General features: G+C 64.8%; 52 protein-coding genes and 3 pseudogenes (2 of these 55 only partly in view). 34 read left to right on the top strand and 21 right to left on the bottom strand.

Going from position 1 to position 57,094, the window contains the following annotated elements:
- The 7 genes from HU230_RS03870 to HU230_RS03840 all read right to left on the bottom strand — a co-directional run.
- On the bottom strand, positions 1-30 hold the 5' portion of the coding sequence (locus tag HU230_RS03870; protein WP_176532844.1) for a CmcJ/NvfI family oxidoreductase. Its footprint begins 816 nt before the window's first position; the window shows 30 of its 846 coding nt (coding positions 1-30); the start codon lies at positions 28-30; its stop codon lies beyond the left edge, outside the window.
- 346 nt (positions 31-376) lie between these two features.
- Positions 377-1,318, bottom strand: a complete 942-nt coding sequence (locus HU230_RS03865) for an ABC transporter substrate-binding protein (protein ID WP_176532845.1) — start codon at positions 1,316-1,318, stop codon at positions 377-379.
- Positions 1,315-2,409: an LLM class flavin-dependent oxidoreductase gene (locus HU230_RS03860; RefSeq protein WP_176532846.1), complete on the bottom strand. Its 1,095-nt coding sequence runs from the start codon at positions 2,407-2,409 to the stop codon at positions 1,315-1,317. Before HU230_RS03860 ends, HU230_RS03865 begins: the two co-directional genes overlap by 4 nt.
- Before the next feature lie 33 nt (positions 2,410-2,442).
- Complete coding sequence (locus HU230_RS03855; RefSeq protein WP_176532847.1) at positions 2,443-3,615, bottom strand: acyl-CoA dehydrogenase family protein; 1,173 nt, start codon at positions 3,613-3,615, stop codon at positions 2,443-2,445.
- On the bottom strand, positions 3,609-4,406 hold the full coding sequence (locus HU230_RS03850) for an ABC transporter ATP-binding protein (RefSeq protein ID WP_176532848.1): 798 nt from the start codon (positions 4,404-4,406) through the stop codon (positions 3,609-3,611). Before HU230_RS03850 ends, HU230_RS03855 begins: the two co-directional genes overlap by 7 nt.
- Positions 4,400-5,416 carry an ABC transporter permease gene (locus tag HU230_RS03845; protein WP_176532849.1) on the bottom strand — a complete coding sequence of 339 codons (1,017 nt, stop codon included), beginning with the start codon at positions 5,414-5,416 and terminating at the stop codon, positions 4,400-4,402. Before HU230_RS03845 ends, HU230_RS03850 begins: the two co-directional genes overlap by 7 nt.
- Positions 5,394-6,491, bottom strand: coding sequence for an ABC transporter substrate-binding protein (locus HU230_RS03840; RefSeq protein WP_420840837.1), 1,098 nt, complete (start codon positions 6,489-6,491; stop codon positions 5,394-5,396). Before HU230_RS03840 ends, HU230_RS03845 begins: the two co-directional genes overlap by 23 nt.
- A gap of 471 nt (positions 6,492-6,962) precedes the next feature.
- Between HU230_RS03840 and HU230_RS03835 the strand changes: the two are divergent.
- A pseudogene (locus HU230_RS03835) lies at positions 6,963-7,942 on the top strand (ABC transporter substrate-binding protein).
- 132 nt (positions 7,943-8,074) lie between these two features.
- Here HU230_RS03835 and HU230_RS03830 read toward each other — a convergent pair.
- Complete coding sequence (locus HU230_RS03830; protein WP_224942953.1) at positions 8,075-9,556, bottom strand: IS4 family transposase; 1,482 nt, start codon at positions 9,554-9,556, stop codon at positions 8,075-8,077.
- Positions 9,557-9,704: 148 nt separating this feature from the next.
- Here HU230_RS03830 and HU230_RS03825 point away from each other — a divergent pair, with 148 nt between their 5' ends.
- Positions 9,705-10,484, top strand: a complete 780-nt coding sequence (locus HU230_RS03825; RefSeq protein WP_176532851.1) for an SDR family oxidoreductase — start codon at positions 9,705-9,707, stop codon at positions 10,482-10,484.
- Between the two features lie 167 nt (positions 10,485-10,651).
- Here the strand turns inward: HU230_RS03825 and HU230_RS03820 are convergent, their stop codons facing one another.
- On the bottom strand, positions 10,652-10,951 hold the full coding sequence (locus tag HU230_RS03820) for an HU family DNA-binding protein (protein WP_021077434.1): 300 nt from the start codon (positions 10,949-10,951) through the stop codon (positions 10,652-10,654).
- Between the two features lie 435 nt (positions 10,952-11,386).
- On the opposite strand from HU230_RS03820, the gene HU230_RS03815 reads away from it, so the two are divergent.
- The 4 genes from HU230_RS03815 to HU230_RS03800 all read left to right on the top strand — a co-directional run bounded on the left by HU230_RS03815 (position 11,387) and on the right by HU230_RS03800 (position 16,637).
- Entirely contained in the window at positions 11,387-13,000 is a 1,614-nt protein-coding gene (locus HU230_RS03815) for an ABC transporter substrate-binding protein (protein WP_176532852.1), read from the top strand.
- Positions 13,001-13,204: 204 nt separating this feature from the next.
- On the top strand, positions 13,205-14,182 hold the full coding sequence (locus HU230_RS03810; RefSeq protein ID WP_176532853.1) for an ABC transporter permease: 978 nt from the start codon (positions 13,205-13,207) through the stop codon (positions 14,180-14,182).
- Positions 14,183-14,184: 2 nt separating this feature from the next.
- The gene (locus HU230_RS03805) at positions 14,185-15,015 is read left to right on the top strand and encodes an ABC transporter permease (protein ID WP_176532854.1); all 831 of its coding nucleotides are present in this window, start codon (positions 14,185-14,187) and stop codon (positions 15,013-15,015) included.
- Complete coding sequence (locus tag HU230_RS03800; protein ID WP_176532855.1) at positions 15,012-16,637, top strand: ABC transporter ATP-binding protein; 1,626 nt, start codon at positions 15,012-15,014, stop codon at positions 16,635-16,637. The genes HU230_RS03805 and HU230_RS03800 overlap by 4 nt, the downstream gene beginning before the upstream one ends.
- A 36-nt stretch (positions 16,638-16,673) precedes the next feature.
- On the opposite strand, the gene HU230_RS03795 is transcribed toward HU230_RS03800, so the two are convergent.
- Entirely contained in the window at positions 16,674-18,041 is a 1,368-nt protein-coding gene (locus HU230_RS03795) for an NAD(P)/FAD-dependent oxidoreductase (protein ID WP_176535151.1), read from the bottom strand.
- A gap of 78 nt (positions 18,042-18,119) precedes the next feature.
- Between HU230_RS03795 and HU230_RS03790 the strand changes: the two genes are divergently transcribed.
- The 4 genes from HU230_RS03790 to HU230_RS03775 all read left to right on the top strand — a co-directional run bounded on the left by HU230_RS03790 (position 18,120) and on the right by HU230_RS03775 (position 22,248).
- A complete protein-coding gene (locus HU230_RS03790; protein ID WP_176532856.1) occupies positions 18,120-18,974 on the top strand; it encodes a VOC family protein in 855 nt (284 codons plus the stop codon).
- Between the two features lie 117 nt (positions 18,975-19,091).
- Positions 19,092-20,414 (top strand): ABC transporter substrate-binding protein, encoded by a 1,323-nt coding sequence (locus HU230_RS03785; protein WP_176532857.1) that lies wholly within the window; start codon positions 19,092-19,094, stop codon positions 20,412-20,414.
- Positions 20,411-21,427 (top strand): carbohydrate ABC transporter permease, encoded by a 1,017-nt coding sequence (locus HU230_RS03780; protein WP_420840836.1) that lies wholly within the window; start codon positions 20,411-20,413, stop codon positions 21,425-21,427. The genes HU230_RS03785 and HU230_RS03780 overlap by 4 nt, the downstream gene beginning before the upstream one ends.
- On the top strand, positions 21,424-22,248 hold the full coding sequence (locus HU230_RS03775) for a carbohydrate ABC transporter permease (protein WP_176532858.1): 825 nt from the start codon (positions 21,424-21,426) through the stop codon (positions 22,246-22,248). The genes HU230_RS03780 and HU230_RS03775 overlap by 4 nt, the downstream gene beginning before the upstream one ends.
- Positions 22,249-22,516: 268 nt before the next feature.
- On the opposite strand, the gene HU230_RS03770 is transcribed toward HU230_RS03775, so the two are convergent.
- Positions 22,517-23,479, bottom strand: coding sequence for an AraC family transcriptional regulator (locus tag HU230_RS03770; protein WP_176532859.1), 963 nt, complete (start codon positions 23,477-23,479; stop codon positions 22,517-22,519).
- Positions 23,480-23,693: 214 nt separating this feature from the next.
- Here HU230_RS03770 and HU230_RS03765 point away from each other — a divergent pair, with 214 nt between their 5' ends.
- Together HU230_RS03765 and HU230_RS03760 are read left to right on the top strand one after the other, a co-directional pair.
- Positions 23,694-24,464, top strand: a complete 771-nt coding sequence (locus HU230_RS03765) for an alpha/beta fold hydrolase (protein ID WP_176535153.1) — start codon at positions 23,694-23,696, stop codon at positions 24,462-24,464.
- A gap of 264 nt (positions 24,465-24,728) precedes the next feature.
- Positions 24,729-25,256, top strand: coding sequence for a hypothetical protein (locus tag HU230_RS03760; RefSeq protein ID WP_176532860.1), 528 nt, complete (start codon positions 24,729-24,731; stop codon positions 25,254-25,256).
- A 59-nt stretch (positions 25,257-25,315) separates the two neighbouring features.
- On the opposite strand, the gene HU230_RS03755 is transcribed toward HU230_RS03760, so the two are convergent.
- Positions 25,316-25,990 (bottom strand): cysteine hydrolase family protein, encoded by a 675-nt coding sequence (locus HU230_RS03755; protein WP_176532861.1) that lies wholly within the window; start codon positions 25,988-25,990, stop codon positions 25,316-25,318.
- 293 nt (positions 25,991-26,283) lie between these two features.
- On the opposite strand from HU230_RS03755, the gene HU230_RS03750 reads away from it, so the two are divergent.
- On the top strand, positions 26,284-27,297 hold the full coding sequence (locus HU230_RS03750; RefSeq protein ID WP_176532862.1) for a formamidase: 1,014 nt from the start codon (positions 26,284-26,286) through the stop codon (positions 27,295-27,297).
- Positions 27,298-27,540: 243 nt separating this feature from the next.
- On the opposite strand, the gene HU230_RS03745 is transcribed toward HU230_RS03750, so the two are convergent.
- The gene (locus HU230_RS03745; protein ID WP_176532863.1) at positions 27,541-28,614 is read right to left on the bottom strand and encodes a YeiH family protein; all 1,074 of its coding nucleotides are present in this window, start codon (positions 28,612-28,614) and stop codon (positions 27,541-27,543) included.
- Positions 28,615-28,700: 86 nt separating this feature from the next.
- On the opposite strand from HU230_RS03745, the gene HU230_RS03740 reads away from it, so the two are divergent.
- Positions 28,701-29,672 carry a LysR family transcriptional regulator gene (locus HU230_RS03740; RefSeq protein ID WP_176532864.1) on the top strand — a complete coding sequence of 324 codons (972 nt, stop codon included), beginning with the start codon at positions 28,701-28,703 and terminating at the stop codon, positions 29,670-29,672.
- Here the strand turns inward: HU230_RS03740 and HU230_RS03735 are convergent.
- Both HU230_RS03735 and HU230_RS03730 read right to left on the bottom strand, forming a co-directional pair.
- Positions 29,620-29,841: a hypothetical protein gene (locus tag HU230_RS03735; RefSeq protein ID WP_224942950.1), complete on the bottom strand. Its 222-nt coding sequence runs from the start codon at positions 29,839-29,841 to the stop codon at positions 29,620-29,622. The two genes, HU230_RS03740 and HU230_RS03735, sit on opposite strands and share 53 nt — an antisense overlap.
- A gap of 176 nt (positions 29,842-30,017) precedes the next feature.
- The gene (locus tag HU230_RS03730; RefSeq protein ID WP_176532865.1) at positions 30,018-31,292 is read right to left on the bottom strand and encodes an allantoate amidohydrolase; all 1,275 of its coding nucleotides are present in this window, start codon (positions 31,290-31,292) and stop codon (positions 30,018-30,020) included.
- A gap of 371 nt (positions 31,293-31,663) precedes the next feature.
- On the opposite strand from HU230_RS03730, the gene HU230_RS03725 reads away from it, so the two are divergent.
- Genes HU230_RS03725 through HU230_RS03705 form a run of 5 tightly spaced genes read left to right on the top strand, consistent with a single transcriptional unit; the run spans position 31,664 to position 37,036 of the window.
- Positions 31,664-32,773, top strand: a complete 1,110-nt coding sequence (locus tag HU230_RS03725; RefSeq protein ID WP_176532866.1) for a BMP family ABC transporter substrate-binding protein — start codon at positions 31,664-31,666, stop codon at positions 32,771-32,773.
- A complete protein-coding gene (locus tag HU230_RS03720) occupies positions 32,770-33,879 on the top strand; it encodes an ABC transporter permease (protein WP_176532867.1) in 1,110 nt (369 codons plus the stop codon). Before HU230_RS03725 ends, HU230_RS03720 begins: the two co-directional genes overlap by 4 nt.
- A gap of 1 nt (position 33,880) precedes the next feature.
- Positions 33,881-34,807: an ABC transporter permease gene (locus tag HU230_RS03715; protein ID WP_176532868.1), complete on the top strand. Its 927-nt coding sequence runs from the start codon at positions 33,881-33,883 to the stop codon at positions 34,805-34,807.
- A 16-nt stretch (positions 34,808-34,823) separates the two neighbouring features.
- Complete coding sequence (gene biuH, locus HU230_RS03710) at positions 34,824-35,507, top strand: biuret amidohydrolase (RefSeq protein ID WP_176532869.1); 684 nt, start codon at positions 34,824-34,826, stop codon at positions 35,505-35,507.
- A complete protein-coding gene (locus HU230_RS03705; RefSeq protein WP_176532870.1) occupies positions 35,504-37,036 on the top strand; it encodes an ABC transporter ATP-binding protein in 1,533 nt (510 codons plus the stop codon). Before biuH ends, HU230_RS03705 begins: the two co-directional genes overlap by 4 nt.
- A 29-nt stretch (positions 37,037-37,065) precedes the next feature.
- Here HU230_RS03705 and puuE read toward each other — a convergent pair whose 3' ends face one another.
- Complete coding sequence (puuE, locus tag HU230_RS03700; RefSeq protein WP_176532871.1) at positions 37,066-38,004, bottom strand: allantoinase PuuE; 939 nt, start codon at positions 38,002-38,004, stop codon at positions 37,066-37,068.
- A gap of 1 nt (position 38,005) precedes the next feature.
- The gene (locus tag HU230_RS03695; RefSeq protein WP_092124838.1) at positions 38,006-38,419 is read right to left on the bottom strand and encodes a DUF3830 family protein; all 414 of its coding nucleotides are present in this window, start codon (positions 38,417-38,419) and stop codon (positions 38,006-38,008) included.
- Between the two features lie 198 nt (positions 38,420-38,617).
- Between HU230_RS03695 and HU230_RS03690 the strand changes: the two genes are divergently transcribed.
- From HU230_RS03690 to HU230_RS03680, 3 genes are all read left to right on the top strand, one after another.
- A complete protein-coding gene (locus tag HU230_RS03690; RefSeq protein ID WP_176532872.1) occupies positions 38,618-39,352 on the top strand; it encodes an SDR family NAD(P)-dependent oxidoreductase in 735 nt (244 codons plus the stop codon).
- Positions 39,353-39,665: 313 nt separating this feature from the next.
- Entirely contained in the window at positions 39,666-40,667 is a 1,002-nt protein-coding gene (gene trpS, locus HU230_RS03685; protein ID WP_176532873.1) for a tryptophan--tRNA ligase, read from the top strand.
- A 185-nt stretch (positions 40,668-40,852) separates the two neighbouring features.
- Positions 40,853-41,053, top strand: a complete 201-nt coding sequence (locus HU230_RS03680) for a hypothetical protein (protein ID WP_176532874.1) — start codon at positions 40,853-40,855, stop codon at positions 41,051-41,053.
- Between the two features lie 12 nt (positions 41,054-41,065).
- Here HU230_RS03680 and HU230_RS03675 read toward each other — a convergent pair whose 3' ends face one another.
- The 3 genes from HU230_RS03675 to HU230_RS03665 all read right to left on the bottom strand — a co-directional run bounded on the left by HU230_RS03675 (position 41,066) and on the right by HU230_RS03665 (position 43,344).
- Positions 41,066-41,956 (bottom strand): aldose 1-epimerase family protein, encoded by an 891-nt coding sequence (locus HU230_RS03675; protein ID WP_176532875.1) that lies wholly within the window; start codon positions 41,954-41,956, stop codon positions 41,066-41,068.
- Positions 41,957-42,064: 108 nt separating this feature from the next.
- Positions 42,065-42,832, bottom strand: a complete 768-nt coding sequence (locus HU230_RS03670) for an enoyl-CoA hydratase-related protein (RefSeq protein WP_176532876.1) — start codon at positions 42,830-42,832, stop codon at positions 42,065-42,067.
- 77 nt (positions 42,833-42,909) lie between these two features.
- Positions 42,910-43,344: a MarR family winged helix-turn-helix transcriptional regulator gene (locus HU230_RS03665; protein WP_176532877.1), complete on the bottom strand. Its 435-nt coding sequence runs from the start codon at positions 43,342-43,344 to the stop codon at positions 42,910-42,912.
- A gap of 286 nt (positions 43,345-43,630) precedes the next feature.
- Between HU230_RS03665 and HU230_RS03660 the strand changes: the two genes are divergently transcribed.
- The 8 genes and pseudogenes from HU230_RS03660 to HU230_RS03625 all read left to right on the top strand — a co-directional run bounded on the left by HU230_RS03660 (position 43,631) and on the right by HU230_RS03625 (position 52,100).
- Positions 43,631-44,521 carry a CHAD domain-containing protein gene (locus HU230_RS03660; RefSeq protein WP_224942945.1) on the top strand — a complete coding sequence of 297 codons (891 nt, stop codon included), beginning with the start codon at positions 43,631-43,633 and terminating at the stop codon, positions 44,519-44,521.
- A gap of 169 nt (positions 44,522-44,690) precedes the next feature.
- A complete protein-coding gene (locus tag HU230_RS03655) occupies positions 44,691-44,963 on the top strand; it encodes a helix-turn-helix domain-containing protein (RefSeq protein WP_176532878.1) in 273 nt (90 codons plus the stop codon).
- Positions 44,960-46,975, top strand: a complete 2,016-nt coding sequence (gene hyfB, locus HU230_RS03650) for a hydrogenase 4 subunit B (protein WP_176532879.1) — start codon at positions 44,960-44,962, stop codon at positions 46,973-46,975. The genes HU230_RS03655 and hyfB overlap by 4 nt, the downstream gene beginning before the upstream one ends.
- The gene (locus tag HU230_RS03645; RefSeq protein WP_176532880.1) at positions 46,966-47,922 is read left to right on the top strand and encodes a respiratory chain complex I subunit 1 family protein; all 957 of its coding nucleotides are present in this window, start codon (positions 46,966-46,968) and stop codon (positions 47,920-47,922) included. Before hyfB ends, HU230_RS03645 begins: the two co-directional genes overlap by 10 nt.
- Positions 47,922-48,584 carry a hydrogenase-4 component E gene (locus tag HU230_RS03640; protein WP_173641441.1) on the top strand — a complete coding sequence of 221 codons (663 nt, stop codon included), beginning with the start codon at positions 47,922-47,924 and terminating at the stop codon, positions 48,582-48,584. Before HU230_RS03645 ends, HU230_RS03640 begins: the two co-directional genes overlap by 1 nt.
- Positions 48,581-50,029: a hydrogenase 4 subunit F gene (locus HU230_RS03635; RefSeq protein WP_176532881.1), complete on the top strand. Its 1,449-nt coding sequence runs from the start codon at positions 48,581-48,583 to the stop codon at positions 50,027-50,029. Before HU230_RS03640 ends, HU230_RS03635 begins: the two co-directional genes overlap by 4 nt.
- Positions 50,030-50,047: 18 nt before the next feature.
- Positions 50,048-51,556: pseudogene (locus HU230_RS03630) on the top strand (hydrogenase large subunit).
- Between the two features lie 12 nt (positions 51,557-51,568).
- Positions 51,569-52,100 (top strand): annotated as a pseudogene (locus HU230_RS03625) (NADH-quinone oxidoreductase subunit B family protein).
- A gap of 154 nt (positions 52,101-52,254) precedes the next feature.
- Here HU230_RS03625 and HU230_RS03620 read toward each other — a convergent pair.
- Positions 52,255-53,265 (bottom strand): LacI family DNA-binding transcriptional regulator, encoded by a 1,011-nt coding sequence (locus HU230_RS03620; protein ID WP_176532884.1) that lies wholly within the window; start codon positions 53,263-53,265, stop codon positions 52,255-52,257.
- Positions 53,266-53,363: 98 nt separating this feature from the next.
- On the opposite strand from HU230_RS03620, the gene HU230_RS03615 reads away from it, so the two are divergent.
- The 4 genes from HU230_RS03615 to HU230_RS03600 all read left to right on the top strand — a co-directional run.
- Positions 53,364-54,236: a phytanoyl-CoA dioxygenase family protein gene (locus HU230_RS03615; RefSeq protein ID WP_176532885.1), complete on the top strand. Its 873-nt coding sequence runs from the start codon at positions 53,364-53,366 to the stop codon at positions 54,234-54,236.
- Positions 54,237-54,349: 113 nt separating this feature from the next.
- Complete coding sequence (locus tag HU230_RS03610) at positions 54,350-55,696, top strand: MFS transporter (RefSeq protein WP_176532886.1); 1,347 nt, start codon at positions 54,350-54,352, stop codon at positions 55,694-55,696.
- A 3-nt stretch (positions 55,697-55,699) separates the two neighbouring features.
- Positions 55,700-56,560, top strand: a complete 861-nt coding sequence (locus tag HU230_RS03605) for a sugar phosphate isomerase/epimerase family protein (RefSeq protein ID WP_176532887.1) — start codon at positions 55,700-55,702, stop codon at positions 56,558-56,560.
- Positions 56,561-56,669: 109 nt separating this feature from the next.
- Positions 56,670-57,094, top strand: the 5' portion of a protein-coding gene (locus tag HU230_RS03600; RefSeq protein ID WP_224942942.1) for a hypothetical protein. Its footprint extends 1,033 nt past the window's final position; the window shows 425 of its 1,458 coding nt (coding positions 1-425); its start codon is at positions 56,670-56,672; its stop codon lies beyond the right edge, outside the window.

Below are 57,094 nucleotides of genomic sequence, written 5' to 3'. Positions count from 1 at the left end.
CGACTCGATGCGAGTTTCTTGAAGGCCCACGGTGATCTCCCGGACTCGATTGTTCGTACGATTGATCTTGGCAGCGCCGGTGGGTGCGGCAAGGCTGCCGAGGAAATAGCAACGTTGCGGTTTAGGATTGTGCCAAACGGGAAAAATCCTTGCTGGGGCGTGGCGCGACAACGAATGGATATTTTTGCGATCACGGATTCGTTAGCGGTATCGTAAGCTGCCGCCCCTCATCACGTGAGGCCGTGAACCTATCCAATCCATCGGTCCGCATATGCCGCGCGATGGATTGCTTCGCTTCGCTCGCAATGACGTATAAGCGACCATGGTTGAGACGCGCATTCGCGTTTGTCGGCGTGACGAGCACACGGACGGGAGATTACAAGCCTGCACCCTTCTCGACGGCCGCACCAAACGACCGATCGACGATATCGGCGGCGTTGATCTTCTGCCGGATCAGGCCCCAGCGGTCGTAGAGATCGATGGTCTTCTGCTCGTCGGCCACCACGCTGTCGTCGATCGGCGCGATGCGGATCTTGGCGCGCGCCAGCCAGTTCAGCGGCACCGCGGGCGGGATGTTCATCAGCCTGCCCCAGGTCGCAGCGTAGCCTTCGACATTGTTCTGCGACCATGCGCGCGCGGCCGCGAGGCGACGCACGAAATCCTCGAGCTCGACGCGCTTGCCCTTGATCGCATCAGGCGTCGCAACCTGGAATCCGAGGCCGGGCGTGATGCCGTCGGCCGTGATGACGCGGCGCGACTTGAACAGCACCTCCTCCTGGCTGACATAGGGCTCCCAGGTCGACCACGCGTCGACAGCGCCCTGCATGTAGGCGACCTTGGCATCCGACGGCGCCAGGAACACGATCTGCACGTCGCTCGCCTGCCAGCCCTTCGATTCCAGCGCGGCCAGGATCAGCTGATGGCCGATCGAGCCGCGGCCGGTTGCGATCTTCTTGCCGCGCAGATCGTCAAAGCTCTTGATCGCGGAATTCTCCGGCACCACGACTGCGAGCCCGTCGCGCGACTGCCGCACGGCGGCGATCGCCTTCACCGGAATCCTGGCGGCGGCCGCGAACGTAAACGGCGCATCGCCGACCAGGCCGGTGTCGATCGCACCCGCCCCAAGCGCCTCCAGCAGCGGCGCCGCGGCGGCGAACTCCTTCCATTCGATCTTGTAGGGAACGTCCTTGAGCACGCCGGCCGCTTCCATCACGGCCTGCGAATTGCCCTTCTGGTCGCCGACGCGCAGCGTGGTCTGCGCGACGGCCGCGTCGATGGCGGCGAGCGCAAGCGCCGCCGCGACAATGAGGCGGATCATTCGGCGGCGATCCCCCGCTGCTGGTCGCGTGCTTCGATCAGCTTGCGGGTCAGCGGAATCAGCTCGCGGCCATAGTCGATGGCATCGACCAGCGGATCGAAGCCGCGGATCAGGAAATGGCTGACGCCAAGATCGTAGTAATCGGCGAACACCTCGGCGACCTGCTCGGGCGTACCGACCAGCGCGGTGGTGTTGCTGTTGGCGCCGGTAAGCTTTGCGATCTCGGTCCACAGCCGCTTGTCGATCCGCGTGCCCTGATCGGCCAGCGCCAAGAGCCGCTTGGCGCCGTCGGTCGCATGGTTGGGCCGGCGGTAACCGGTCTGGTCCTGCAGCGCAGTGGCGCGCTCGAGGATATGCTCTGCCTTCGCCCATGCCTTCCCCTCGGTGTCGGCCAGGATCGGCCGTACCGACAGGCTGAAGCGCGGCGTCGGCCGGCCGTGCTTGGCCGCGGCCGCGCGCACCCGCGCGGTGACGTCCCGCACCTGCGCGTAGGATTCCCCCCACAGCGCGAAGGTGTCCGCATGCTTGCCTGCGACCTCGACCGCGGCATCCGAGCCGCCGCCGACAAAGGTGTAGATGCCGCCCTTCTGCAACGGCTTCACCTGCGAGAAGCCGTTCTCGACGTTGTAGTACTTGCCGCTGTAGTTGAACGGCTTCTCGCTGGTCCATTCCAGCCGCACCACGTCGAGAAATTCGCTGGTGCGGGCGTAGCGCTCGTCCTTGTCGTCGAGCGTGTTGCCATCCTGGCGCAGCTCGATGGCGTTGCCGCCGGTGATGACGTGCAGCGAGACGCGGCCGCCATAGAACTGATCCAGCGTCGCGAGCTGGCGCGCCAACAGCGTCGGCGCGGTGAAGCCCGGACGCTGCGCGATCATCACCTTGAGCTGCTTGGTGATGGTCAGCACATGCTGCGCGACCTGCAGCGCATCCGGCGTGGTCGAGTGGAACGCCAGCAGCGCGCGGTCGAAGCCGGCGAGCTCATGGGCCTTGGCGACGGTCTCGATATAGGGCGGATCGAGCACCGGGCCTGAGCGAACGATGGTCTCGGAGGCATTGTTGTTGGTGATGAAGCCGATGAACTCGACCGGCATGACTGACAACTCCGTTGTTGTTGGCTGTTGTTTTCAGACGCCCAGCGCGGAACGCCCGGCGGAGACACGGGTGGCATCGTCTTGCGGGGTATGGATGCGGCCGCACAGCACGTCGCGGTAATGCCGCTCCAGCGGATTGGTTCGCGACAGGCCGTGATTGCTGGTCAGCGACAAGGCATCCTCCACCACTGCTGCGGCGTTATTGGTCACCGTCAGCTTGATGATGTTAGACTCGATCGCGGACAGCGGGAAGCCGCTATCGAAATCGGCCGCAAAGCTGTCGATCAGGCGGGCATTGACGGCAAGCCGCGCCTCGATGTAGCCGACAACCTCCTGGATGCGCGGCACGGTCGCCAGCGGCGCGCCGAGATTGGCCGGCACCCGTTCCTTGAGGAACTTGACCAGCCAGTCGCGCGCCGCACGCGCAATGCCGTCATAGATCGCGGCGACGAAGATCGCGTGCACAGTCGCCTGGGTGACGTCAGGAACCTTCCAGTCGTCGGGCCTGCGGACGTCGATCTCATAGTCCAGCGGAAACACCACGTCGTCGAAGACCACGGTGTGGCTGCCGCTGGCGCGCAGGCCGAGATGATCCCAGGTCTCCTCGATCCGCGTTCCCGGCAATCCGGCCGGAACCAGAAATTGTCCGACACGGGGCTCCGGCTCGTCGGTTTTGGCCCAGACCACGTACCATTTCAGAATCGGCGCCCCGGTCGAATAGATCTTGCGGCCGGTCAGCCGCCAGCCGGTTTCGGTGCGGCGCGCCGTGGTCGCCGGCAGGCCGCCGCGCGCGGGTGAGCCGAGCTCGGGCTCGACGCGCAACGCGTTGATCAGCGCCACGCCCTCGACCGTCTCCCTGGCGAGCTTGCGCGCCAGCCGGCCGGGCCAGCGCGTGCTGCGCGCCATCACGAGATGCTGGATGTAATGCATCGACAGCACCAGCGCGGTCGACGGATCGGCCTTGCCGATGATGCCGAGCACGCGCGTGGCATCGCGCGCGCCCGCGCCGCCCCCGCCTGATACCGCCGGCACGGTCAGCGCCAGCAGCCCTTCGCGCGACAGGTCAGAAAAATTCTCGAAGGGAAAGCTGGCATCGCGATCATGCGCGGGCGCACGCGCGGCAAGCACTTCGGCGAGCCGCAACGCGCGCGCAATGTGCTCCGGCTGGTTCGCCGGCGGCAGCTCCCTGGCCGCGGTCGTCACCATGTCGCCTCCAGTCCGAGCAGCCCGAGGATCTGCTTGCGCAGATCGGCCAGATAGGGATCGCCGCGATGCCGCGGGTATGGCCGGGTGACGGCGATATCGGCCTTGATCCGCGCCGGCCGGTCGGAGAGCACGATGACGCGGTTGGCGAGCACCAGCGCTTCCTCGACGTCATGGGTGACCAGCAGCGTGGTAAAACCCTTGCGCTGCCACAGCGCCACCAGCTCGGCCTGCATCGCGATCCGCGTCAGCGAGTCGAGCTTGCCGAGCGGCTCGTCGAGCACCAGGATCTTCGGATCGTTGACCAGCGCACGCGCCAGCGCCACGCGTTGCGCCATGCCGCCGGAGAGCTGGTGCGGATAGGCATTGCGGAACGACGACAGCCCGACCAGCTCGATCACGGCATCGACCCGGTGCCGCTGCGCCTTCAGGATGCCCTGCGCTTCCAGCCCGAGCGCCACATTGTCCCACACCGAACGCCAGGGAAACAGCGTCGGATCCTGGAACACGACGACACGCGAGGGATGCGGGCCACTGATGCGGACTTCATCCTCGCGCAGCGAGCCGCTGCGCGGCTTCTCCAGCCCGGCGACCAGCCGCAGCAATGTCGACTTGCCGCAGCCGGACGGGCCGAGCAGCGCCACGAACTCGCCGGCCGCGATCGAAAGGCTGACATTGTCGAGCACGGGAAGCACCGCACCGTCGATGTCGAAGACGTGGCTGACGCCTTCGATATCGAGCTCGGCGCCGACGGCAGGATAGGTGATCGCCTCGGCGGCGGATTGCACTACCATTTGACGACGCCCTTCTGCCAGACCAGCAGGCGGTCGCGGGTCCGGAACAATAGCGTGATCGCGCCGGAGCAGAGCAGCGACATCACGATCAGCGCCGCGTACATGTTGGCATAGGCCGCCCAGCCCTGCGCCCATTGCAGGTACCAGCCGAGGCCGGCCTTGACGCCGATCATCTCGGCGACCACGAGCACGGCAAAGGACGAACCAAGCCCCATGAACAGGCCGACGAACACGTGCGGCAGCGCGGCAGGGATCGCGACCTTCAGCACCAGGAACGACGGCTTGGCGCCAAGCGTGCGCGCGACGTCGTAGTAGGCGGTGCTGACGCTCGCCACGCCCGACCAGGTCAGCACCGTCACCGGGAATCCGGTGGCGAGCGCAATCAGGAAGGTCGAGGCGCTCCAGCTCGACGGGAAGGTGAAGAAGGCGATCGGCAGCCAGGCGGTGGCGGGCAGCGGACCGATGAAGCGCAGCACCGGATGCACCCAGTAGCCGATCTTCTGCGACCAGCCGATCGAGACGCCCGTGATGAAGCCGACGGTCGCGCCGATGATGTAGCCGCCAAGCTGCAACTTGATCGAGGCGAACACGCTGTCGAGCAGTTTTGGCAAATCGTCGGTGTAGACCTCGAGGATCGACTGCGGCGGCGGGAAGAACGGCAGCGGCAGCCAGGCGAATTTCGCGGTGGCGACCTCCCACAGCGTCACGAAGGCGCCGAAGGCCACCAGCCATGGCGCACGCTTGCGCAGCGCCTGCCCGGCGCCGCCGAGATAATCCGCGCTGAACGTACCGAACAGGATAAAGGCCGCGATGACGATCGCGCCGATGCCGAGCGATTGGGTCCGCGACCAGTCGCCGACATCGGGCCAATAGAGGCACGACAGCCCGAACGCGAGCCAGGCGAGTGTTGCCGCGAGGCCAACGCCATAGCTGCCGGAGAGGTTCGAGAACATGACCGCAGCGCGCGGCGCGGTCGCGGCCGTCGTGTCAGACACTGAATACGTCGACATAGATCCGCTCCGCGAATTTGGCCGTGTCGGTGCTCTGCTTGAACACCTGCACCGATTTCAGGTCGTCGGCGTAGCCCTTGAGCTCGCGCTTGAGCACTTCGCCGGTGGGATGATGGTGATGGGTGTGGTAACGCGCCATCGCCTCGAGATCAGCGAGGCTCGCCGCCTTCGGCGCATAGGGCTGGAACGACTTTGCCGCCTTGTCCGGATTCTGCGAGGTGAACATCGCGGCATCGAGCAGCGCCTGGGTGATGGCGCGCGCGACGTGGGGTTCTTCCCGCACCAGACTGCCGCGCAGGCCGACGATGCAGCAGCTCTTGTCGCGGTACTCGCCGTCGAGGTTGGAGGCGACCTCCTTGTACTGCGTGTCCTTCAGCCAGAGATAGGCGAGCGGGTCCGACGACAGGAAGGCCTGCACCTCGCCCTTTTCGACCGCGACGTTCAGGAGATTGCCGGGATAGGCGCGCCAGTCGACATCCTTGACCGGGTCGATGCCGAGCTTGGAGAGCTGGATCGAGAAGAAATTCTTGTCAGGACCGGCGAGATCACCGACCGCGACGATCTTGCCCTTGAGATCGGCGAGCCTGTCGACGCCGGAATTGGTGCGGGTCAAGACGCGCATGCAGCCGCCATGCGTGCCGGCGGCGATCTTGACGTCGAAGCCCTGCTCCAAGGGCTTGAGCCAGCGCAGCGCCATGCCGAGACCGGCGTCGCTCTTGCCGGTGGCGATCGCCTCCAGCAGCTGGTCGGTCGAACCTGAATAGTTGACGAGCTCGACGTCGAGATTCTGCTTCTGGAAGAAGCCATGGTCGATGGCGACCGGCAGCGGCGCGAGGCAGACCGCGCCGGCGTTCCAGGACAGCTTCAGCTTGCGCGAGCTGCCTGCCAGCGGCGGCGCATCGGAGGCGGTCTTGCAGATCGGGAATTCGGAGAAGTCGATCGCCGATGCGACCGGGCGCGGCGCGAAGGCCTGCGCGCCATAGGCGCCGAGCGGCGCGGCAAAGGCTGCGGCGGCGCCCGCGCGCAGCAATGTGCGGCGATCCATCACCGTCTTCTTGTTATCCGTCGACATCATCACTCCTGCATTTCGGCAAGGCTCCGCCCCGCGCGCAAAACGTCTCCGTCTGCACGCCCCGTCGTTCGAAGCTCATGGTTTAGAAAAAGCGGATTTCTCCGGCGCTATTGCCCTCAAAGCAACGCGCAAATGATGCGGCGCGACAAGTTCATCGTCAATGAAATGGAATTTCGAATGTAGTTGGCGCCGCAGCTGAACTCTCCACGATCGCAGCGCGCGACGATGAAAGGATTTTCGCGCTCGTCGCGGCGCTGACGGGCAACAGAATGGCATCGATTGCACCAAATTTGAGCGAAACATCGCCGCTTGCGCGATGTCTTCTACGCATGATGGCTCGGCGAGATCATCCTTGCTGCGCACGGGCTGATTTCAGTTTTCCGTTTCGTTGACGGCGAACGGCTTGCTCATAGACTCGGTCGAACGCTGCCGCGCTTCCCGACGAACAGCGAATGAATCAGAAAGAAAATGCATATGCGCAAACTGACCCGCTCGGGTTCTCCCTATACCTTCGCGCGCCGCACCGCGGCCGCGCTGATCACAGCCGTGATCACGCTGTCGACATCGGCCGCAGCTTTCGCCGCCGATGCGATCGTGCTGCGCGTCGGCGACCAGAAGGGCGGCAACCGCTCGCTGCTCGATATCTCCGGCCTCGCCAAGGATCTGCCTTACAAGATCGAGTGGTCGGAATTCCCGGCCGCAGCCCCGATCCTGGAGGCGATCAATGCCGGCGCGCTCGACGTCGGCTACACCGGCGACCTGTCCTTCCTCACGGTCTATGCATCGGGCGCGCCGATCAAGGCGATCGGCGGCACGCGCTCCGATGCGCGGACCCAGGCGATCCTGGTGCGCGGGGATTCGCCGATCAAGACGGCGGCCGATCTGAAGGGCAAGCGCCTCGCCGGCACGCGGGGCGGCTGGGGCCAATTCCTGATCAATGCGACGCTGGAAAAGGCCGGCAGCAGGATCGAGGACGCGACCTTCGCTCCGCTCGGCCCGGTCGACGCCAAGATCGCGCTGCTCGCCGGCTCGATCGGCGGCTGGGCGGTGTGGGAGCCCTATATTTCCTATGCCAAGCTGAAGGACAATGCGCGCGTCGTCGCCGATGGCGAGGGCTTGACGCCGACCATCACCTTCATCGTCGCCTCCGACAACGCGATCGCGACCAAGCGCGCCGCGGTGCAGGATCTGGTGCAGCGGCTCAACAAGGCGCGGCTGTGGTCGCTCGACCATGTCGCGGAGTATGCCAGGAACACGGCCGAACTGACCAAGCTGCCGGAAGACGTGCTGCTCGCCGCCTACACCGCGCAGAAGACGAGCCCGATCGCGATCGACGAGGCCGTGGTCAAGGAAGTGCAGGCCGCCTCCGACCGCGCCACGGCATCCTCGGCAAGACGCTGGATGTCGGTAAAGCCGTCGACCGCAGTTTTACGGCAAGCGCGAGCTTGAACTAGCGATCCTCACCTCCCCTTGAAAAGGGGAGGTCGGTTTGCGCAGCAAACCGGGTGGGGATCCTGCCTCCACCGACGCCGGCGTCCGCGGAGAGCAACCCCGACCCCTCCCTCTCCCTTTCAGGGCTATCAGATTCACACATTCTGAAGCCTTAGATTGGCGCCGTATTTGATGGCGTGGAACTTGGCAAGGCCGATGCGGATGACTTTGGGACCCGGCTTGCCGTAGTAGCCGGTCCAGCCGCCGAGGCGTGCGATGACCCAAGCGACAAAGGCCAGGGATCCCTTCGGGTGCGGATTGCGTTGCCGCTCGGTCTTGCCTTCGAGCCGGGCGGAGACGGCTTCGAGGATGGGTTGGTCGTCCGGCTCGAAGGCATCGCTCAGGAGCTGATCCGTGTTGCCGTCGCGGGCCTGGACGAGTTGCTTGATGGTGATGGCCGCAACGGCTGCAGCAGCGACGAAGTTGATCATGGCCTGCGGGTCGCCGATATCGGCTTCCTCTATATCGAAGCCTGCCGTCTTGAGCGTACGGAAGAACTCCTCGATCACCCAACGCGTCCGGTAGAAGCCGACCACTTGACGCGCGTCGTTCAATGTAGCGACAGCGTGGGTAGTCAAAAGCCGCCAATGCACAGGTGCGCTACCGTCTTTCGGCTCCGATACCTCGCGGACATCGACCAGCGTCAGGTGAACCGTCTCGGGCAACGTCGGATCGGCTCCATGGAGCGGCCGGCATACGGCCACCGGCGCGAAGCGCACTGCGAACTCGGTATCGCGCGCGCGCCGTCCTGGTGCGGCGGGGACCGTCATGGCAACGCGCCCTTGTTCGGCCTGGGCGTCGATGAAGGTGAACAGCAAATCCGGGTCTTCTTCGGACCCCTCGATCCGCCGATTCTGGCAGGCCCTCACAACCAATTCGACGTTTTGCGGACGCTTCACGAACAGTTCGTAAAAGTCGCTTTCGCGGTCCGATACCATCGTGACGCTGGCCGCCGCAGCCAGTACCTCACCCGCCCGTTCGCTGCTCTCGATCCATCGTTGCGATTCCTTAGCCGCCGTCGCCCGCTTGCGCCGTGGTGCCAACTCCTCTCGGTTACGGTTCCAGACCTGCATCGAGACCAGACCGAGCAACCCTTGCGTCTCGGCCTCTACCGCCAGTGCCACATGCAGCAACAAACCCGCGGCATTGCCTTTGGCGACCGGTCCGTAGCATTGTCGCGACCGCCGGCCGCCCAAGATCAATTCCGACGTGTCCTGTGCGACAACAACATGCCGACCAGCCGCTCGCTGCCCGGTGAGGTCTCCGGCATGCCGTGACATCTCTGCGGCCGTCACCGACGGATTGTGAAGAAGCCGGCGAAACTGCATCTCGCCCGCACGGTCCTCACCGAGGCGGCGGATGCACGAGCCAGGCCGGGCCACCAGCGCCGCATGCAGCCGCGCCCCCCTTTTTCCAGGCGACGATCGCCAAATCGTCCCAGTCCATATGCCACCCCGGCCATCAAAACCTCCACCGGCTTGCCTACCGATAGAGAATCCCGCTTTACCGCTAATCGCAACCCAGATGTGTGAATGCGATAGCGCTTGCGGGGGAGGGAGACAGACGGCGGTACTCACCTCGCAGACGCACCACAATGGAGACATCCGATGCCCGGCCCGCTCCATCTCGCGATAATCGTCACGGCACACCTGCTCTGCATGACCTTGTTGGTCGCGCTGTCGGTTTGATAGCGTTCTCTCAGGGCCAGCCCCAGGGAGAACAACAATGAACCTATCAATGAAAGACCGTGTCGCCGTGGTCACCGGCGGCAGCAAGGGCATCGGGATCGCGGTGGCGCGGCGGTTTGCGGAATCCGGCGCCAAGGTCGCGATCCTCGCCCGCGGCGCGGCCGACCTCACGGCGGCGCGCGAGGCACTCGCCAAGGACGGCCTCGTGGTACGCGATTACGTCTGCGACGTCGCCAAGGCCGCCGACATCTCGAGGGCGCACGACCAGATCGTCGCGGATCTCGGCAAGATCGACGTGCTGGTCAACAATGCCGGCACCGCGCGCACGCTGGCCTTCGAGAGCATCAGCGACGAGGCCTGGCAGGAGGACCTCGACCTGAAACTGTTCGCCGCGATCCGCTTCAGCCGGCTGGTGTGGCCGGGCATGAAGCAGCGCAAATGGGGCCGCATCATCAACGTGCTCAACGCCTTTGCGAAGGCGCCGGCCGGCAACTCCGCGCCGACCTCGGTGTCACGCGCCGCCGGCATGGCGCTGACCAAGGTGATGGCCAATGAAGGCGGCGAGCACAATATCCTGGTGAATGCGCTGCTGGTCGGCCTGATCATGAGCGATCAATGGGTCAAGCGGCACGCGGCCCAGGCGCCGAACACGGATTTCGGGGAATTCGCCAAGGGCTTGGCCCGGGGCACGCCGCTCGGCCGCATCGGCACAGCGGAGGAGTTCGCCAACATCGCCTGCTTCCTGGCTTCGGAGCAAGGTTCCTACATCACCGGCACCGCCATCAATGTCGATGGTGGCCGATCGCCGGTGGTCTAGAGCCCCGGTCCTGGTTCAACCAGAAACCGGAGCTCGAGACTTTGCTTTGGCGCGTTTTCTTCACGCGAACCGGTGTCCACTTCGCTCGAAAACGCTCAAGCGGGCAACCAACGGCAGGAAGCGACGGCTCAAAAGCAAAAGGCCTCCGTCACCGGAGGCCTTTCATTTTAAACCGCGTCCTTGGCGGCCTTGACCGGCCGTGCGCGGACGATCTTCCGGGCCGGCTTGGCCTTGAACATCATCTCTTCGCCGGTGAAGGGGTTGGTGCCCTTGCGCGCCTTGGTCGCCGGCTTCTTGACCACAACGAACTTGGCGAAGCCGGGGACGAGGAACACCCCGGCCTTCTTCAGCTCCTTGTGGCCGACATCGACGAGCGAGTCCAAAACGTTCTTGACGTCGCGCTTGGAGAGTTCGGTGGTGGTCGCGATCTTCTCGATCACTTGCGACTTCGACAGTTGGGTAGCCATGGTTGCTCCATTGATTCTGGAATGGGCACGATATGGCGGAAAACGCCGAGAAAAACAGTGTTTTCTGCACTCCCCACAGCAATATCGCTGTGGACAGCCCCCGAATCAGGGGTTTTTCCAGTGTTTTCTCCAGTCAAGTCGCTTCCGACCCCTAAAATTACAGGGTTTGCGCTGCTTCGGGGCTCCCGAAACAACCCTTCGCGCGAATCACCCGGCGCATCTCGCGCCGCAGGCGTGCGACAATGCTGCGCACAAGTCGGGTTGCGAACCACGGCAGTGCGCCACTTCAGGTTTCGGAAACGATCCTCCAAAAGGCCGAGGCATTAGAAAATGACTCGGGTTCCCATTCCATCGTAACATCGCAAACGGGCGCCACGGCCGATCGGCTGGCCACCCCGATGCAAGCCTTTATGTATGACTCCGGAGACCCCGCGTATGGATTTGTCCCGCCTCGAGATCAACCGCCGCACGGCCCTTCTGACCTCGGCCGCGATTGCGGCCAACGTCATCAATCCGATGCGGGCATTCGCGCAGGAAACCCCGCGCAAGGGCGGCGTGTTCAACGTCCATTACGGCGCCGAGCAGCGCCAGCTCAACCCGAGCATCCAGGCCTCGACCGGCGTCTACATCATCGGCGGCAAGATTCAGGAGAATCTGGTCGACCTCGACGCCCAGGGACAGCCGGTCGGCGTGCTCGCCGAGAGCTGGGAGGCGACGCCGGACGGCAAGGCCGTCACCTTCAAGCTGCGCAAGGGCATCACCTGGCACGACGGCAAGCCGTTCACCTCGGAAGACGTCGCCTTCACCGCGATGAACATGTGGAAGAAGATCCTCAATTACGGATCGACGCTGCAGCTGTTCCTCACATCGGTCGATACGCCCGATCCGCAGACCGCGATCTTCCGCTACGAGCGGCCGATGCCGCTGAACCTGCTGCTCCGGGCCCTGCCCGACCTCGGCTACGTCTCCGCCAAGCATCTCTATGAGAGCGGCGACATCAGGCAGAACCCGACCAATCTGGCGCCGGTCGGCACCGGCCCGTTCAAGTTCGTCAAATACGAGCGCGGACAATACATCATTGCCGACCGCAATCCGGATTATTGGCGGCCGAACGCGCCCTATCTCGACCGCATCGTCTGGAAGGTGATCACCGACCGCGCCGCCGCGGCCGCCCAGATGGAGGCCGGCGAGCTGCACTACAGCCCGTTCTCGGGGCTGACGATCTCGGACATGGCGCGGCTCGGCAAGGACAAGCGCTTCATCGTCTCAACCAAGGGCAATGAGGGCAACGCCCGCACCAACACCATCGAGTTCAACTTCCGCCGCAAGGAACTGTCCGACATCCGCGTCCGCCGCGCCATTGCGCATGCGATCAACGTGCCGTTCTTCATCGAGAACTTTTTGGGCGATTTCGCCAAGCTCGGCACCGGCCCGATTCCCTCGACATCCGCCGACTTCTATCCCGGGCCGAACACGCCGCAATATCCCTATGACAAGGCGAAGGCGATCGCACTGCTCGACGAGGCCGGCTTCAAGGCCTCCGGCGGCAACCGCTTCTCGCTGAAACTGCTGCCGGCACCGTGGGGCGAGGACATCTCGCTGTGGTCGACCTTCATCCAGCAGTCGCTGGGAGAAGTCGGCATTCAGGTCGACATCGTGCGCAACGACGGCGGCGGCTTCCTCAAGCAGGTCTACGACGACCACGCCTTCGATCTTGCGACCGGCTGGCATCAGTATCGCAACGACCCCGCGGTCTCGACCACGGTGTGGTACCGCTCCGGCCAGCCCAAGGGGGCGCCGTGGACCAACCAGTGGGGCTGGGAAGACAAGACCGTCGACAAGACCATCGACGATGCCGCGACCGAGGTCGATCCCGCCAAGCGCAAGGCGCTCTATGCCGACTTCGTCAAGGAGGTGAACACCGAGCTGCCCGTCTGGATGCCGATCGAGCAGATCTTCGTCACCGTGATCACGGCAAAGGCGCGCAACCACTCCAACACGCCGCGCTGGGGCTCGGCGAGCTGGCACGATCTTTGGCTTTCGGCCTGAGGCGGCGCGCCTTGCTTCTCCCTCGCCCCGCTCTTGCGGGGAGAGGGTCGGGGTGAGGGGCTTTCTCCGCGAGATTGATCTATCGATAGACCCGTACCCCCTCACCCGGATCGCATCTTGCGATGCGATCCGACCTCTCCCCGCAAGGGGCGAGGTGACCAAGGGGCGGCTGTCCACTTTGTTCGAAAACGCTATAGATAGCCGATGCGTATCCTGAGCCTTGCGGGGCGGCGGCTCGCCGCCTCGATCCCGACCCTGTTCCTGATCCTGATCGGCGTGTTCCTGCTGTTGCAGCTCGCGCCGGGCGACACCGTCGATGCGCTGATGGCGCAGATGGGCGGCGGCGACGCCGCGACCGCGCAACAGCTGCGCAAGTTCTACGGGCTCGACCTCTCGGTTCCGGCGCAGCTCGGCAACTATCTGTGGCACCTGGTGCGGCTCGATCTCGGCTTCTCCTCGATCTACGGCAAGCCGGTGGCGACCGTGATCCTGGAACGGCTGCCGCCGACCATCCTGTTGATGACCGCGTCGCTGTCATTCGCGTTCTTCTTCGGCCTCGTGTTCGGCGTGATCGCCGCGCGCGGCGTCAACCGCTGGCCGGACACCTTGATCTCGACGCTCGGCCTGATCTTCTACGCCACGCCTTCGTTCTGGTTCGGGCTGATGGCGATCGTGGTGTTCTCGGTCTATCTGCAATGGCTGCCGCCGGGCGGCTTCGAGGACATCGGCACCGTGCAGAGGGGGATCTGGCACGTGCTCGATATCGCCGCGCATTTGGTGCTGCCGACGCTGACTCTCGGGCTGATCTTCCTTGCGATCTATCTGCGCATCATGCGTGCCTCGATGCTGGAGGTCTTGAACCTCGATTTCGTCCGCACCGCCCGCGCCAAGGGGCTGGACGAGACCCATGTCATCACCCGCCACGTGCTGCGCAACGCGCTGCTGCCGATGGTGACGCTGATCGGCTTGCAGGCCGGCACCATGCTCGGCGGCTCGGTCGTGGTCGAGAGCGTGTTCTCCCTGCCCGGCCTCGGCCGCCTCGCCTATGAATCGGTGGTGCAGCGCGACCTCAACACCCTGCTCGGCATCGTCTTCGTGTCCGCCCTGCTCGTCATTATCGTCAACTTCGTCGTCGACCTGCTCTACGCGCGGCTCGATCCGCGCATCGCGGCGGAGGGCTGACGATGGACGCGGTGAAACGCTACTTCCGCAGCCCTGCCGCGGTGATCGGCCTGATCCTGCTGCTACTCGTGATCGCGATGGCTGTCAGCGCCGGCTTCCTGTATCCGCGCGATCCGCTCGCGCTGGCGGGCCGGCCGCTGGTCTGGCCGTTCTCCAATCCGCGCTTCCTGCTCGGCACCGACAATTCCGGCCGCGACATCGCCGCCCAGATCTTCTACGGCGCGCGGATATCGCTCCTGATCGGCGGGGTCGCCACCGTGATCGCGATCCTGATCGGCATCATGGTCGGCGCCTTCGCCGGCTATTACGGCGGCTGGGTCGACAATGTGCTGATGCGGATCACCGAAGCTTTCCAGACCTTGCCGAACTTCGTGCTGCTGCTGGTGCTGGTCGCGGTGTTCGGCTCGACGCTGACGACGGTGACCATCGCGGTCGGCGTGGTGTCGTGGCCGGCGCCGGCGCGGCTGACCCGCGCCGAGTTCCTGTCGCTGCGCAACCGCGAATTCGTGCAGGCCGGCAAGACGCTCGGCATGAAGGACCTCCAGCTGATCCTCGGCGAGATCCTGCCCAATGCGCTGCCGCCGGTGATCGTCTATGCCAGCGTGGTGATGGCGGTCGCGATCCTCCTGGAAAGTGCGCTCGCTTTCCTGCGGCTATCCGACCCCAACGTCGCCTCTTGGGGCAATCTGATCGGGCTCGGCCGCGACGTGCTCCGGGTGCAATGGTACGTCTCGGCGATCCCCGGCATTGCGATCCTCGTCACCGTGCTCGCGGTGTCGCTGGTCGGCCAGGGCCTCAACGATGCGCTCAATCCGAGGCTGAAGAGCCGATGAGCGACACCGTTCTTTCGCTCGACGCCTTGACCGTGCGCCTGCCCAAAGGCGCCGACCGGCCGCATGCGCTGTCCGACGTTTCCCTGTCGATCGCCTCCAACGAGATCCTCTGCGTGGTCGGCGAGTCCGGCTCCGGCAAATCGATGATGGCGAACGCCATCATGCGGCTGCTGCCGAACGAGGTCACCATCGATCGGGGCCGGATGCTGTTCGACGGCCGCGACCTCTGCGCCGCCGATCAGGCGGAGATGCGCGAGGTACGCGGCGCCGGCATCGCGATGATCTTCCAGGAGCCGATGACGGCGCTCAATCCGCTGCGCACGATCGGCGACCAGATCGGCGAGATGTTTGCGATCCACACCGGCCTGTCGAAGGCCGAGATCAACGCACGGGTAGAGGCACTCCTCGAGGACGTCCGCATCCCCGATCCCAGGGCGGCCGCGAAGGCCTATCCGCACGAGCTGTCCGGCGGCCAGCGCCAGCGCGCCATGATCGCGATGGCGCTGGCGCTCGACCCGAAACTCCTGATCGCCGACGAGCCGACCACCGCGCTCGACGTCACGACGCAGGCGCAGATCCTGAAGCTGATCCGCGATCTGCAGCAGCGCAAGAAGACCGCGGTGCTGTTCATCACCCATGATTTCGGCGTGGTCGCCGAGGTCGCCGACCGCGTGGTGGTGATGCAGCACGGCGCGATCGTCGAAGAAGGCGCGGCCGACAAGGTGCTGAATGATCCGCAGCATGCCTACACCAAGCAGCTGATCGCGGCGGTTCCGCCGCTGAAGGCACCGCCGCCACGCATCCTCTCCGGCAAGGACATCCTGACCATCGACGGCGTCTTCAAGACCTACCGCACCGGCGGCTTCCTCGGCCGCGGCGCGCGAGTGACGGAGGCGGTCAAGAACGTCTCACTGCGCCTGCCGCGCGGCGCGACGCTCGGCATCGTCGGCGAGTCCGGTTCGGGAAAATCGACGCTGGCGCGCTGCATCGTGCGGCTGATCGATCCCGACACCGGGTCGATCGTGCTCGACGGCAAGGACTGGGCGAAGCTCGGCCGCGAGGACATCAGGCGCGAGACCCGCCACATCCAGATGGTGTTCCAGGATCCCTTCGCCTCGCTCAACCCGCGCCGCAAGGCGGCCGAGCTGGTGGCGCAGGGACCGATCGTGCACGGCACCGACCGCGCCACCGCGATCGCGGAAGCGCGAATGCTGTTCGAGCTGGTCGGGCTCGATCCATCCGCCGGCGATCGCTTCCCGCATGAATTCTCCGGCGGCCAGCGGCAGCGCATCGGGCTCGCACGTGCGCTGGCGCTGAAACCCGACGTGCTGGTCGCCGACGAGCCGGTCTCGGCACTCGACGTCTCGGTGCAGGCGCAAGTCTTGAAGCTGCTCGCCGGGCTACGCCAGCAGCTCGGCCTCTCCATCATCTTCATCACCCACGATCTGCGGGTCGCCGCGCAGATCTGCGACCTCGTCGCCGTGATGAAGGACGGAGCCGTGGTCGAGCAAGGGTTGACCGCTGAGGTGTTCGGCAGGCCGCAGCATCCCTACACGCAGGCGCTGCTGTCGGCGATCCCCGGCGGCGACTTCACGCGAAAGCGCGATGCCTTGATCGCCTGATCGAGCCATCGCGCGTGGTGCGTCGTTGGTCCGCGCTCACCGTGAGCGGCGCGACGCGAGCAAATGCTCCGCCCAGCGCAACAACTCGAAGCGATCACCCTTGACCAGCTCCTGCGCATCGCGGCGACGGTAGAGCACCAGCATCCAGGGCGCGAGCTTGCGCAACAATCCATGCGCCATGTACTGCACCGGCTCGGTGAACGGCAGCGCCAGCTCGCTTTCCGGCACGCCCTGGACCGCCCTCGCCAATTCGCGGCCGAGCGGGATCGTCAGCGCGACGGCGCGGCCGTTGCAGCCCGTCCAGCCGTAGGCGTTCGGTCCGAGGCGATGCACGCGCGGCAGGAAATCCGCTGTCATCCCGACATAGCCGTTCCAGACATAGTCGAAGGAGACGTCACCGATCTGCGGCCATATCAGCTGCAACCGCTCGGTCACCCGCGCCTTGAGCCGCGCGGTCTTGTCGCCCGGGCCGAGCACGGCACCGCCGGTGACGAGGCGATTGCGCGCGTCGTAACGCGCAAAATACAGCTCGCCATGGGTATCCGACATCGCCTGCCGGCCGGGAATGATGGTCTTGCGGACATTGTCCGACAGCGGCTGCGTCGCCATCTGCCACGACAGCACCGGCATCACCTCGGTCGCGATCTCAGGCACCAGCGATTTCGCGAACTCGCCGCTATAGGCATTGGTCGCGACCACCAGCGCGCGGCCGGAGATTTCCCCCTTCTCGGTCTTCACCACCCAGCGCTCGCCGCGGCGCTCGAAGCTCAGCGCGGGCGAACGCGCATAGATCCGCGCACCGAGGCCGAGCACGGTGCGCGCCAGGCCCCGCGCCAGTGCCAGCGGATTGACGTGACCGCCGGTCCTGTTCCAGAAGCCGCCGTACCAGGCATCCGAGCCGAGCATGTCCCTGGTCTGGTCGCGCGACAGCAACTCGACCCGCGCGCCGAATTTCGACCATTGCTGCACCCGCCGCTCCGCGATCCTGATCCGGCCCGGCGAATGCACCGGCTGCACCCAGCCGGCCTGCTCCTGCTCGGCCTCGATGTTATAGCGCTTGACGACGTCGAACAGCATTGCCGCGCTGTCGCGCAGCATCGCGACGAAGCGCTCGCCGGCCGCGCCATGTCTCTTGATGATGTCATCCGGATCAGGACGCGACAGCGTCGGAATCACCTGGCCGTTGTTGCGGCCCGAGGCGCCCCAGCCCGGCTCGGCGGCCTCGACGATCGCGACGTCGACATTGGCCTCGCGCAGATGCAGCGCGGTCGACAGGCCGGTGAAGCCGCCGCCGATGATGACGACGTCGGCCTGCTGCGCGCCGGTCAATTCGGGGCAATCGGGGCCGGGTGGCGTCACTGCTGCCCAGAGCGAATCGGGCCAGCGCACGGCATTGCTGCTCATCATGATCCTTTCTTGCGGGGGCCTGCGCGTTCTGGTTAGCTTTACTCTACTCTCTCATTCCAGCCGGGAAGACAAGAAGTGACACTCAAGAACGTCATCGGAATCGATCACGCCGTGGTCATGGTGAAGGACCTCGACAAGGCCGCCGAGAATTACAGGCGGCTCGGCTTCACCGTGTCGCCGCGCGGCACCCACAGCGCGCATATGGGATCGGGCAACTACACCATCATGTTCGACCCCGACTACATGGAATTGCTCGGCGTGCTGACGCCGACAGAACACAATGCTCCGGCGCGCGCTTTCCTCGAGAAGCGCGGCGAAGGCATCGAACGGATCGCGTTCACCGCGGTGGATTCGACCGCCGGTGCCGAGGAGATCCGCGCGCGCGGCTATACGCCGATCGGGCCGACCGATTTCGAACGCCCGGTGACGCTGCCTGATGGCACAGTCTCGGTCGCGAAATTCCGCACCTTCCAGTGGCCGACCACTGAGGCGCCCGGCGGCGTCCGGATCTTCGCCTGCCAGCACAAGACCCGCGAGACGGTGTGGATCCCTGAACTGATGACGCACGCCAATGGGGCAAAACGCCTCAAGCAGGCGCTGATCGTCTCGCCCGAACCAGCGACCGATGCCGCGCATCTCTCCCGGATGATCGATATCGCCGCGAGGCACGATCCTGACGGTGCGGTTGCGGTGCCGTCCGGCGGAGATCGCGCCGACTTCGTGTTCCTGACCAGGGATCAGCTCGGCAAGCGTTATCCCGGCGTATCGCTGGATGGCCTGTCCGATCGCGGCGGCGCCGGTCTCGTGATCGCAGCCGACCTCGCCGCAACCGAGAAGGCGCTGGGCGCGACCGGCGTCAAGAGCGGCAGCGGCATCACCGTGCCGCCGGCCGCTGCGAACGGCACCCTGCTCGCCTTCGTCAAGGCATAACTGCCATACCATGCGCGGCGCGGCGTTATGCAGCGGCGCCGCGCATCTGGGGGCTAGGCAGGCCAGGTCCAGACGCTACTATCTCTCCCAAACAAGAACCGTCCCTGGGAGAGAAACATGTCGCATCACCTGATCTCGCGCCGCCAGATGCTGGCCGGCACCGCTGCCGCCGGCGCGGTTGGATTGACCGGATTTCCGGCCCGCGCCGAGCTCAACTGGAAGAAATATTCCGGGACGACGCTGGAGGTGATCCTCGCCAAGGGGCCGCGCGGCGACAATCTGCAGAAGTACATCAAGGAATTCACCGAGCTCTCCGGCATCAAGGTCGAATCGGAGCAGATCCCCGAGCAGCAGCAGCGCCAGAAATGCGTGATCGAGCTGTCGTCGGGCAAGCCGAGCTTCGACGTCGTGCACCTCAGCTATCACGTGCAGAAGCGGCAATTCGAGAAGGCGGGCTGGCTCGCCGACATGTCGGGCTTTCTCAAGGACCCGAGCCTGACACCGCCCGACCTCGTCGAGAGCGATTTCTCGGCCGCCGGCCTGCAATATGCGCGCAACGACAAGGGCCAGATGCTGTCGCTGCCGTGGTCGGTCGACTATTTCATCCTCTACTACAACAAGGAGTTGTTCCAGAAGAAGGGCGTCGAGGTCCCGAAGACGCTGGACGAGATGGCGGTCGCCGCCGAGAAGCTGACCGATCCCAAGGAAGGCATCTACGGCTTCGTCGGGCGTGGCCTGCGCAACGCCAACATGGCGATGTGGACCAACTTCTATCTGAACTATGGCGGCGAATTCCTCGATGCCAAGGGCAACATCCTGACCGACGGCCCCGAGGCCGTCGAGGCCACCAAGCTCTATCAGCGGCTGCTGACGAAATGCGCGCCTCCCGGCGTCGCCGGCTTCAACTGGATGGAATCGATGGCCTCCTTCACGCAGGGCCGCGCGGCGATGTGGATCGATGCCGACGGCTGGGCGCCGCCACTGGAGGACCCCGCCGCCTCGCGCGTGGTCGGCAAGGTCGGCTACACGCTGGTGCCCGCCGGACCCAAGGGCAAATTCTCGTCGACCTATGGCGACGGCGTCGGTATTCCCGCGGCGAGCAAGAACAAGGAAGCCGCTTACCTGCTCTGCCAATGGGTGGTCTCGCGGGGACAGGGCGCCCGCCTGCTGCAGGCCGGCGGCGGCGTGCCGTTCCGCAACTCCATCGTCGACGACCCCGAAGTCGCCAAGGGCGTGAAGACCAAGGAATGGCTGCAGTCGGTGGTCGATTCCGCCAAGATCTCGAAGCTCGGCCTGCCGGTCATCATCCCGGTCGCCGAATTCCGCGACATCGTCGGTGCGGCGCTGACAGCGACGCTGTCGGGCGCCGATCCCGCCACCGAGCTGAAGAAGGCGCACGAGCAATTCCGCCCCATCCTGGAGCGTAGTGAAAAAGCGTGAGCGTGGTGACACAGGCTTCGCCGGCGGCAGACAAAGCGTTTTCGAGCGAAGTGGGTACCGGTTCGCGTGAAGAAAACGCGTCAAAGCAAGACTCCAGAGCCGGAGGCTCTGGGGACGCCGCGCCGGCGCGTGAATGGCGTCCGCCGTCCTACTGGCCATTCGTAATCCCGGCGCTTGTCGTGGTGCTGGCGGTGATCGTCTTTCCGTGGGTGTTCACGATCTGGATGAGCATGCAGGAATGGAAGGTCGGCTCGCCGACCGTCTTCGTCGGGCTCGCCAACTATCTGCGGCTGCCGACCGATCCGCGCTTCGTCGAGGCGGTCGGCCACACGCTGTCCTACACCGCGCTGTCGGTCGTGCTGCCGCTGGTGTTCGGCACGCTGGCGGCGGTGGTGTTTCATCAGAAATTCGCCGCGCGCGGCTTCCTGCGCGGCATCTTCATCATGCCGATGATGGCCACACCGGTGGCGATCGCGCTGGTGTGGACCATGATGTTCCACCCGCAGCTTGGCGTCTTGAACTATCTGCTGTCGCTGGTCGGCCTGCCGCCGCAGCTCTGGGTGTTCAACCCGACGACGGTGATCCCGTCGCTGGTGCTGGTCGAGACCTGGCAATGGACGCCGCTGGTGATGCTGATCGTGCTCGGCGGCCTCGCCGCGATCCCGACCGAGCCCTATGAGAGCGCGCAGATCGACGGCGCCAATTTCTGGCAGGTGTTCCGCTTCATCACGCTGCCCCTGATCATGCCGTTCCTGTTTATCGCCGGCATGATCCGCATGATCGATGCGGTGAAGAGCTTCGACATCATCTTCGCGATCACGCAAGGAGGCCCGGGCTCGGCGTCGGAAACCATCAACGTCTATCTCTACAGCGTCGCCTTCGTCTATTACGACCTCGGCTACGGCTCGGCGATCGCGGTGGTGTTCTTCCTCCTGATCGTGGCGCTGGCGGCGCTGTTGCTCTACTTGCGCAAGCGCCTGCTGTGGACGTCAGAGCTCGGAGACGGCGCATGAACCCGCGTCAGATTCTCGGACGGATCGGGCTGTGGCTGTCGGTGTTCGTCATCGTCTCGCCGGCGATCCTGTTCTTCCTCTGGATGGCCTCGCTGTCGCTGAAATTCGAGATCGACAACGCCTCCTATCCGCCGGTGTTCATCCCGGAGCATTTCGCCTGGAAGAACTATGCCGACGTGTTCGCCTCGAACCGCTTCCTGACCTATTTCAGCAACAGCCTTGTTGTCACCGGCTGCGCCACGGGACTCGCGATGCTGGTCGGCGTGCCCGCCGGCTACGGCATTGCGCGGATGGCCGCGCATAAATCGGCGATCGTGATCCTGATCGCGCGCATCACGCCGGGCCTGTCGTACCTGATCCCGCTGTTCCTGCTGTTCCAGTGGCTCGGCCTGCTCGGCACGCTGGTGCCGCAGATCATCATCCACCTCGTGGTGACGGTGCCGATCGTGATCTGGATCATGATCGGCTATTTCGAGACCACGCCGCTGGAGCTGGAAGAAGCCGCGCTGATCGACGGCGCCACGCGCTGGCAGGTGTTCCGCCATGTTGCGCTGCCGATTGCGAGGCCCGGGCTCGCGGTCGCCTTCATCCTCGCGGTGATCTTCTCCTGGAACAACTTTGTGTTCGGCATCGTGCTGGCCGGGCGCGAGACGCGCACGCTGCCGGTCGCGGTCTACAACATGATCTCGTTCGACCAATTGAGCTGGGGCCCGCTTGCGGCCGCCGCACTGATCGTGACGGCCCCGGTGCTGCTGCTCACCGTGATGGCACAGCGGCAGATCGTCGCCGGGCTCACCGCGGGCGCGGTGAAAGGCGGCTAGAGCAACATGAAGTTATGGCAGGGGGGCGCTGCCAAAATATCGAAAACAACCCCATGCAAAGGGGCCGGCGGGGGATGTTCGACGACGCAACTTGACGCCTCGGGCAACTCAGGGATATATTTCCAATATTCCGAAATTGTGCACCCCGTCGCGCACTGCATTTGCGGGCTTCGGCGCAGTGTGATGTCCGCTCATGCTCCAATAGCTCCCCAAAAGCGCACATCGCGGAAGGTCCGAGCCGGGCCATGAGCGGCCATCTGGGCCAAGGTCATTCGGCAATTTCGGCTTGCTGAGCGTCCCCTTGCCTTCCTCCGCCGTCAGATCGTCGAGCTGCTCGGTATCGGCCAGGCGATAGGCCGTGATGCCGGTGGAACAGCTTCGAAAATGCTGCCGCGGTCTCGTAACCGACCCGGCTCGCAATTCGAGCGATCGGCTCGTCGCTGGTTTCGAGCAGGAACGCCGCTTCTGCCATCCGGCGTTCGACGACATAACGATGCATGGATTGGCCGACGAGCTTGGTGAAACGGGCCGAAAAAGCCGAACGCCCGAGCCCCACGCGCTGGCCGAGCTCGCTCAGAGCCCAGGGCCGCTCCGGGTTTTCGTGGATCAGCTTGAGTGCGGGCCCGATGTGCGGGTCCGATATCGCCCCGAGCCACCCGCCTTCCCCGGGACCGAGAGACTTGATCCAGTTTCGTAAAACCTCGACAAAGAGCACTTCCGTCAGTCGTGAGAGCGCGACGCGTTGGCCGGGACGCTCCTGCGCGGACTCGCTGACCATGCGACGCAGGATCGCTTCAAGCCACTCACCGTCCGCCGTTGGCTTCAGCACGAGCACGGGCGGAAGTAGCTCCAGCACGCTGCCGAACAGCGGCCGTGAGACGGTGAAATTGCCGCAGATCATGGTCGAGAGCGGCTTTGCACGACTGCCGTGACGAACGACGCCAAGACGCGGCGACGATCGATCGATATCAACAATCTGCAAAGGCTTGGCCCGGCGATCCGAATAAAACACATGGGGCTCGCCGCGCGTAATCACGACAAAATCGCCCTCCGTCATCTGGATTTCCTGTCCCTGTCCGAGCGCAAGGGTCGCCGAGCCGCGGCTGAGATAGTGAAACATGGCGTAGGGGCGCGCCGGCAACTCCAGATTCCAGGGATGGCCGAGCTCGAAGTGAAAGAGCAGCGTCCCGCCGAGACGAACGCGATCGAGCACTTGGGCGAGTATATCCATGCCGCCGAGATTAGACCGGCGGACGATCCGACACAACATCTGGACGATTGATCTCTATCGTCCGAAGGGCCGGCGGAATAGGTCACGTCGCGGCGGGCCGTCGTCACGTACGGCAACCATTTCGCCGATGGCAGATGGAAGAACCGCGACCTTGCTGGAAACGCCTGTCATTCCTCCGGACCGTGTTCGTCCGATACGCCAACAGGAACAATCAATGCGAAATATCTTCCTCTCAGCCGCCACCGTACTTCTGGCCGGAACGACATTGGTCGGCTCCGTCCATTCCGCCGAGTTGCCCAAGGGAGCAGCCCACAACATCGTACTCGTGCACGGCGCTTTCGTGGACCAGACGAGCTGGCAGCCCGTTGCCGATATTCTCACGAAGAAAGGCTACAACGTCACGCTCGTCGAGAATCCACTCACCTCCCTTGCCGCTGACGTCGATGCCACCAAGCAGGCGCTCGCGAAGCAGGACGGCAAGACCGTCCTCGTCGGCCATTCCTGGGGTGGCGTGGTCATCACGCAGGCCGGTAACGATCCGAAGGTCTCGGCGCTCGTTTATGTCTCCGCTTTCGCGCCGGAGGTCGGTGAATCCCTGGCGTCGCTGGCGAAGGCCGGCCCGCCGACCGAAGGCGGCAATGCGATCCATCCCGATGCGAAGGGCAATTTGTACATCGATCCCAAGGTGTTTCCGTCAGCCGTCGCGGCCGACCTTCCTCCGGAAATCGCTGCGCACCTGGCCAACACGCAGCTTCCGTTGAACCACGTTGCGTTCGAAGCCCCCGTCGACATTGCAGCCTGGCATGACAAGCCGACGTTCTACGTCATCAGCACCAAGGACAAAGTCCTCGCGCCCGAGGCCCAGAAGTCGTTCGCAGCCAGGATGAAGGCTCAGACGACGGAAGTCGCTGGCAGTCATGCCTCGCTCGTCGTTCATGCCAAGGAAGTCGCCGCGGTGATTGAAAAGGCCACACTCGCGAAGTGACGTTATCGCTCCCGGCGCGTTCGCGCCGGGAGCGCGCACGCTCGCTCAAAGAATGCAGAACGCATCGGACCGCGAAGCGCAGACCAGTCAAAGCCGCGGAACGTCGCCCGAAATCTCGATGCGGAAATCACAGCCTTGCTACGCGAATGTGCAAGCCGAACTTCCTGATGAAGTCTTCACCGATGGAAGTCGCAACTCATACCGATCGCAGAACGCAACAGGCATCGTCATGACGCGAGCCAGACGTTGGAAGGGAAATTCTGCATGTACAAGACACTTCTTGTCACTATCGCTGCCTCAGCTCTTGCCACCGGGGCTGTCGCGTCTGCTCCCGCCGTCAGGAAAGAGCCGCTGGATGCTGCTACCCTCAACGCGATAAAATCGAAGTTCGGCAGGCTGATGGAATTGGCCAACAAACACGATTTCAAGGCTCTGCATGGGATGTTCTGGCAATCGCCCTCGACCCTGTTGGTGGCCAAGAGCGCGATCCAGTCCGAGGGGAACTGGTCCGGCTTTTGGGGCAATGAGGCAATTGATCAAAAGCTGCATGATATCGGTAGCTCCGGTCCGGTCGTGCTCGAGCCAGATTATTCGAAGCTCAAGGTTGTCGGCCTGACGCGCGACGTCGCCGAGTCCTACGTGCCGATGAACATCACGGTCTCTTATGCGGGGCAGGATGGAACAGCCAGGCCGTTTCTCATGATCGTCAATTGGCTTCGCGTCGGAAAGGACTGGAAGATCGCTTCCGAAATCATTCTGCCGGTGCCGCCCGCACCCGCCGCGAAGGGTTAGGCACTTCGATCCGGCCAGGGCTACGCGTTGATAAGTCCGCGTCCCAATCGCATCTTGCCCTAGCCAGCGAGCGCTTCCAGCACCGCGGCTGAATCGGTGACCCAACCGAAGATGCCGCCCTGGGCCTTGATCATCTTCAGGCCCATCTCGTGGAATTCGGGGAAGTAGGACGCGCAGCCGTCGGAGATCACGACGCAGCGATAGCCGCGATCATTGGCCTCGCGCACCGTGGTGTTGACGCAGACTTCGGTGGTGACACCGCACACCAGCAGGTTCTCGACGCCGTATTTCTGCAGGATGTCGCCGAATTCGGTGGCGTAGAACGCGCCCTTGCCGGGCTTGTCGATCACGATCTCGCTGTCGAGCGGATAGAGCTCGGGAATGATGTCGTGGCCGGCCTCGCCGCGGATCAGGATCCGTCCCATCGGCCCGGGATCGCCGATCCGCAATGACGGCGCACCGCGCTCGAGCTTCGCCGGCGGCGCGTCGGAGAGATCGGGCAGATGGCCCTCGCGGGTATGGACCACGAGCAGCCCGGCGTCGCGCGCCGCCGCGAGCACCGCGGCGATCGGCTGCACCGCGCGGGCCAGCCGGCTGACATCATTGCCGAGCGTCTCGCCGAAGCCGCCGGGCTCCATGAAATCGCGCTGCATGTCGATGATGACGAGCGCGGTCTTGCTCCAGTCGAGCGTGATCGGCTCCGGCTCCGCCGCGATTGTCCTCGTGTTCGCCATGACGCACGCCCCCAATGGGAGAAGACCCGCATTTGATTAAGCAAACCGCGTGCCATTGCGCAATGATGCGGCTGGCCCCCTGAACCGCTCGAAAGGTCGGGCATCTCAATCTGTTGGGACACGCTCGGCCGTTCTCCGCGCCATCTTCCCAGGTTCTCACCGGCACCTGATTTGCTGGTCGCTCGATCTTGCTGGCATGATCGTTGCTAGCTAAGGGCCGGACGGGAGCCCGACCGGATGGCGATCATCGTTCGCGAAATGACGGCCCATTTCAAACAGGCGGGAGGACAGGCATGAATGGACTTGGCGGTCTCAACAAGTCACCCAACGGCGTGGTAATCGGACTGGTGCAGCTGCAGCTGCCCGTCGTCGTGACCAGGGCCGATCTGGCGCGGCAGACCGAGCGCATCGTCTGGATGGTCGGCAAGGCGCGGCGCAATCTCGCCACCATGGATCTTGTGGTATTCCCCGAATATTCGCTGCACGGTCTCTCGATGGACACCAATCCGGAGATCATGTGCCGGCTCGACGGCCCCGAAGTCGCGGCCTTCAGGAAGGCCTGCATCGACAACAGGATCTGGGGCTGCTTCTCCATCATGGAGTTCAACCCGCACGGCAATCCCTACAATTCAGGGCTGATCATCGACGATCACGGCGAGATCAAGCTCTATTACCGCAAACTCCATCCCTGGATTCCGGTCGAGCCGTGGGAGCCGGGCGATGTCGGCATTCCCGTGATCGACGGACCGAAAGGTGCGAAGATCGCGCTGATCATCTGCCATGACGGCATGTTCCCCGAGATGGCGCGCGAATGTACCTACAAGGGCGCGGAGATCATGATCCGCACCGCAGGCTACACCGCGCCGATCCGCGACAGCTGGCGCTTCACCAACCAGGCCAACGCGTTCCAGAACCTGATGGTGACGGCCAATGTCTGCATGTGCGGCTCGGACGGGTCGTTCGACTCGATGGGCGAAGGCATGATCGTCAATTTCGACGGCAGCATCATCGCGCACGGGACCACGGGACGCGCCGACGAGATCATCACCGCCGAGGTGCGACCCGACCTCGTGCGCGAAGCGCGGATCAACTGGGGCGTCGAGAACAACATCTATCAGCTCTGGCACCGCGGCTATGTCGCGGTGAAGGGCGGCGCGATGGATTGTCCCTACACCTTCATGCAGGACATGGTGTCGGGCCGCTTCCGCCTGCCCTGGGAAGATCAGGTCAAGATCACCGACGGCACGTCCTGCGGCTTTCCCGCGCCGACACGGATGTTCGGCAAGACCGCGAAGGCCGCCGAGTAGCCGCTGAAGCGGTGTGAGTTTTGGTTGACTCGCTTTGCCGCGCATTCGGTTCACCTCTCCCCGCCGGGGAGAGGTCGGATTGCTCTCGGCGATGCGAAGCATCGTCCGGTGCAATCCGGGTGAGGGCTCTTGCTCTCTCGATAGACCGTAACCCCTCACCCGATTTGCTGCGCAAATCGACCTCTCCCAAAGGGAGAGCTGAACTTCCGACGCCGTTCGAGCTCAACCTGATCTCATCACGCTCTACTTGAAGAAATGCACGAGGCCAATGCTGAGGCCCAGCAGCAGCATCAGCGACAGCGTGACCGCCGCCGTCACCCGGCCGCCGACGGTCGAGAGCACGCGCACATCGACGCCGAGCCCAAGCGCTGCCATCGAGACGACGGTGAGGATCGCCGCCGTCTTCGTCACCGGCGCGATCGCAATGTCGGGCACGAGCTGGAACGAGCGCAGCGCGGCCAGCACCAGGAAGCCGATGATGAACCAGGGCACCAGCTTGAACGGGCTGATCGAGGTGGTCTTTGCAGCAACTTCCTTGGCGGTGCCGGCGGCCTTGCGCCGTCGCGCGACGAACAGCGAGAGGCCGACCACGATCGGGCCCAGCATCAGGACGCGCACCAGCTTCACCAGCGTGCCGATCTGGGTCGAGACGATGCCGGCGGGCACGGTCGCCGCCAGCACCTGCGGCACGGCATAGACCGTGAGGCCTGCGAGGATGCCATATTGCGTCGCCGTCAGCTTCAACAGCGGAATCAGCAGCGGCAGGCCGAGCACCATCAGCACGCCGAGAATGGCGGTGAACGAGATCGACGAGGCGATGTCGTCGCCATCGGCCTCGATCACGGGTGCCACCGCCGCGATCGCAGAATTGCCGCAGATCGAATTGCCGCAGGCGATCAGGATCGCGAGTTTGGTCTTGAGCCCGAGGATCCGGCTGAGACCATAGGTCACCGCCAGCATGATCACGACGGTGACGGCGATCGCGCCGATCAGGAGCCCGCCCGACGCCACGATGGCGGCGAAGCTGATGGACGCGCCGAGCAGCATCACCGCGACCTCGAGCAGTTGCTTGGCGCTGAAGGCAATGCCCGAGCGCCAGCGCTCCGAGGGCTCCCAGGCGGTGCGCACCGCCATCCCGAGCAGGATCGCGACGACCAGGGCCTCGATATAGGGATGGTCGAAAACCCGCTCCTCGATGGCCTGGACGCCGAGCGAGATGACCGTGACCACCCCGCAGAGCAGAATGCCCGGAATGAGCAGGAAAATGCGCTTCAGCGCGCCCTGCTTCTGCCCCTGATCTTGTTCTTGTTGCGGCACGACATCCTCTTTTCGGAGAAGATTTTATGCGCCAGGGCGCCCCGCTTGGCTAATATCTTTTCGGACTGCCCCGATAGAGAGAAGTTATGTCCCTCAACCTGCATCTGCTCCGCCTGTTCGCGGCCGTGGCGAGAACCGGAAGTTTCTCGCGCGCCGCCGACCTCCTGCACATCAGCCAGCCCGCGATCTCCAAGGGCGTGCGGGATTTCGAGCTGCAGGTCGGCTGCCGGCTGCTCGACCGCACGCCGAAGGGGGTGCGGCCGACCCGGGAGGGCGCGGCGCTGGCCCGCCATGCCGAGACACTGTTCGCGGCCGAGCGCGCCGCCGAGGACGAGTTGCAGGCATTGCGCAACCTCGACAGCGGCTCGCTGCGCATCGGCGCCAGCACGACGATCGCGACCTATATGATCCCGGAATATCTCGGCGTGTTTCACCGCGCCTTTCCCGGTATCGACCTGCATGTGGTGAGCGCCAACACCTCTGATATCGCGGCGCTGATGCTGGGGCACGAGATCGAAATCGCCCTGGTCGAGGGGCCGGTCGAGGACGAGAATTTGGTCAGCGAAGCCTGGCGTACCGACGTGATGGTCCTGATCGCGGCTCCGGATCATCGCTTCGCAGCCGCCGCGGGAGCGATCGACGTCCGCCTGCTCAACGACGAAATCCTGATCGTGCGCGAGCCCGGCTCAGGCACGCGCGAGGTGGTCGCGCAGGCGCTGGCCGCCCATCGCGTCGAACCGCAGCGGACGCTCGAGATCGGCAGCACCGAGGCGATCAAGCAGGCGGTGGCCGCCGGTGTCGGCGTCGCCATCGTATCGGTCGCGACGATCGACGATCAGGTGAAACTCGGAAAACTCAAGGTGATCCCGATCAAGGGCGTCCATATCGAGCGCACGCTGTGGCAATTGAAATCGCCCGGCCGGCTGGACGTGCCGGCGGTGGTCGCGTTCGAGGGGATCATTCGGGAGACAAAGGGCGCGAAGACGGCGCCGCGTGCGGCGTCCGCTAAAGCGCGGCGAACAGACCCTGCGCCCACGCCACGGCATGCTCGAAGCTGAACACGCCGGGCTCGAAATAGACCGCCCGCGCCAGCACGATGCCGACCACCAGCACCCAGAACACGCTGGTGCCCGCGGTCTTCAGCCATTTCGACACACCTTCGCTCGCGGCGGAAGAATCGACCGCGGGAACCGGCTCGCCGAAGGGATCGAATGCGGATTGGCTCATCGTCTTGACCATCAGGAATGCCCGTAGAATGTCGCGATGGCAGGGGCGGAAGCAAGGGTAGTCGAATGCCTTTTGTGACAGCAGATTGGAAAGGCCTTTCCTCTGACCCTGCTGGAGTAGAGTTTCCTTCTCCAAGACCCGAAATAGGCCATCAGGCGCCGGGGATTCACGACTTCTCAAACCGTTTGCGGCCGGAAATTCTCGATGAATCCCAGCAGCACCCGTGCGCCGGTGTCGGCGTCGGCGAGCTCGACATGCTCGGCTGGATTGTGGCTAATTCCGCCGCGGCAGCGCACGAAGATCATGCCGATATCGGCGACGTCGACCATCGCCATCCCGTCATGCCCGGCGCCGCTCGGCAGCTCGAACACGGCATGACCCTCAGCGGCGACCGCCGCCGCGATCTGCGTTTTCAGCCACGGCGCGCAGGGCACGCTGCGGTTCTCGTGAGTGACGTCGATCTGCAACGCGAGTTCGCGGCGCTTTGCGATGGCCTCGATCTGACGCACGATGTCGGCGACGGCGCGCTTGCGATGCATGTCGCTCTGCGAGCGGATGTCCATCGTGAAGGACACCTTGCCTGGGATCACGTTGGTGGCGCCGGGCATGGCGCTGATATAGCCGACGGTGCCGACCAGGCCGGCTTCATCGCTGTTGCAGAATTGCTCGATCGCAACGATGCATTCGGCAGCGCCGGTCAGCGCATCGCGCCGCAGCTTCATCGGCACCGTGCCGGCATGGCCGGCAACGCCGGTGAGATTGGCGGCAAGCCGGGTCGCGCCTGAAATCGCGGTGACGACGCCGACCGGCAGCGCCTTCTGTTCCAGCACGGGGCCCTGCTCGATGTGCAGCTCGACATAGCCGAGCAGCTCGCGGCGGGCGCGCGCCGCCTTGCCGATATGATCGGGATCGAGCCCGAAGGCGATCAGCGCATCACGCATCGACGTGCCGGCGCGGTCGCGCGTGTTGAGCACGCTCTCGTCGAACGAGCCGGCCACCGCGCGGCTGCCAAGCAGGGTCGACGCAAAGCGCACGCCCTCCTCGTCCGCGAAGCCCACGATCTCGATCGCGAACGGCAACCGCTTGCCGCGCCGGTTCAGATCGGCGACGCAGGCGATCGCGGTGATGACGCCGAGCGGGCCGTCCCATCTGCCGGCGTCGCGCACGGTGTCGTAATGCGAGCCAAGCATCAGGGCCGGCAGGCCCGGCCGCTCGCCCTCGTAGCGGCCGCAGACATTGCCGATCGCATCGAGATGCGCGCTCATGCCGGCCTCGCGCATCCAGGACAGGATGAGATCGGCCGCCCTGCGATGCTCGTCGGTGAGGAAGACGCGCGCCAGATGCTCCGGCGTCTCCGAGATCGCCGCGAGCTGATCGATCCGCGCCACGATCTCATCGCCAAGGGAGGATGGATTCGAGGACGATTTCGCGGACGGTTTCTTCTCGCTCATGCTGTTTCCCATCAGTCCAACCCGGCACCCGAGCCCGCTTCACTCGTAGCAGGCCCGGTCCGATTGACCAGCCGGCAAATGGCGCCCTGACGCCGCCCCCGGCGCGGATCGCATCGGCCGTCCAGGAGTTAGCGACTGCTTAACGGCATTGCATACAATGGCGATTGATCGCTCATTAAATAGGCAATCCGGACTCTGCCGATTCCGGAGGCCGCCCATGTTGATTGTTATTCACATTGATATTCAGCTACTTATGGAACCATGACCGCTAAACGTGCTCTGGCACGAAGCTTGCGACACTCCGTCACGCGCCGCCGTTACGGCGGCTGCGACAAGGACAGGCGGGTCGGCCCCGCCGGAGGGAGCAGGCGATGGATTTTGGCAGGATTTCAAGAAGGCATTTATTGCAGGGAAGCGCGGCATTGGCGCTCGGCAGCACGCTCGGCGTTCGCGGCGCGGCGGCAGCGGAAACCACGGTCGGCTTCATCTATGTCGGGTCGCGCGACGACTATGGCTACAACCAGGCCCACGCACAGGGCGCGGCGGCGCTGAAGAAGCTTCCCGGCATCAAGGTGGTCGAGGAAGAGAAGGTGCCGGAGACCGACGCGGTCGAGAAGACCATCGAGTCCATGATTAATCTCGACGGCGCCACGCTGCTGTTTCCGACCTCGTTCGGCTACTACAACCCGCACGTCGTCAAGATGGCGGGCAAGTTTCCGAAGATGCATTTCGAGCATTGCGGCGGCTTGTGGACCGACAAGGACCCGAAGAACGCCGGCAGCTATTTCGGCTACATCGACGAGGCGCAATACATCTCCGGCATCGTCGCCGGCTATTCGACCAAGAGCGGCAAGCTCGGCTTCGTCGCGGCCAAGCCGATCCCGCAGGTGCTGCGCAACATCAACGCGTTCACGCTCGGCGCCCGGCTCGCCAATCCGAAGGCGACGACGCAGGTGATCTTCACCGGCGACTGGTCGATGCCGGTCAAGGAAGCCGAGGCCACCAACAGCCTGATCGACCAGGGCGTCGATGTGCTGACCTGCCATGTCGACGGACCGAAGACGATGGTCGAGAACGCCGCGCGCCGCGGCGCGATGGTGTGCGGCTATCACGTCAACCAGTCGCCGCTGGCGCCGAAGGCCTATCTCACCGGCGCCGAGTGGAACTGGGAAGCGCTCTATCCGAAGTTCGTCAAGATGATCACCGCGGGCGAAGCGATCCCGAACTTCTACCGCGGCGGCCTGAAGGAAGAGATCGTCAAGGTCTCGCCCTATGGCGAGATGGTCTCGGCGGAGGCGCGCAAGCATGCCGACGACGTCAAGGCCAAGTTCATGTCCGGCGAGTACGCGATCTTCAAGGGCCCGCTCGTGGACAACAAGGGCAAGACGGTGATCGCTTCCGGCACCGACCGCGGCCAGCAGGATCCCGAACTCGAGAAGATGGACTATCTCGTCGAGGGCGTGATCGGAGCCACCGCGTGACGACCGAGGCGGCGGAATCGGTGGAGGCGGCCGGCGTTGCTCCGGCCGCCGATCCCGGCTTCCTCCAGCGCTACGGCGCGAGCATCGAATACATCCTGATCCCGGGCGCGGCGCTGGTCGGCGCGCTCGCGGTGTTCGGCGGGTTCATCGCGCTCTACGGCAAGAACCCGCTCGATCTCTATTTCTACATGTACTACGGCGCATTCGGCACCTGGTTCTCCTGGCAGAACACGCTGACCCGCGCCGCACCGCTGATCCTGACCGCGCTGTGCACGGCGCTGCCGGCGCAGCTCGGCATGGTGATCATCGGAGGTGAAGGCGCGCTGTTGATCGGCGCGTTGTCGGCAACGTCAGCGGCGCTGGCGTTGCAGGGTGCGGCGCCGACCGTCGTGCAGGTCGCGATGGTGATCGCGGGCATGATCGGCGGCGGTCTCTGGATCACGCTGTCCGGCGGACTGCGGCAGTATCGCGGGGTCAACGAGACGATCTCGAGCCTGCTGCTGGTCTATATCGCGCTTGCCGTCCTCAACCATCTGGTCGAAGGGCCGATGCGCGATCCGGCGAGCCTCAACAAGCCGTCGACGCGCGAGATCGGCGCCGCCAACATGATCGGCAGCATTCCCGGCACCGACGTGCATTGGGGCCTGGTGTTCGGCCTCGTGGCAGCCGTTGCCGCCTACATCCTGATCTATCACACCACCTTCGGCTTCGCCGCGCGCGTCGCCGGCGGCAACATCCGCGCCGCCAAGATCGTGGGGCTTTCCGTCGGCAAGCTGATCCTGACCGTCTGCTTCCTCGCCGGCAGCAGCGCCGGGCTTGCCGGCATGATCGAGGTCGCGGCCGTGCAGGGCCGCACCAATGCCAACCTCGCCGCGGGCTACGGCTTCACCGGCATCCTCGTCGCGTTCCTGGCGCGGCAGAATCCACTCGCGATCATTCCGGTCGCAATCCTGCTCGGCGGCATCTCCGCCTCCGGCGGCCTGTTGCAGCGCCGGCTCGGCCTGCCCGATGCGTCCGTGCTGGTGCTGCAAGGCATCATCTTCGTGTTCGTGCTGGCAAGCGACGCGCTCTACGGACGGATCGGCTTCCTGAAGGGAAAGTCCTGACATGGCGGATGCTTCGCTCGGGCTCTGGACCGTCCCGCTCGCCGTGTTCGGCGGCGCCATCCGCGTCTCGACGCCGTTCCTGTTCGTCAGCCTCGGCGAATGCATCACCGAACGAAGCGGCCGCATCAATCTCGGCCTCGAAGGCACGCTGGTGATGGGCGCGATGAGCGCCTACGGCATCTCCTATTTCTCGGGCTCGCCATGGTTAGGGGTGCTCGCGGCCGGGATCACCGGCGCCTTGTTCGGCGCGCTGCATGCCGGCATCTGCTCGCTGCCGCGGGTCAACGACATCGCGGTCGGCATCGCGCTGATGCTGCTCGGCACCGGCCTTGCCTTCTTCCTCGGCAAGCCGCTGATCGAGCCGACAGCGGCAAGGCTGCCGGCGATCGATTTCGGCTGGTGGAGCGACGTGCCGCAGGTGCGCGCGGCGCTACGCATCAACGTGCTGTTCCTGATCGGTGTCGCCATTGCGCCGCTGCTCTATTGGGCGTTCAGGACCACGCGCTGGGGCCTGTTGATCCGCACCGCCGGCGAAAGCGCGGACGCGGCGCGCGCGATGGGCCATTCCGTGCTGCTGATCCGGCTGCGCGCCACCATGGTCGGCGGCTTCCTCGCCGGCATCGGCGGCTCATTCCTGTCGCTGTTCTATCCCGGCAGCTGGAACGAGGGCCTCTCCTCCGGACAGGGCATCACGGCCGTGGCACTGGTGATCTTCGCGCGCTGGGACCCGATGCTGTGCCTGTGGGCCTCGCTCGCCTTCGGTGGCGCCGCCGCGCTCGGGCCGGCGCTGCAATCGGTCGGCGTCACCTCCGGCTATCATTTGTTCAACGCCGCGCCCTACATCCTGACGCTTGCGATCATGATCATCACCTGCTCGCCGAAGCGCACGCTGACCGGCGCGCCCGCCGAATTGTCCATTACCCGATAGACCGCGAGATCATTCCATGTCCGAGCGCTTCATCAAGTCCGAGCCCTACGCCTGGCCCTATAATGGCGACCTACGGCCAGAGAATACCGCGCTGATCATCATCGACATGCAGACCGATTTCTGCGGCGTCGGCGGCTACGTCGACAAGATGGGCTACGATCTCTCGCTGACCCGCGCGCCGATCGAGCCGATCAAGAAGCTGCTCGCGGTGATGCGCGCGCAGGGTTTCCACATCATCCACACCCGCGAAGGCCACCGCCCCGATCTGGCCGACCTGCCCGCCAACAAGCGCTGGCGCTCGCGCCAGATCGGCGCCGGCATCGGCGACCCCGGTCCTTGCGGCCGCATCCTGGTGCGCGGCGAACCCGGATGGGAGATCATCCCCGATCTCGCGCCGCTGCCGGGCGAGCCTGTTATCGACAAGCCCGGCAAAGGCTCGTTCTGCGCCACCGATCTCGAACTGATGCTGCGGCTGCGCGGCATCGAGAACATCGTGCTGACCGGTATCACCACCGACGTCTGCGTCCACACCACGATGCGCGAGGCCAATGACCGCGGCTTCGAATGCGTACTCGTCGAGGATTGCTGCGGCGCGACCGACAGAAGCAACCACGATCACGCACTTAAGATGATCAAGATGCAGGGCGGCGTGTTCGGCGCGGTGACGAAATCCGCCGACCTGATCGGAGCGCTGTCGTGATCATCGGCGAACCGCCCGCACCGTCAGGCGCATTCGGCATCGACGCCATCGCCATGACCATGCGGTTCGGCGACTTCACAGCGCTCGACAATGTCGAGCTCAAGGTGCGTCCCGGCTCGTTTCATGCGCTGCTCGGCGAGAACGGCGCAGGCAAGAGCACGCTCGTGAAATGCATCATGGGCTACTATCACGCGACCGAAGGCGACATCCTCGTCGGCGGCCGCCAGCAGGCCATCGCTAACCCCAAGGACGCGCATGCGCTCGGGCTCGGCATGGTCTACCAGCATTTCACGCTGGTGCCGGCGATGACGGTTGCCGAGAACCTGGTGCTGGCGCGCGACGACGTGCCCGCCGTGGTCGACTGGCGCAAGGAGAAGAAGGAGCTCGAGGCGTTCCTGGCACGGATGCCGTTCAAGGTGCCGCTCGACGCAAAGGTCTCCGACATCTCCGCCGGCGAGCGGCAGAAGTGCGAGATCCTCAAGCAGCTCTATCTGAAGCGCCGCTTCCTGATCCTGGACGAGCCAACCTCGGTGCTGACGCCGGGCGAGGCCGACGAGGTGCTCGGCATGCTGCGCGCGATGGTGGTCGCGGGCGAACTCACCATCCTGATGATCACCCACAAGTTCCGCGAGGTGATGGCGTTCGCCGATGACGTCACGATCCTGCGCCGCGGCAAGCTCGCCGGCACCGGCCGGGTCGCCGATCTCACGCCCGACGAGATGGCCCGCACCATGATCGGCGCCGAGCAGCTGACGGTGCAGCCGCCGCGCACCGGCGAGACCGGCGCACCGCGGCTCGAGCTCGACCGGCTCACCGCGCTCGATGACGCCGGTGCGATTGCGGTGCACGGCGTATCGCTGACGGTGAAGAGCGGCGAGATCGTCGGCATCGCCGGCGTCTCCGGCAACGGCCAGCGCCAGCTGGTCGAGGTCTTGGCCGGCCAGCGCGAAGCCGACGGCGGCGTGATCCGGGTCCAGGGCGAGGCCTATGCGGCAAGCCGCGAGGAGATGCGCCGCCACAAGATGTCGCTGTTGCCGGAAGAGCCGCTGAAGAACGCCTGCGTCGGCGGCATGAGCGTCGCCGACAACATCGCATTCCGCGAGTTCGACCGCGCCCCGTTCGCGCGCGGCGGCTGGTGGCTGAACCGCGCGGCCTTCCGCGACGACGCGGAGCGCAAGATCAACCGCTACAAGATCAAGACCCGCACGCCGGAGACGCCGATCGCGGCGCTGTCGGGCGGCAACGTGCAGCGCGCGGTGCTGGCGCGCGAGCTCTCGGGCGACGTCGAGGTGCTGATCGCCGCCAATCCATGCTTCGGGCTCGACTTCGCAGCCGTGGCGCAGATCCACGCCGAGATCATGGCCGCCCGCAACCGCGGCGCCGCGGTGCTGCTGGTCAGCGAGGACCTCGACGAGCTGCTGGAATTGTCGGACCGACTGGTCGTGATGTTCCACGGCGCGTTCGTGCACGAGGCCCGTGCCAGCGAAGCTGACCTCACCGAGATCGGCCGCCACATGGCCGGGCACTGACGCGCTAAGGCACGATGAGAGTGGTTTGACTACCCGATCTCGAACGCCTGCTCGGCGAGATGCTTCAAATTTGCGTGCCAATGCTCGGCGATCGCGAGCCGGGTCGGCACCCAGACGTGCTCGTGCTTCTGGATGTAATCGAGGAACCGCATCAGCGCGGCGGCGCGGCCGGGACGGCCGACGACGCGGCAATGCAGGCCGACCGACATCATCTTGGGTCGTGTCGCGCCCTCGGCATAGAGCACGTCAAAACTGTCCTTCAGATAAGTGTAGAACTCGTCGCCGCCGCCAAAACCCTGCGCGTTGATGAAGCGCATGTCGTTAGCGTCGAGCGTGTAGGGGATCACAAGATGCGGCTCGGTTCCGGCTGCCTTGATCCAGTACGGCAGATCGTCGGCATAGGAATCGCAGAGATAGCGCAGGCCGCCCGCCTCCATCAAAAGCCGCAGCGTGTTGATCGAGGAGCGGCCGGTGTACCAGCCGAGCGGCCGCGCGCCGGTCGCCTCGGTATGCACGGCAAAAGCGCGGGCGATCTCCGCGCGCTCCTCGTCCTCCGACATGTCCTTGTGCTCGACCCAGCGCAGGCTGTGGCTTGCGATATCCCAGCCCGCCTCCTGCATCGCCGCAACCACATCCGGATTGCGCTTCAGCGCCATCGCGACGCCGAACACCGTGGCCGGCAACTTTCGCTCGGTGAACATCCGCCATAGCCGCCAGAACCCGGCACGCGAGCCATATTCGAACATGGTTTCGATATTGGCGTGACGCTGGCCGACCCAGGGCTGCGCGCCCAGCACGTCGGACAGAAACGCTTCCGAGGCACGATCGCCGTGCAGGATGTTGTTCTCGCCACCCTCCTCGAAATTGACCACGAACTGCACAGCGACACGCGCAGCGTCGGGCCATTTCGGATCCGGCGGGTTGCGGCCGTAGCCGCGGAGATCGCGCGGATAGCGGGCCCCGGTCACATCAGATTTCCTCGAAGCGGATCTGCTGCGCGCCCTTCCACAACACGGTCTTGCCGAAGGCGGTGAGGTTCTCCAGCCCCGAGGTCAGCGTGATGAAATGGTTGCCGGCGAGCTGGCCCATCTTGCTGGCGAAATGCACGCCGCCATAGGCGAGCAGGATCTCGGTTTCGCTGATGCCGCCGGGATAGAGGATGATCTGGCCCGGCGCTGGATAGCTGGTGTGGTTCTCGTAGGAGACACCGAAATCGAGATCGCCGAGCGGCATCCAGACGCCCTCGCCGCTCCAGCGCACGTGGATCGCCTGGCTCTCGAACGGCATCGCCTTGCGGAAGGCGGCGACCGTCTTCGGCGCGAGCTGCTCCTCGAAACGGGCGTCAAAGGTGAACTCGCCGGCGCGGACAATCAGTTTGCTCATCGAACTCTCGTGGGTGGGCTGGACGGAACGATGTCCAACCATTGCCGCCGGCCCGCGCCGGACGCAAGGCCGATTCCAGCTCCAGATGCCGGTTTTTTGCCGCAATGGCGCCCGCCGCAACGCAGATTTGAGCAGGGTTGCGTTGCACCCCGGCCCCCGCTTTGCGAACCTCTCTGCACTCGCAAAGGAGGACGGCCGATGACGACAAACAGTCTGCACGGACATGTGGCGCTGGTGACCGGCGGATCGCGCGGCATTGGCGCGGCCATCGTCAAGATGCTGGCGGAAGCCGGCGCCGCCGTCGCCATCAATTATCGCGAACGCTCGGCCGAGGCGGAGACGCTGGCGAAGGGTATCACCGCCGCCGGCGGCCGCGCCGTCGCTATCGCCGCCGATGTCTCGGAAGCAGCCGCCGTCGCCGGACTGGTCGAGCGCGCCAAATCCGAGCTCGGCCCGATCGACATCCTCGTCAACAATGCGGGGATCGCGATCGTCAGGGGTATCGACGACCTCACCGAAGAGGATTTCGACCGCACCATCACGGTCAACCTCAAATCGGCATTTCTCTGCACGCAAGCGGTGCTGCCGATGATGCGCACCCGAAAATGGGGCCGCATCGTCAACATCTCCTCCGGCGCTGCGCGCGGCGCCGGCGCGATCGGGCCGCACTACAACGCATCGAAGGCGGCGATGGAGGGCCTGACCCGAGGCTATGCCGCGCGCCTCGTCAAGGAGGGCATCACGGTCAACGCGGTCGCGCCGTCGCTGATCGAGACCGACATGATGAAGGGACAGAGCGGCCTCGTCAGCCGGATCCCGATCGGCCGCTTCGGCACCGCCGAGGAGGTCGCGCAGGCGGTGATGCTGCTGGTCAACAATCCCTACATGACCGGACAGACGATTGCGATGAGCGGCGGCATGGCGTTCAACTAGAGCGTTTTCGAGCGAAGTGGGTACCGGTTCGCGTAAAGAAAACGCGTCAAGACAAAAATCTAGAGCCCCGTCCCGATTTCAATCGGAACGGAAAGGGCTCTAGCGTCGTCGATGCCTTGACCGCGTCGCGGGTTTGCCCTACCGCTTGCGGCATGAACCGATCGAACCTCATCGCCAATTTCTGGTGGCTCGCCGACTGACAGGCGGGCCCAACGCGTTCATGCATTTTCGGGGCCGCCGCATTGGGCGGCCTTTTTGTTTGGCTTCATCCAGCCCGCATGCGGTGTCCCCATTCAACCGAATGGAGATACAGATGACCAAACCGATCATCCTCACCGGCGACCGCACCACCGGTCCGCTGCATCTCGGCCATTACGCCGGTTCGCTCCGAAGCCGCCTGGCGTTTCAGGACAGCCATGAGCAGTTCCTGCTGCTGGCCGACATGCAGGCGCTGACCGACAATGCGCACGACATCGGCAAGGTCCGCAGCAGCGTCATCGAGGTCGCGCTGGACTTTCTTGCGGTCGGGATCGATCCCGGCCGAACCTCGATCTGCCTGCAATCGCAACTCCCGGCGTTGGCGGAACTGTCGATGCTCTATCTCAATCTCGTCACCGTCGCGCGGCTGGAACGCAATCCCACCATCAAGGACGAGATCCGCGCGCGCGGTTTCGGACGCGACATCCCGGCGGGCTTCCTGTGCTACCCGGTGGCGCAGGCCGCCGATATCACCGCGTTTCGCGCCACAATCGTGCCGGTCGGCGAGGATCAGGCACCCTTAATCGAGCAGACCAACGAGATCGTCCGGCGGGTCAACGCGCTCGCGGGCCGTGCGCTGCTGCCGGAAGCCGAAGCTATCATCCCGCGCGCAGGACGGCTCCCCGGCGTCGATGGACGCGCGAAGATGAGCAAGTCCGCGGGCAATGCGATTCCGCTTTCGGCTTCACCCGATGACATCTCGGCCGCGGTGCGCGCGATGTTCACCGATCCCGATCATCTGCGTGTCGCCGACCCCGGCAAGGTCGAGGGCAATGTCGTCTTCACCTATCTCGACGCGTTCGACGACGATCACGACGCCGTCGCGGAACTGAAGGCGCGCTATCGGCGCGGCGGTCTCGGCGATACGACCGTCAAGCGGCGGCTGGAGGATATCCTGCAAGCCCTGATCGCACCGATCCGGACACGGCGCGCTGAGCTGGCCAACGATCGCGACCACGTCACCGACGTAATCAGGCGCGGAACTCTGAAAGCGCGGGAGATTACGGAGCACACCAGGCGCGACGTCATGGAGGGGCTTGGCTTGTTCCAGCTCTGAACGCGCCGTCATCAAAGCGTGGCAGGAACTGTGCTTGACTATGACAGTTGTCCGCTAGAGCCTTTTCCGCTCCGATTGAATCGGAGCGGGGCTCCTAGACTCTTGTCTTGACGCGTTTTCTTCACGCGAAGCGGTATCCACTTCGCTCGAAAACGCTCTAGGCGAAACCGGATTTGGAGCCTGTCGTGATCGATCCGAAAACGCTTCTCGAACGCGCGGCACAACTGGCCGATCAGGCCAAGGGCGAGGAAGATGCCGGCATCCGCGAGCGGCTGCTGCGCATGGCCGAGCACTACCGCGATCTGGCCGCACATGAGACCTGGGCGCATGAAAACCCGCCATCGGTGGGCGCGATCACCAGCGCGCTCAGCTCCCGCGCGCATTGATCTGACCTTCGATCAGCTCACGCGAATGCGATAGCCCAGCGACCGACGCGCGCCCGGCGCGATCTGCATCAAGCCGGGCTTGTCCGCGAACTCGCCGTCGAATTCCGCGGGGCTGGCAAAACCGTGCCACGGCTCGATGCAGAGGAACGGCGCGCCGCCGACCTTCGACCAGATACCGAGCTCGCGGAAGCCGCGCCACGACATCTCGATCGCAGGGCCTTGTGTGGCTGCTGCCGGGCCTAGTGTCGCCGTGAAGAGGATCGATGTACTTGCGACCTGATCGAAGACCATCGCGTCGTCATCGAACAGCTCCTCCGACAGTGCGAGCGTTCTGCCCTTGATCGGATTGGGTTCGGGCTGCGGCCGCATCAATCCATCCTTCAGCCGCCGGATCGGCGCAAGTTCAGTCTTGCCGAAGGTCAGCGTGTAAGCCTCCTTCGGCAGCCCCGGCACCAACGGCCAGTTGAAGGCGGGATGACCACCGAGTGAGGCCGGCAGCATCTCGTCGCCGGTGTTGATGATATCGAAGGCGACATCGAGATCGGTGCCATCAACGGTGTAAGTGACCTCGAGCCTGAACGCGAACGGATAGCGTGCCGGCGTTTCCGCATCGTCGGTCAGCGCGAGCTTGCAGGATCGCGGTCCCTGCTCCAGCCAGACAAAGCGGCGATCTCGCGCAAGGCCGTGCTGCGTCATCGGATAGGTCTTGCCATGGTGACGCAGCGTGTCGTTCTTCAACCGGCCGACGATCGGGAACAGGATCGGTGCATGGCGCGGCCATTGCGGTCCGGCCTGCCACAGCAACTCGGTTCCGTCGGCATTCCTGAGCGACGACAGTTCAGCGCCCTGTGCCTGAATTGTCGCGGCGATTCCATCGCCGCGCAGCGTGTGACTGTCGCTCATGCCTCGCCTCACCGGTTGCGCCATGCCCTGACACGAGATGTTCGATGCCGGCGAAGCCGTCAACCCCAAAGCGATGGGGCCGCCACGCGCGGGCGGCCCCAACTTGGCTTACCCGGCGATCTTGGAGAAATCAGGCTGCCGCCGCTCAGCAAAGGCGGCAAAGGCCTCGCGCGCCTCCGCGCTCATCAGCCGCTGCTGGAAGATTTCACCCTCGCGCGCCATTTGCGCGCTGATCCTGGCGGGATCTCGCATCAACGCCTTGGTGTGCTGGAGCGAGCCGAATGGCCGCTTTGCCAGTGCGTCCGCCGCCGCGCGGGCCTTGGCGCGAAGATCCGCAAGCGGCACCACGGCATTGGCAAGACCGATCGAGACCGCGGTCTCCGCCTCGACCGGCTCGCCGAGCGCGAACATCGCATAGGCGCGCGCATAGCCGATGCGCTGCGGCAGCAGATAGGTCGACGCCGCCTCCGGCACCAGCGCAAGATTGACGAACGGCGTGATCAGCCTCGCGGTCGGCGCGAGGTAAACCAGGTCGCAATGCAGCAGCATGGTGGTGCCGATGCCGACCGCATTGCCCTGCACCGCGGCAACCAGCGGCCGCGTCGCCTTGGCAAGACAGCTAAGGAAGCGCGTCACGTGACGCTCGCCCTGCACGCCGCGCGACACCGCCGCGAAATCGGCGAGATCATTGCCCGCGGTAAAGCTGTCGCCGTCGCCCTGCAACAGCACGGCGCGGATTGTAGAATCGCCTTCCGCACGTTCGAGCGCGTCGGCCATCGCGCCATACATCGCGTTGGTGATCGCGTTCTTCTTGTCCGGACGCGCCATCGTCACGGTGAGAACGCCACCGTCCAGCGCTACGACCACTTCACTCATGTCTCACTCCTGTTGCTTGCTTCGCGTTTGACGCGTTTTCTTGACGCGAACCGGTCCCCACTTCGCTTGAAAACGCGCTAGCCATCTTTGTCTTTCGGAAATTTCGCTTGCAGGCTGGTCAGCCAGCGCGACACCACGTCGATTTCGGCTTCCGAAAATCCGTCCATCAGGCGGTTGTTGATCACCCTGGTCCGCGTTGCGGCACGCTTGCCGAGTTCCTGCCCGGCCACGGTCAGATGGAGCCGCTGGCTGCGCCCGTCCTCACCGTCGCGCCGGCGCTTGACGAGGCCCGCACGCTCCATCCGGTCGGCGAGCCCGGACATCGCCGACGGCACGATGTCGACCGCCTGCGAGACGTCGCCGATCAGCGCGCCGTCATTGCGCCCGAGGAAGAACAGCACGCCCGCCTGCGCCGACGTCAAATCGTGCGCGGCCGTCTCCTGCTCGATGGCGCGCTGCAGCCGCCGATAGGCCACGGTCAGAAGGAAGATCAGCCGGTGTTCCGCTTTCATGCCGCTGTTATATATTTCGCGCACGAAATATCAAGATATTTCGTGCGCGAAATATCTTGATATATCCGTTTGCCTTTTTGCGGCGCCTCAATGCACCGTCATCCAAGGCCCGTAAAATATGTAAATGAGCCCTCTCAACCGCTTTGATTGCGACATTTTGATCGCGACGCCGGATCGCTGCACTGCGCTCCAGCAGAAAACCCTTGATCGACAACGACCAAACGGGAAATCTTCCTTCCGGGAGCCGCGGTTTGCATTGCGGCTCGGGCGGGGTCACGAGAGTGTCATGACGTCAGCGGCAAGTTCGGACAGGGACCGCGTTGTCCGCCCGAAGCGGCTACGCCATCTCAGCGAAGCCATGCGTTGTGAGACCGCGTTTCGCCTGATCCTGTCCGAATGCCTCGAGGAAGTCGCAACCAACCACGAGGCCCTGAGCTCCGGCGATCCGGCCGCGCTCCACCAGACCCGCATTGCACTGACGCGGCTGAAGGCGGCGATCGCCTTCTACGGCCCGATGGTGGCGGACACCGAATGGACGCGGCTGAAATCCGAGCTGAAATGGCTGAGCGCCTATCTCAGCGCAACGCGAGACCTCGACGTTGCGATCGACAACAGCAAAGGGCTGCCGGAAGAGCGCATGCTCCAGACAGCGCGAACCGATGCGTTCGAAGCCCTCAAGGAAGCCTTGCAGAGCGACCGTTACTGGCAATGGTTCGACGGCATGTGGGACTGGGTCGGCAGCGGCCCCTGGACCACGCGGCAGAACCGCCGTGCCGCGCAACGGCGAGCGGTGCCGGTGTCGGTGTTTCATGCGCGCCGGCTGGCGCGCTGGCATGGCAAGCTGTGCCAGAAGAGCCGCGGGCTGCAGGGCATGGGCAAGAACAAGCGCCACCGCGTTCGGCTCGCCAGCAAGCGGCTGCGCTACGCCATCGAGTTCTCGGAAGGCGGATTGCCCCCCGACGAATACGCGTCATGGCGGACCGTCCTGAAGCAGCTTCGGAAGGGGCAACAACTGCTCGGCGAATTGAATGACGACGAGGTCCGTCGCAAGCTGTTCGAAAGCGTCGATGCACGCGCCCACGAGCGCAAGGCCAAGCACCAGCGCGTGCACGAGCGGAAGCGCAAGAGCCGGCTGTTGCGCCGCGCCGCGGCGGTCTATCGAAAAATCTCCAGCTGAGCGCGCATCGGCGCACCTCGTCGGCGCGGATGCGGGCCCGAATTGATGGTTACGCTAGAATTGATGTATAAAACATCATTTATTGGACTTGTCGCATCACTACTTGATGTATATAAATGACATCCAAATAGACCAAATAGACCCGCCCCTCAATCGACGGCTTCGATCGATGATCACCGCGGCGCAGCTACGGGCTGCCAGAGCCTTGCTTGGCATCGACCAAAGGCAGCTCGCCGAGCTGTCCGGACTTTCGGTGCCGACCATCCAACGTATGGAGGCGAGCGAGGGCACCATTCGAGGCAATGTCGACTCGCTCATGAAACTGATCGACGCGCTCGGCACCGCCGGCGTCGAGGTGATCAGCGAGGGCGCGGTCAGCAGCGGCGGCGGCCGCGGGGTAAGATTAAAGGCCGGGTCAGGCTCGCCGAAGGTGCAGACATGATCGCGGCGGTCACCCAGCAGATCTGGTGTGTGGCCGCGCTGCTGGGGACGACCGCTCTCGCGATCGCAACGAGCCGATCGCGCCGATCGACAGCCATCATCTACGGCGCGACCTTCGTAATTTCGACGATCGCACTGGCCGGCGCGCTCCGCTCGCTGATCGCCCATACCAGTGCGACGGAGCTGACGTTGCCGGTCGGCCTGCCCTGGCTAGGCTCGCATTTCCGCCTCGATGCGCTCGCCGCATTCTTTCTCGCCGTGGTCAACCTCGGCGGTGCGGCTGCAAGTCTGTATGGGCTCGGCTACGGCAGCCACGAATCCGCGCCGGCGCGGGTCCTTCCCTTCTTTCCGGCATTCCTGGCCGGAATGAACCTCGTTGTGCTGGCCGACGATGCGTTCACCTACCTCTTGTGCTGGGAATTCATGTCGCTTGCGTCCTGGGCGCTCGTGATGGCGCACCACCGCGAAGCGGACAATGCACGAGCGGGCTACGTCTATCTCGTCATGGCAAGCTTCGGAACGCTGGCTTTGTTGCTCGCTTTCGGCCTGCTGTCGGGAGCTGGCGGCAGCTACAGTTTTGCGGCCATCCGCAGCGCCCAGCACACGCCTTCCGAAGCCGCGCTGGTGCTCTCGCTGATGCTGCTCGGCGGCGGGTCGAAAGCCGGCCTGGTCCCGTTGCACGTATGGCTGCCGCTGGCCCATCCCGCAGCACCGAGCCATGTCTCGGCGCTGATGAGCGGCGTGATGACGAAGGTCGCGATCTACGGATTCATACGGGTCATGTTCGATCTGCTCGGGCCGCCCAGCTGGTCGGCGGGTGTCGTCGTTCTCATCCTCGGCGGTGCGACCGCCGTGATGGGGATCCTCTATGCGCTGATGGAGAAGGACCTCAAGCGCCTGCTCGCCTACAGCACGATCGAGAACATCGGCGTCATCTTCGCAAGTCTCGGCCTTGCGCTGGCATTTCAGGCCAACGGCCTCGGCCTGGCCGCGGCGCTCGCCTTCACAGCCGCGCTGTTTCACGTGCTCAACCATTCGTTCTTCAAGAGCCTGCTGTTCTTCGGAGCCGGCGCCGTGCTGACGTCGACCGGCGAACGCGACATGGAGAAGCTGGGCGGCCTGATCCACCGCATGCCGCTCACCAGCTTCGTCTTTCTCGTCGGCTGTGTCGCGATCTCGGCGCTTCCGCCGTTCAACGGGTTCGTCTCCGAATGGCTGATGTTTCAGGCCGTCCTGCAGAGCCCCGATCTGCCGCAATGGCTACTGAAGATCATGGTGCCCGCGGTCGGCGCCTTGCTGGCGCTGGCGGCGGCGCTCGCCGCCGCATGCTTCGTCAAGGCCTTCGGAATCACGTTCCTCGGCCGCGCGCGGAGCCCGGCCGCGCAAGCCGCCGGCGAAGTCGATCGCTATTCGCTTGCCGCGATGTTCAGCCTCGCCCTGCTCTGCTTCCTCGCCGGCGTTCTGCCGGGCGTTGTGATCGACGCGCTCTCGCCCGTCGCGCAGGCCATGATCGGCCACCGGATGCCGGTTCAGGCGAACGACCCCTGGCTCTCGATCGTGCCGATCGAGGAGAGCCGCAGTTCCTACAACGGATTGCTCGTCTTTGCTTTCATCACGGCCGCGGCGTCGCTTGCGGTGTATTTCATCCATCGCTTCGCGTCGCGCGCGATCCGGCGCGGACCGGCCTGGGGTTGTGGCTTCACCGATCCGACACCGGCGGCGCAGTATTCCGGGGCGAGCTTCGTCCAGCCGATCCGCCGGGTGTTCGGCACGTTGGTTTTCCAGGCCCGCGAGCATGTCGACATGCCTGCGCCGGGCGAACTGCGGCCGGCCCGCTTCAGGGTCGATATGCGCGATCTGGTCTGGGAGCGGCTGTACACGCCGGTGACTGAAGTTGTTTGGTTTCTCGCCGATCGGCTGAACCAGCTCCAGTTCCTGACCATCCGCCGCTACCTCAGTCTGGTCTTCGCAACCCTCATCACATTGCTGCTGGCGCTCGCAATATGGTCGTGATCTCGGACATCCTCGTTCAGTTCGGCCAGATGACGCTGGTGCTGCTGCTCGCGCCGCTCCTGACCGGCGTCGTGCGCAAGGTCAAGGCCCGCCTGTTGCGCCGGAAAGGTGCGTCGATCTTCCAGCCCTATCGCGATCTGCTGCGGCTGCTTCGCAAGGAGGTCGTGCTCGCCGAAAACGCGTCCTGGCTGTTCCGTGTCACGCCCTATGTGACGTTCGCGGCCATCTGGGTCGCGGCGGCGCTGGTCCCGACATTTGCGACCGGCCTCGAATTCAACTGGAGCGCCGACCTGATCGCGATCGTCGCCCTGCTCGGCAGCGCGCGCTTCTTCCTCGCGCTGGCCGGCATGGACGTCGGCACCAGTTTCGGCGGCATCGGCTCCAGCCGCGAGGTGATGATCGCTGCATTGGCCGAGCCCGCCATGCTGCTGATGGTGTTCTGCGTCGCGCTCATTGCCGGCTCCACCCAGCTGTCGACGGTCGCGACCTTCATGGCGTCGTCCGAAGTGGGACTGCGCGTCTCGCTCGGCATGGCGATGATTGCCCTCATCATGGTGGCGCTTGCCGAAAACGCGCGCATCCCGGTCGACAACCCGGCGACGCATCTGGAGCTGACCATGGTGCACGAGGCGATGATCCTCGAGTATTCCGGGCGTCATCTTGCCATGATCGAGTTCGGCGCCTTTCTCAAGCTGCTGCTGTACATCTCCCTGATCATCTGCGTGTTCTTCCCGTGGCAGATCACCACCGAAGGCGCAGGTCCGCTGTCCTATCTGGTGAGCGTCGCCGCCTACATCGTCAAGCTTGCGATCGCAGCCTTCCTCCTTGCCGTGTTCGAGACCGCGACGGCGAAGGTACGGGTCTTCCGTGTCCCCGAGTTCCTCGGCGCCGCGCTGATGCTCGGGCTGCTCGGCACGCTGCTTCGATTCGTGTCACGGAGCTTCTGATGCACAACCTCGCCTTCGACATCGCCCATCTGCTCGCCGGCGGGCTCGTGCTGATCAGCTTCATGATGCTGTACCAGGACCGCCTGTATGCGCTGCTGAACATCTTCGCGCTTCACGCAGTGGTACTCGCGCTTTCGGTCGCCTGGCAGGCGTTCGTCCAGAACGCACCGCATCTCTATGTGACGGCGATGATCGCGCTGGTCTTCAAGGCGATCATCATCCCGGTGGCGCTGCACCGGATCGTCAAGCAACTCGGGATTCATCGCGATATCGAGACCGCGGTGGGTATCGGCCTGACCATGCTGGCGGGCATGGGGCTCGTCGCCCTCTCCATGGTGCTGATGCTCCGGGTGACCGGCGCGGCCGATCCGCTGGCGAGGGAAGACCTCGCCTTCGCGCTGTCGGTGGTGCTGCTAGGATTGCTTGTCATGGTGACGCGGCGCAACGCCGTCAGCCAGGTCGTCGGCTTCATGTCGCTGGAGAACGGCCTGGTGCTGGCCGCGACCGGCGCCAAGGGTATGCCGCTCGTCGTGGAGATCAGCGTCGCGTTTTCGATCCTGATCGCATTCATCGTCATCGGCGTGTTCCTGTTCCGGATTCGGGAACGGTTCGACACCGTCGACGTCGGTGCGCTCGATGAATTCAGGGGAGAGCGTCGATGACTGCGGCATCGGATGCCGTCGCCTGGGTTCTGCTGATACCGATCTGTGCCGCGACGGTGCTTGCGGTGCTGCCCGGCTACCGGCTGACCGCAGGGCTCAATATCCTGGCCAGTCTCGGCACCTTGCTGGCCGCACTTTCGCTGCTCGTCATCGAGCGCCCGCAGCCCGGCCACTACCTGCTGATCGACGATCTCAACATCGTCTTCATCGTGCTCAACACCTTCGTGGGATTCACGACCAGCGTGTTCAGCGCGAGCTATATCGCCCACGAACTCGAGACCGGGCGGCTGACGCCGGGCTATCTGCGATTCTACCATGCCATGTATCAGGTCATGATGTTCGGCATGAATCTCGCATTCGTGTCGAACAATATCGGCCTGATGTGGGTCGCAGTCGAGATCGCCACGCTGACCACCGTGCTGATGGTCGGCATCTACCGGACCCATGCGGCGCTGGAGGCCGCCTGGAAGTATTTCATCCTCGGCAGCGTCGGTATCGCGCTCGCACTGTTCGGCACGATCCTGGTGTACATGGCGGCGCGGCCGGTCATCGGCGAGGGCCAGGACGCCATGGTGTGGACGGTGTTGATCAGCCGCGCCGCAACCTTCGATCCGGCATTGCTCAACGTCGCCTTCATCTTCCTGCTGCTCGGATACGGCACCAAGGTTGGCCTGGCACCGCTGCACGCCTGGCTTCCGGATGCCCATGCCGAGGGCCCGACCCCGATCTCCGCCGTGCTCTCCGGCCTCTTGCTCAACGTTGCGCTCTACGCTGTGCTCCGCTTCAAGATCCTGCTCGCCGCCAATCCGGATGCGATATCGCCGGGCCCGCTGATGGTGACCATGGGGCTGACCTCGCTGCTGTTCGCAGCCTTCATGCTTTACCGCCGCCGCGACATCAAACGGCTGTTCGCCTATTCTTCGATCGAGCACATGGGCATCATCGTGTTTGCGTTCGGGATGGGTGGCCCGCTCGCCAACTTTGCCGGCCTCCTGCACATGGTGATGCACAGCCTCACCAAGTCGGGGATCTTCTACGCCGTCGGCCACATCGCACAGGTGAAGGGCACGCAGCGGATCGCCAACATTCGCGGCCTGACTGAAACTCATCCGGCGCTCGGCTGGAGTCTCGTGATCGGCGTGGTCGCGATCGCCGGCCTGCCGCCGCTCGGCATCTTCATGAGCGAATTTCTGATCGTCAGCTCCACCTTTGCACGCCAGCCGCTGCTCGCCATTCCGCTGGTTTTCGGCCTGCTGCTCGCCTTCGGCGCGCTGATCCTGCGCCTGACCAGCCTTGCGTTCGGCGAGCCGCGCGGCAATGCCGCTCCGGCGGATGCGTCCTATTTGCCGATGTTCGCGCATTTCGCGCTGGTGCTGACTGCGGGCATCTACCTTCCGGGACCGCTGGTTGTCTGGTTCCAGCACGTCGCCAACCTCCTGGGCTAGGGCGAGGGAGAACGGGATATGCCGAAATTGATCGATCTGATCCAGGCGGGCCGCAAGGTCGAACGGCACCATCCATGGCCGCGCGCATTGGTGGACGACGATGTCTGGCGCTCAGCCGCCAGCGCGCTCGCCGATGGCGACTTGAGCCTGCTCGGGCTATGGGGCGAAGCATCGTGCGTGCATATGGCGATCCTCGACGACCACACCTCCGATATCGGCGTGATCAGCCTGGATTGTCCCGATCGCCAATTCCCGTCGGTCGCGGCCTATCATCCTCCGGCGCTTCGATTGGAGCGCACCGTCCACGACCTGTTCGGGCTTCAGGCCGCGGGCACGCCGGATCCCCGTCCCTGGCTCGATCATGGTCGATGGCAAATGCGTTTCCCGCTCGGCGAACGTCTCGATGCGTCACCGGTTGCGGCGCCTTATCAATTCCTTCCGGCCGAAGGGGACAGCCTGCATCAGATTCCGGTCGGCCCCGTGCATGCCGGCATCATCGAGCCCGGACATTTCCGCTTTACGGCGAGCGGCGAGACCGTGGTCCGCCTGGAGCAGCGGCTCGGCTACACCCATAAGGGCATCGAAGGGCTGATGGCGGGGAGCACCGTCGAGCAGGCCGCGCGGCTCGCCGGCCGGGTCTCCGGCGACAGTACGGTCGCCTATGGACTGGCATTCGCGCAAGCCGTCGAGGCCGCGCAGCAGATTGCCGTGCCGCCCCGCGCGCTCTTGCTGCGTGCGCTGATGGCCGAGCTCGAGCGACTGGCCAATCACCTCGGTGACATCGGAGCGATCTGCAACGACGCGTCATTTGCGCTGATGCAGGCACATTGCGCCGTGCTGCGCGAGTGCGTGCTGCGCGCTGCCGACGCTGCATTCGGCCACCGCCTGATGCGCGACCTTGTCGTTCCCGGCGGCGTCGCGCGCGACATCGCCAGCGACGGACCCAACGCAATCCGGGCCGCGCTCGACCAGATCCGCCGGCATTTCCCTGCGCTGGTCGAGCTCTACGACAACACCGCCTCGTTGCAGGATCGCACCGTCACCACCGGCATCGTTACCCCGGCGCTCGCCGGCAATTCGCAGCCGGTGGGTATGTCGGGCGCGCAAGCGGCCGCAACCATGACGCCCGACGCAGGCCCGGCTATCTCCCCTATGATGGTCTGCGTTTCGAAGTCCCCGTTCTCAGCGATGGCGACGTCAATGCCCGCGTCTGGATCCGGATCCGGGAGGTCGAGCAGAGCCTTGCGCTGGCGGACCAGATCCTCATCGGCCTCGAGGCCGGCCCGTCAGAGTGTCGCTGCAAGGTGCGACCGAAGCCTCCGAAGGCATGGCGGTGGTTGAAGGCTTCCGGGGCGACATTCTGGCCTGGCTACGCCTCAACGGAGATCGGATCGAGCGATGTCATCTGCGCGATCCGTCGTGGTTTCAGTGGCCCTGCTCGAGGCAGCTATCGAAGGCAACATCGTGGCGGACTTCCCACTCTGCAACAAGTCGTTCAACTGCTCCTATTCGGGCCACGACCTCTGAGGACCGCAGGCGATGCGCAAACTTTTGTTCCAGGGCCTGTTTCGCCAGCCATTGACCGAGCAAGCGCCGCGTCCGGACGACGCTGCGCTCGCGGAGCTCGGGCCATGGTCGGCCGCACCGCAAGACGACGCCTCGGCCGCAGCCTCTCGATCCGCGAGGTCGATGCGGGCTCGTGCAACGGATGCGAGCTGGAAATTCACGCGCTCAGCAATGCGTATTACGATGTCGAACGGTTTGGAATCCGGTTCGTCGCCTCACCGCGTCATGCCGATGTTCTGCTCGTTACAGGCCCCGTCACCAGGAACATGCGCGAAGCGCTGGAGCGCACCTACGATGCGACCCGGATCCCAAATGGGTCGTCGCCGTAGGCGATTGCGCCAGGGATGGCGGATGTTTTGCCGGCAGCTATGCGGTGGTTGGCGGGGTCTCGGCGGTTGTCCCTGTCGATCTCCATATTCCAGGTTGCCCTCCTTCGCCGATGGCCATTCTGCGTGGCCTCATCGGCTTGCTCGAGGCTGTGGACGCCGACGTCGCGGCAAAATGAGAGCATGCAGAGAGACGCGTTAGCGACCTGCGCCTGCCCGGTGGCGGCGATTGCTAAAGCATGATCCGGAAAAGTGCGAAGCGGTTTTCCGAAAAGATCATGCTCAAACAAGGAGCTAAAGCGCGATGACGATTCAACCTGATCTCATCGCGCTTTAGCCGCTGTCGCGCAGCACCAGCTCGAAGCCGAGATCGATGCGGCGCTCGCCGCCGCGCTCCAGCATCAGCGTCGCCGCGGTGCGGCCGATCGCATCGCCATGCACGCTGATCGTGCTCAGCGTCGGCGAGATCAGCTGGCCCATTTCGAGATCGCCGAGGCCGATCACGGCAACCGGCTGGGCCGATGCAGGCCCGTCGCGCAGCAGGCCGGCCTTGCGCAGCCCCGACATGAAGCCGATCGCATGCGCATCGTTGGCGGCGAACACCGCATCGACATCGGGCAGGCGCGCATGCGCCGCCACGCTGCCGGAGTCCTTGCGGTCGAGGATCAGCCGGCGCGGCTCGGATAGACCGCTCGCCAGCGCCTCGTCCCTGAAGCCGAACCAGCGCCGCGTGCCGCGCGGATCATCGCCGCCGATGAAGGCGAGCTGCTTGCGCCCTTGCGCAACCAGATGCTTCGCGACAGCGACACCCGCCTTGTAATTGTCGAAGCCCGCGACCGCATCGATCGGGTTTGCCGGCAGATCCCAGGTCTCGACGATCGGAATCCGTGCATTGCGCAGCAGGCGGCTGCCCTCCTCGGTCGCCGGCGAGCCGACCATGATGATCGCCTCCGGCCGACGCGACAGCAGCGCTGCCAGCACGCGGTCCTCGCGCACCGCGTCGTAGCGCGACTGCGCCAGGATCACGGAGAAGCCGAGCGGCTCAAGCTTGTCGGACAGGCCTTGCACCGTGTCGGCGAAGATCGAGTTGGCGATGGTCGGCACCAGCACGCCGACCGAATTGGTCCGTGCGCTCGCCAGCGCGCCTGCCACCAGGTTCGGGACGTAGCCGAGGTCGCGCATCGCCCGCTCGACCCGCGCCCGGGTCTCGGGGGCGACGAGGTCAGGCATCCGCACCACCCGGCTTACCGTGATCGAGGAAACGCCGGCGCGCTTGGCCACCTCTGAGAGGGTGGGCGCGGTACCGGACGGGCCGGTTCCGGGTTCGGTCAGGTCGGAGCTCATGAGCCGGACCCTGCACGATTCCGGGTTGCCAAGCCATTATGTTATCGCTAGCATCGCGCCATGTTAGCGCTAACATAGAACAAAATGGGAGAAACGGCATGATTTCAGACGAGCAGGTCCAAGCCTACAAGCGCGACGGCGTGATCGTGGTCCCCGAGGTGCTGAACCAGGAGACGCTGGGCAAGGTTCGCACGGTGCTCGCCGAGCTGGTGGCCGGCGCCGCCGCCGTGAGCGAGCACACCGACGTCTACGACCTCGAGCCGGGCCATACGCCGGAGACCCCGCGCGTCCGCCGCATCAAGGCGCCGCACAAGGTGCACCCGATCTTCGACGAGATCGTCCGCAGCCCCGCCGTGATCTCGATCCTGACCAGGCTGATTGGTCCCGGCCTTCGCCTGCACGGCTCAAAACTCAACATGAAGTCGGCGCAATACGGCTCGCCCGTCGAGTGGCATCAGGACTGGGCGTTCTATCCGCACACCAATGACGACATCCTCGCGATCGGCGTGCTGCTTGACGACTGCGATATCGAGAACGGCCCGATGCTGGTGACGCCGGGATCACACACCGGCAGCACGATGTGGGATCATCACGGCGAGGACGGCTGCTTCGCCGGCCTGATCGATCCAGACCAGATTCAGGACGACATCAAGCGCGCGGTCCCCTGTATGGGCAAGGCCGGCAGCATGTCGTTCCACCACGTGCGCGCGCTGCACGGCTCGGCGACCAACACATCAAACCGGCCGCGCAACCTCTTGCTCTATGAAGTGGCCGCCAGCGACGCCTGGCCACTGATGGGCGTGAAGGACTTCGACGAATTCAACAGCCGCCTGCTGGCAGGTCCGCCGGTGGTCACACCGCGGTTGACCGACGTGCCGGTGCGGATGCCGTTGCCGCCGGCCAAACGGCAGGGATCGATCTACGAGACCCAGTCGGCGGCGAAGAAGTCCTACTTCACGCGCGCCGCCTGAGACTGACGACAGTGCCCGCGGCAAGCCGCGGGCATTGCTGCGTTCGCGCGCACAATCCGGAACCACGAGATCGTGCTCGACCAAAACGACCATAAAAAACAACGGGGAAACGAATGACCGAGATGGCAAGAGATGGCGCTCGCACATCGCGCCTGCGTGTGATCCTGGCCGCAAGCATCGGCTCCGCGCTCGAATGGTACGACTTCTTCCTGTACGGCACCGCGGCCGCGCTGGTGTTCGGCGAGCTGTTCTTTCCAAAGAGCGATCCGGTGGTCGGCACGCTGCTGTCGTTCCTGACTTTCGGCGTCGGCTTCGTGGTGCGGCCGTTCGGCGGCCTGCTGTTCGGCATCCTCGGCGATCGCTATGGCCGCAAGCCGGTGCTGGTCGCAACGCTGCTGATGATCGGCATCGGCACCACCGCGATCGGCTTCCTGCCGACGTATGCGCAGATCGGCGTCTGGGCGCCGATCCTTCTGGTCGCGATGCGCGTCATCCAGGGTCTCGGTGCCGGTGCCGAGTATGGCGGCGCGGTGATCTACCTCGTGGAGAACGCGCCGCCGAAGCATCGCGGCTTCTGGGGCGGCTTCGCGCCGCTCGGTGTCTCCGTCGGCAATCTGCTCGCCGCCGCCGCCTTCGCGCTGGTGACGATGCTGCCGCGTGAGGACCTGATGAGCTGGGGTTGGCGCCTGCCCTTCCTGGCAAGCTTCCTCCTGATCGTCGTCGGCATCTTCGTCCGCATGCGGATCACCGAGACGCCGGTCTATACCCAGGCGGTGGTCGCGCGCGGCAAGGTCGAGAGCAATCCGGCGATGGAGGCGTTGCGCCGGCACCCGCGCAACTTCTTCGTCGTGCTCGGCGCCCGGATGGCCGAGAACGGGCTCGGCTATTTCTTCCCGGTGTTCGGTCTGAGCTACGTCATCACCACGCTGGGCGTGCCGAAAGCGGAGGCGCTCAGTGCGCTGATGCTGGCCTTCGCGATCGAGCTGTTTGCGATCCTCGGCTTTGCGGCGTTGTCGGACCGGATCGGACGGCGGCCGGTCTACATGTTCGGCGCGCTGGCCGGCGTGGCGCTTTCCTTCCCGTTCTTCTGGATGGTCGGCACCAAGGAGTGGATCATGATCGCGCTCGCCTTCATCCTGGCGCGCGCCGTGGTGACGGCGGCGATGTTCGGACCGCAGGCGGCGTATTTCGCGGAACTGTTCCCGCCGCAGCGCCGCTTCGCCGGCTTTGCCTTCGCCCGCGAGCTCGGCTCGCTGCTGTCGGGCGGCCCGGCGCCGTTCGTCGCCACCGCGCTGGTAGCGGCCTACGGCACCTGGTGGCCGGTCGCCTGCTACGCGATGTTCCTGTCCGCCTGCACGGTGGTTGCGATCTGGATCGGGCCGGAGACCTATCAGGAGAACATCGCCGAGGACGCGAGCGAGCAGGCCGAGCTGCCCGCGGCGATCCCCGCGCGGGCCTGATCGGTGGCGCAGCAACTGCGCGTCCTGCAGTCGCTCTGGGCGATGGAGCGACGGCTGGCGGACGAGGGCGAATGGCCGCTGCAAACCCAGCTCGTAATGATCCGCGATGCCGGGTTTGACGGCGCCGGCGTGCGCTTCATCGATCCTGCCTTCGCGCGCGAAGGAACGAGCTTCCTTCGCGCGCATGGCATGATCTGGCAGGCGCAATGCTATCCGAAGGGCGTCGACGACCTGAGGCCGGTGCTCGAGCTGGTCGCCGAGCTCGGCGCCGATCACGTCAACCTGCAGCCGGACATCCGGCCGCGCCGGCTGTCCGATTGCATTCCCCTTCTCGACGGCTGGCGGCGCCTGGCCGCGGAGGCCGGCGTCGCCGTGCATGTCGAGACCCATCGCGACCGCATGACGACCGACCTGTTCTTCATGCTCGATCTGCTCGACCGCTTTCCCGATCTGCGGCTGACTGCCGATCTCTCTCACTATCTGGTCGGCCGCGAATTCGCCTGGCCGGTCGACGACGTCAATCATGCGATGATCCATCGCATCCTCGACAATGCCTGGGGCATCCACGGCCGCATCGCGAGCCGCGAGCAGGTGCAGATCCCGCTCGGCTTTCCGCAGCACCAGGGCTGGGTGTCGCTGTTCATGGACTGGTGGGACTACGGCATCCGCTCCTGGCGGAAGCGCGCCGGGCCCGATGCGACCCTGACCTTCCTGTGCGAGCTCGGCCCCCCACCCTATGCCATCACCGGACCCGACGGCAGGGAATTGTCCGATCGCTGGCAGGACGCGCTGGTCATGAAGGATATGATCCGCGCGCTATGGGATCGCATCGCGAACGAGCCGCACGGCACACCATCGAGTTGATCCAGAGCAGCTGCAGCGGCATGCTACGGCGCAGCGCCACTCAGAACGCCGCGAAGCCCTTATGCGCGACCATCCGGTCCTTCCTCCTCGACGCCTCGCATGCGTCGTTGTGCTGGCCATTGCGGCCTTTGCCGAAGCGAAGGCCGCCGCGGCAGAGCTGACGCTTGATGTCGCAGCCATGTCGCGGGTCGCGGCCATCGACCCGCGCTTCCAGTCCTACAACATCGAGATGGTCGAGGTGACCGGCGGACGGTTCTGGAAGCCCTATGCCGCCGCACGGCCGGGTGCGAAGCCGGAACGGTTCGCGGCGCGGACGCCGATCAATCTGTACGATGGCAGGCTACGCAAGCTCGCCACGGCACTCGCTCCCGCCTACCTTCGTGTGAGCGGAACCTGGGCCAACAGCACGTTCTTTGCGGATTCCGACGCGCCACCGGCTGCAGCGCCGGCCGGCTTTAAGGGTGTGCTGACGCGACAGCGGTGGCGGGACGTGATCGACTTCTCGCATGCCGTCGACGCTCCCATTGTCATGTC

The sequence above is a fragment of the Bradyrhizobium quebecense genome, from assembly GCF_013373795.3.
GTDB lineage: Bacteria > Pseudomonadota > Alphaproteobacteria > Rhizobiales > Xanthobacteraceae > Bradyrhizobium > Bradyrhizobium quebecense.
The sequence above is the reverse complement of the archived record's forward strand: the minus strand, read 5'-3'. Positions and strand labels throughout refer to the sequence as shown.

Bases quoted from the DNA above. Each gene is read 5' to 3' on its own strand.
- HU230_RS03785 (WP_176532857.1), top strand. From the start codon at position 19,092: ATGTCGCATCACCTGATCTCGCGCCGCCAGATGCTGGCCGGCACCGCT.
- HU230_RS03810 (WP_176532853.1), top strand. From the start codon at position 13,205: ATGCGTATCCTGAGCCTTGCGGGGCGGCGGCTCGCCGCCTCGATCCCG.
- HU230_RS03660 (WP_224942945.1), top strand. From the start codon at position 43,631: ATGACGTCAGCGGCAAGTTCGGACAGGGACCGCGTTGTCCGCCCGAAG.
- HU230_RS03865 (WP_176532845.1), bottom strand. From the start codon at position 1,318: ATGATCCGCCTCATTGTCGCGGCGGCGCTTGCGCTCGCCGCCATCGAC.
- HU230_RS03845 (WP_176532849.1), bottom strand. From the start codon at position 5,416: ATGTCGACGTATTCAGTGTCTGACACGACGGCCGCGACCGCGCCGCGC.
- HU230_RS03855 (WP_176532847.1), bottom strand. From the start codon at position 3,615: ATGGTGACGACCGCGGCCAGGGAGCTGCCGCCGGCGAACCAGCCGGAG.
- HU230_RS03620 (WP_176532884.1), bottom strand. From the start codon at position 53,265: ATGAGCTCCGACCTGACCGAACCCGGAACCGGCCCGTCCGGTACCGCG.
- HU230_RS03755 (WP_176532861.1), bottom strand. From the start codon at position 25,990: ATGGCGAACACGAGGACAATCGCGGCGGAGCCGGAGCCGATCACGCTC.
- HU230_RS03735 (WP_224942950.1), bottom strand. From the start codon at position 29,841: ATGAGCCAATCCGCATTCGATCCCTTCGGCGAGCCGGTTCCCGCGGTC.
- HU230_RS03645 (WP_176532880.1), top strand. From the start codon at position 46,966: ATGGTCGTGATCTCGGACATCCTCGTTCAGTTCGGCCAGATGACGCTG.
- HU230_RS03800 (WP_176532855.1), top strand. From the start codon at position 15,012: ATGAGCGACACCGTTCTTTCGCTCGACGCCTTGACCGTGCGCCTGCCC.
- HU230_RS03860 (WP_176532846.1), bottom strand. From the start codon at position 2,409: ATGCCGGTCGAGTTCATCGGCTTCATCACCAACAACAATGCCTCCGAG.
- HU230_RS03665 (WP_176532877.1), bottom strand. From the start codon at position 43,344: ATGAAAGCGGAACACCGGCTGATCTTCCTTCTGACCGTGGCCTATCGG.
- HU230_RS03770 (WP_176532859.1), bottom strand. From the start codon at position 23,479: ATGGATATACTCGCCCAAGTGCTCGATCGCGTTCGTCTCGGCGGGACG.
- HU230_RS03725 (WP_176532866.1), top strand. From the start codon at position 31,664: ATGGATTTTGGCAGGATTTCAAGAAGGCATTTATTGCAGGGAAGCGCG.
- HU230_RS03760 (WP_176532860.1), top strand. From the start codon at position 24,729: ATGTACAAGACACTTCTTGTCACTATCGCTGCCTCAGCTCTTGCCACC.
- HU230_RS03775 (WP_176532858.1), top strand. From the start codon at position 21,424: ATGAACCCGCGTCAGATTCTCGGACGGATCGGGCTGTGGCTGTCGGTG.
- trpS (WP_176532873.1), top strand. From the start codon at position 39,666: ATGACCAAACCGATCATCCTCACCGGCGACCGCACCACCGGTCCGCTG.
- HU230_RS03640 (WP_173641441.1), top strand. From the start codon at position 47,922: ATGCACAACCTCGCCTTCGACATCGCCCATCTGCTCGCCGGCGGGCTC.
- HU230_RS03825 (WP_176532851.1), top strand. From the start codon at position 9,705: ATGAACCTATCAATGAAAGACCGTGTCGCCGTGGTCACCGGCGGCAGC.
- HU230_RS03740 (WP_176532864.1), top strand. From the start codon at position 28,701: ATGTCCCTCAACCTGCATCTGCTCCGCCTGTTCGCGGCCGTGGCGAGA.
- HU230_RS03715 (WP_176532868.1), top strand. From the start codon at position 33,881: ATGGCGGATGCTTCGCTCGGGCTCTGGACCGTCCCGCTCGCCGTGTTC.
- HU230_RS03610 (WP_176532886.1), top strand. From the start codon at position 54,350: ATGACCGAGATGGCAAGAGATGGCGCTCGCACATCGCGCCTGCGTGTG.
- HU230_RS03730 (WP_176532865.1), bottom strand. From the start codon at position 31,292: ATGAGCGAGAAGAAACCGTCCGCGAAATCGTCCTCGAATCCATCCTCC.
- HU230_RS03805 (WP_176532854.1), top strand. From the start codon at position 14,185: ATGGACGCGGTGAAACGCTACTTCCGCAGCCCTGCCGCGGTGATCGGC.
- HU230_RS03820 (WP_021077434.1), bottom strand. From the start codon at position 10,951: ATGGCTACCCAACTGTCGAAGTCGCAAGTGATCGAGAAGATCGCGACC.
- HU230_RS03765 (WP_176535153.1), top strand. From the start codon at position 23,694: ATGCGAAATATCTTCCTCTCAGCCGCCACCGTACTTCTGGCCGGAACG.
- biuH (WP_176532869.1), top strand. From the start codon at position 34,824: ATGTCCGAGCGCTTCATCAAGTCCGAGCCCTACGCCTGGCCCTATAAT.
- HU230_RS03695 (WP_092124838.1), bottom strand. From the start codon at position 38,419: ATGAGCAAACTGATTGTCCGCGCCGGCGAGTTCACCTTTGACGCCCGT.
- HU230_RS03795 (WP_176535151.1), bottom strand. From the start codon at position 18,041: ATGAGCAGCAATGCCGTGCGCTGGCCCGATTCGCTCTGGGCAGCAGTG.
- HU230_RS03815 (WP_176532852.1), top strand. From the start codon at position 11,387: ATGGATTTGTCCCGCCTCGAGATCAACCGCCGCACGGCCCTTCTGACC.
- HU230_RS03635 (WP_176532881.1), top strand. From the start codon at position 48,581: ATGACTGCGGCATCGGATGCCGTCGCCTGGGTTCTGCTGATACCGATC.
- HU230_RS03690 (WP_176532872.1), top strand. From the start codon at position 38,618: ATGACGACAAACAGTCTGCACGGACATGTGGCGCTGGTGACCGGCGGA.
- HU230_RS03615 (WP_176532885.1), top strand. From the start codon at position 53,364: ATGATTTCAGACGAGCAGGTCCAAGCCTACAAGCGCGACGGCGTGATC.
- HU230_RS03840 (WP_420840837.1), bottom strand. From the start codon at position 6,491: ATGATGTCGACGGATAACAAGAAGACGGTGATGGATCGCCGCACATTG.
- HU230_RS03675 (WP_176532875.1), bottom strand. From the start codon at position 41,956: ATGAGCGACAGTCACACGCTGCGCGGCGATGGAATCGCCGCGACAATT.
- HU230_RS03850 (WP_176532848.1), bottom strand. From the start codon at position 4,406: ATGGTAGTGCAATCCGCCGCCGAGGCGATCACCTATCCTGCCGTCGGC.
- HU230_RS03655 (WP_176532878.1), top strand. From the start codon at position 44,691: ATGATCACCGCGGCGCAGCTACGGGCTGCCAGAGCCTTGCTTGGCATC.
- HU230_RS03670 (WP_176532876.1), bottom strand. From the start codon at position 42,832: ATGAGTGAAGTGGTCGTAGCGCTGGACGGTGGCGTTCTCACCGTGACG.
- hyfB (WP_176532879.1), top strand. From the start codon at position 44,960: ATGATCGCGGCGGTCACCCAGCAGATCTGGTGTGTGGCCGCGCTGCTG.
- HU230_RS03750 (WP_176532862.1), top strand. From the start codon at position 26,284: ATGAATGGACTTGGCGGTCTCAACAAGTCACCCAACGGCGTGGTAATC.